A 57,671-nucleotide genomic window follows, 5' to 3' on the forward strand; every position below is an offset into this window, starting at 1 on the left:
TGATCTGGCGTCGGTCATGGCAAACGCGCAGGCAGGCTGAGATGGCGATCTTCGAATACATCAATGGCTTCTATAATTCGCGACGCCGATACTCAGCACCGGGTTGGAAAAGCCCGGTCACTTTCGAACGGAAAGTGGCCTGAACGAGCACTTGGGGCGGCACACAATCGCGACAGGTCCAGTTATCACAACCGTGGCAACTTCACGGAGTTCTTCTGCCACTGGAGTCTCTCTGACATTTGCACTAATGGGCCCCAATAGCCGTGTTAGAAAAGAGAGTATTTCTGGCTCGATGTAACGACTGGGGAGTGGGCGGTCTGCTTCGGATGGTGGAATGTATGAGCCGACCAATGGTGCGCGATTACTTGGGCAGTTTTTGGATACCTCCCCCCCATGGGTGTGGGCACAGCTCTGGACCCCGACGAAACCCCTTATCAGGGCCGGTTTGTGAATAGTGTCCCAGATGGTATCTTTGTGGCGATTGCACTTTGCACACCCCTTTCAGCATCACTTCCGGCTGCTGTCGGCCGGTAGCTAAACGGGCATTGTGCGGCGCTGTCAGCTCAGAAATCACCAATGGCGACCCTGCTGCGGGCGCGGCAATAGACGCGGTGTGGGTGCTGCGTCTGGTGTAATCCAAAGAAACAAACACCGTGATCGGGTCCACTGCCGTGCCAGACGCTCCCATCGACGCTAAAACGGACTACAATTGTTATGGTAGCTTACACGGGCGCCTAGAAATCGCCCCCGTTGCAATTCCAAGTTGAGATAAGGGGTAATTGATTATGACAAAGTGGATTTCTCGGATTTTCAAATGGTCATTGGGCACAGCCGTTGCTGTTATTGCACTTGGCTGGATAGTTCTCTCCGCACCACTTTTTTCTGACTTTCGGCGCGGGATCGTGGAAACAGTTCTTTCAGAACAGATTGGGCAACCACTTCACGTCAAGGATGATGTGAGTGTGGTTCCAGGACGTGTTAGTCGAATTTTCGTGTCAGGCGTCGTTATCCCGAGTGAGGATGTCCCCAATACCAATCTGGCAGAATTGAAACTTCTGGAGCTGGATCTCAATCTCGTCGAGCTAATGAATAGACGCATCGACCTGGACAATTTGAAGGTGGATGGATTGCAGTTGAACATGCTGACTCAAGCTGACGGAACCACCAGTTGGACACCAAAGTATAGATCGGCCGCAATTGAGGCTGAGGCAACGGAGAATACGCAAGTAGCGCCCTCAGAACATCAAGAACAAAGTGGCGGCGGCATTCTTGGTTTTCTGCGGCACCGCACAGCCTCGTTCACCTCGATCGGGTTGTCTATCGACGATCAGCAATCGGGGTTTTCCTTTGTCTTTGATCTTGAGAATTTGAATCTCGAGCAACTGGACGACGGCGATCGTCTTGGAGTCACGAGCCTTGGCTCAGTCAACGGCCAGACCTTTGAGATAGACGGGAGCTATCCCACCGGTGCGCCGTTTACCACAACGGCGAGTTTCGGTGAATTAAAGCTGAGCTTTGATGGCAGCCCAATCGCGCCGGACCATGGTGGAGGGTACACGGCGAAACTCAATCTGGACACCGGTAAGTTCGGCGATTTTCTGGATGTGATTGGCCTGGACCGGGTACTGGAAGGAACTGGCAAACTCTCGGCCGACCTGACAAGCCAGGCGGGGTCTTTCCAAATTGAAAACTTGTCTGCAGTTGTGGACCTTGCAGAGGGTCAGCAGATAATGGTGCAGGGGGCAGTTGAAAACCTGCTGCGAGCAGAGGGGTTTGATGTGGCCTTCAACGCTCGCTTTCACCCCGAAGGAGATCCACTACCGCCAGCCAGAGAATTGAAGGACCTCAAATTGGCGGGCATCTCAATGCATATCAACAGCAAAGGGCAATCGCTCGAATTTGACGATATGATACTCACCACCAATGCCTTTGATCAGGGATTGGATCAGGTAGGTCCCGTTTCAATAGGTCAAATCCGTAGAACAACTGACGGACTGCTCGCACTTAAAAACATAACTCTGCAAGCCGGACCACGTGATGCGCCCTACATTGTTGCTCAGGGCAACATTCTGAATATGTTGCAACTTCGGAAGTTAGACTTTTCCGGAAAACTCGCCGCACCAGCTTCGCTGGTCTTAAAAGACTTGGGGACTGACGTGGCCCAGGCTTTTGGCGGAGTAGAAGCTGAGTTTTCGGTTGATGACAGCCAGGGTTTTATAAGCCTCAACAAGTTGGATGCCTATACGGTCAACACGGTGATCTGGGCGCTGAAGGCCCACGTGGCTCTTGGAAATGTAACAGATTTGGACAATTTGGAGTTCGACTTTGACCTCGACATCGAGGATGGAGTTCAATTCCTAAGCGCACTTCATTTGGAGGAGATAGAAACGGGTCCACTGGAGATCAGCGCTTCTGCACGCGGACAGGGTGAGGATTTCTCAACAACGCTTGGGTTGTCTGCGGGAAGATCCCGATTGGACGCCTCGTTGGAAACCACCGTAACCGAGGGTCGCCCCCAGATTGATGGGCGTATTTTAAGCGACCGATTGGATTTAGGCGACCTGAAGAATGCAATCTCTGCAATTGTTCAGCTGAGCAAAATTGGTGACTCGGAAGACAGTGAAGAGCCCGCGGCAAGCAAGCCGGAAGAGCCCGAGGTGCAACCACTGATCCTGCCAAAGAAAGATGCCAAACCAACTGATTTGGTGGATTTTGAAAAACTGTTTTTGGAAACTGATCTGACTGTGTCCATCGATATCGAAGAAATCACCGGCCAACAGGGTGTTTCAAGTCTATCAAGCGAATTCGCTGCACAAGATGGACAGGCGCACTTGGGCCCCGTCGAATTGAACTATGGTGGTGGCTACTTCAAAATCGAAGCCCAGATGGACCTAGTAGAAACTCCGGAGCTTCTCTCGGTATCCGGCGCCACAAGCGGCTGGGACTTCGGCAAGATCCTCGATTCAGTTGGGCTGGGTATTGACGCTCATGGCAAACTGCGCGGCAGTTTCAACGTCACTGGTAATCGCAGTTCGATCGCCACCTTCATCAATTCGATGTATGGTTCGGCGTCGATCTCAATGAGCCAGGGGGACGTCGCCACCAGTTTACTTGAACTGGCTGGACTAGGGATTTTCCCTTGGCTGTTTTCCGAAGAATTTCACCAAGGCTACACCGATATTGTCTGTGTCGTCGCCCCTGTTCAAATCAATGCAGGCACGGTCACATTTGACTCGGTCGTCGCCGAGACCGCCAGAGTCCAACTGGTTGCCAGGGGTGCCGTGAACTGGAAGCAAGATACAATTGGTCTGCGCGCTGAGCCCCGCCGTGTTGGCAAACCGTTAGCACGCAGCGCGTGGCCATTTGACGTGACGGGGAAGCTCTCTGCTCCGAATTTCAAGCTAGACATCGGCGGCTCACGGAGCCGTCGGCAGGATGGAGCAGATGAAATGCCAACTAACCGTAAACCCTGTGTGCCCGATCTACAGCAGCTCGAGTAAGTAAACACCTTAATCTGGTGTAGGTTCTGGCTGTTCCTTCTGGCAGGCTAGAACACTGTCGAGGGCCTTCATAGAACCCGTTAGGTCGATCTCGATCATTCGGCCGTTTTCACCGGAAATCTTGACCGATTGGCGTTTGCCAAATTCGGTCACAAAATTCGGGTTATCAAAGAATGCGTATCCGCCGGGTAGGTCTTGGTTAAATTTACCGACCACGTCCCCTGCAAAACGGGCATCGCCAAAATCTATATTTACGGTTCCGCTTGCACCGTCCTGAATATCGGACCAATCAGCGTTATAGGCCGCAAAGAACCCACCATTTCTTGCGGGTTCCGCGCCAATTTGCACCAATGTCCCATCCTCATATGCGCGCTGAGCCAAACAGCCGTTACCGACAGTCGGATCAACCAGAATCTCCCAGTCTCCCATTTCCCCCCATGTTTCCAATTCAGAAGCCGTTGCCGAAACACCAACCAAACACAAAGCTGCAACCAAACACCGCATTTCCGCTCCTCTTCACCTTCGATCTTAGTTATGCTCTTCGACTTTCCTTCTCGGGCCAAAACTCGTCGACAACGACATATGCCAGAATGACGAAGGCGGCTGCGCTAGCTATCTGAACAACACGTGTAATGCTTTTGACATCAGCCTCGTCCGAAAAGGGAGCGATAGAGCCGCCGTAAATGATCAAAACGGTTGTAATTGCTGAACCTGCGGCAGGGGCAAGGCTGCTGCTGGATTTCCCTAATGTGCCGAGAGCAAGACACAGAAGGAAACATAGCAGAACAGCGGTGACAATACTCGGGGCGATAACATTGATTTCGTAGCACAGGATGGCAACAACAGCGCCTAACACGTTTGCCGTCAACATCGCCTTTGCAACGCTTTTGCCCGCCGACGGCATTGCGGCTAATTGCTGGCTAAGCAAGGCGACAAAAAACAACACCAACAGCGCTGTTCCGCCAGAGATAAAGAACGCAAGTGCAAAAGGAACGGTTACCAGTGACATTCTGAGCATGCGCCGCCCGACATCAAATTCTGGCATGTTTGGGTTGGCTTTTGGGGACCCAGACGGCGGGTCGGCAGGAATGAGGGTAAACATCAATCCAGATGTAAATCCCGCAATCAACAGGTTCATCGGAACCCAGCCAACAAGCATCATAGCCAGATCACGAGACTGTAAAACCAGATTTGGCACCATCATCGCCGCCATTAGGGCAAGAACCCCGGGCAGCACCCCTGCCCCAGCCATTGACCAGGCAAATGACGAGATGATCGCAATACAGACAGCCGCCAGATAAACGGCGGGATAGGGCAGCAACATCAACGACAACAGCCAGGAAAACACCATAACAATCAGCGCAAAGGCAAACAGGCTGCCGGACGCTTTCAAGGTCAGTCCAACCGGAGCTTGCAGGAACAATGCAGTAAAAACCGCCCCTATGGATGCCAATGGCCACCCCAAAAACAGACCCAGTGAAAAAACCCCTGTGGTGCCAAGGGCCAGACGAAGTATCGCTCGACGGGCCTCAGTAGGCATAAGACAATAGGGACACCATGCGGATATAGGTACGTCCAATGGCGTTCATAATTGTGTTGTCAGTCGGATAGATGATAATATCTGCCTGCCCGTTTAGCTGAAACCGTAGATCATCATCCAGGCTTCCGGCTTCGTATCCGGGTAGTACAATCCGTACCGGGAACCGTTCAGGCTCTCGCAAGAACCCTTTTGAGCTGGGCGCACTGGCCAATTGGCCTGCGGCGTCACCACCGCTGATCGATACGGCACTGCTAAAGCTTTCGACGACACCCCTGACGATTTTTCCAGGATGCATATCAAGCACCACGTCCACCGGAGAGCCAATCTCGGTACGGCCCAGATTGTTTTCCGTCAGGTAGGCTTCGATCCAGACATCGGTACTGTCCAGAAATGTCAAAAGCTCACGCCCGGCACTGGCATATGTACCCGGGGCAATCAGAATGTTGGAAATGACTCCTTCAGACGGGGCCTTCAACTCTGTCCACTCTAGGTTCAATTCGGCTTCGGCCAGTGCTGCCAACGCGTGTTGAATTTTTGGATTTTCCTGACCTTTTTCACCCAACTGCTGCTTTGCGCGTTCCAGATCTGCTTCTGCGTTGGCTAAATTTGCTTCAGCCTCAGCCAACTCTCCGCGCGCATCATCCGCCCGCACCAGTGAAATCAATCCCTTTTTCTCTAAGGCAAACACCCGTTCGGCCTGCAAGCGGGTTGTATCAAGATCACTTTGTGCTCTGGCGACCGTAGCCTGGGCAGCGCTGACTTGTGCTGATGAGGCCCCGACTTCCTGGGTGGCCGACTCCAGATCAGCCTGGGCACGAGACCTGTCAATCTCATATGGCCTGCGGTCTATCCGGGCCAGAACGGTGCCAGTGGAAACCACTTGGCCATTGGAGACCAATACCTCAGTCACCGTTCCAGACACTTGCGGTACAATGTAGGTCACAACCGCCTTGACCCTTGCGTTTCCTGTAAACGGAGTCTGTCGGTCGGCGGTAATGTACCAGCCAAGGAACAGCACCAAACTAGCTAAGGTTGACCAGATTGTACGTTTCATTCTGCCTCTCCGGGCGCCACCTCAGTCGCTTCAGGATCAGAGTCGATCCAGAGTACGAACAGCTCATAAAAAACGGCCAGCAAAACAGGACCGATGAAAATTCCCATCAACCCATAGGCCATCATCCCCCCCAAGACGCCGATTAGAATGACCAGCATAGGTGTGTCCAAACCCTTGGAAATAAAAACCGGGCGCAAGAAGCTGTCCATAATTGCGGTTGGGAGAGCCAGAATAGTCATCGCCAAAGCCGCACCTCCTGACATGGAACTCCACGCATAGATAACCACCGGCAACAGCACGAGGCCGGGCCCAATTTGAATGATCGACAAGATCAAGCAAATCAAAGCCAGCGTTGCAGCTGAAGATATCCCAAATAGTTTTAGAAGTATCCAAACAACAATCGCCTGAATTGCGGCAACACCTATGACACCTTTGGTTACGTTGCGCACAGTGGCTCCGGCCAAGACGACAAACTCGCCGCCTCGTGGGGCAAAAACACGGTTCCCGAATTTCTGAAGACCCTTTGCAAGCTCAGGCCCCGGTATAAACAGCACACCCATGATGATCACAGACAGTGCCATTCCCAACAAGCCCAGCCCAATTCCCAAGGCTTTTCCAAAGATCGCTTTAGCAACATCTAAGATTTGAGGTGAGTATTTCGCCAAGGCTCCATCCAAGTTTCGTTCGAATGACGACCAGATGCTGGAAAGCTTGGCGCCAACGACCGGAATATCCTTTAGCCCTTCAGGAGCCGGTGGGACTTTTAGCGCCCCAGAGGCAGCTTTGTCAGAAAACTCAGACCAAAGTTCTGTGGCGCCAAACACTGCGGATGCTACGGGCCCCAATGTCAGCGCCAAACCTGCAAGCGCCAATAAGGTTGCCGAGAGCTTCTTTCGGCCACCTAGTTTGTTTTGAAGCCAATCGAATAACGGATATAGGGCGACACAAAGAATAAGGGCCCAGATTACAGCACTTGCCAGCGGAGCCACCATTACAATGGCGCTGTAGACAAATAGACCTAAGAAAATTAGCCGAATTGCGACATCAACCAATTTTGAATTATGTGTGCTTTCCATTTCGATCCCCCACTCCCGCCCTAAGGCCTGTATTCGAGGACACGCGCCAACCCTCGGATGTAACAGGCTTCTTTAGGCAGTACTATTTACAACTTGCACGCACGTATCGATACACTTGGTTATGACCCGGAACGTTTTCGCAGTTCCCCGTCTTTTTTGTCACCACCTTGAGAAAGTATTGAATCAGCTATGGTTGTAACTGCCGCTACAAAAACTCCAAGACCGACAACAATGTAGAACATGGTGAAAATCTTGCCCGCTGCGGTTTCGGGGGAAAAGTCACCAAACCCGACAGTCGAAATTGTGACGACGGAAAAGTAGATGGAATCAAGCCAACTCCAACCCTCGACATAGTGGTAAAAAACAGAAGCCCACAGCACAATGGCCAGCGTAAACGCTAAAATGCCCTTCACCCGGCCGTCTCCTAACGCCACGCGAAGTCCACGAAACAGTCGCTTTAGAGAACTCAACCCTTCCTCCTATTGCATCCATTTTAAACGATTATAGGTGGTGTCTTCTTTTCCTCCTATACAAAAATGATCTTCATTAAATTGTGCACTTAGACAAATTCCAACTGACCCTGAAACGCCCCAAAATAGAGGACTAGAATAGTGTGTCTTGCACGCCCAACCATTTTCAGGCTTTCATGACAGATATTCTGGAGGAGACAAATGAGTGTGTTCAAACAGATAGTTCGCGGGCTTTACGCCGGGTCGGGGTCCAATTCGGCCAAGTTCCGCTATTTGCTGATCCTGTTTGACGCTGTCACAATTTTGTTCTTTGTCAGTACCGCACATATGGAGCAAGGTCGCTTTCTGACCATTACGAGCTCTCTGGTGGGGGTGGTAATTCTGTTGGATTTCTCGGCCCGTCTCTGGATCGCCAAGGATCGTTGGGCTCTGCTGAAACAGATCTATACATTGGCTGATCTCGTGGTCATTCTGTCGCTTCTACTGGATCCGCTGTTGACCCAAAACCTGACGTTCTTGCGAATTTTGCGGGGGCTGCGGTTAATTCACTCCTATCATTTGCTACGGGACCTGCGGCGGGACAGCCCTTTTTTCCGCACACACGAGGACGCGGTGATTGCCGTTATAAATCTGTTGGTTTTTGTCTTTGCCACCGCAACGGCAGTCCGGGTCTTCTTCATCGATATGGAAAGCAGTGCAACACCGTACATTGATGCGCTTTACTTCACCATGGCAACCCTGACCACAACCGGGTTTGGCGACCTCACCCTGACGACACCGGCGGGGAAAGTGTTTTCAGTCTTTATCATGGTGGTTGGCGTGGCTCTATTTGTGCGGTTGGCCCAAGCGATATTTTCACCCCAAAAAGTGCGCCATAGATGCAAGGCCTGCGGTCTATATCGCCATGACCCCGATGCAGTCCATTGCAAACACTGCGGTGGACTTTTGAATATTGAAACCGGCGGTATGGGCTAAACGAAAGTCACGGGACTGGTGGGTGGAATGCTAGCGATCCTCGGCAGCAAGCAGGCAACCTATGCCGCGTATGACTACAAATTGAACCGCTGGAGACAAATATAAAATCGCGCAGCGCCATTACTGTCTACCTCAACTGCAAAATATCTGGAATACAGGCTCGGCGCTGCTGGGGCATGGTTGACGCCCCGTCTGCGCGCACCAGACGCTTGGGGCCGTCTTTAACTTTGACGGATGGTTTGGCAATTGATCCGGTCATCGTAAACGGCCACGGGCTCCGCGACAGAGGTTTTCCGATTTTTCGAGGCTGCCCAGTTATGTCCAATGTCATATTCCCAAGATCTACACTTCCGTAGACAACAATCTGGACATCATCGGTCTCAACCACCACCTGCTTGGAAGAAACGCGCCCATTCTGAAAATGCAGAGGCGCTAGGGCACAAACAATAGGTGCTGCATGTCCCTTGTCCTTTGTAAACAACCAAGGAATAATCCCAAGTCCGGCCACATCCAGCAAGTGAGTATCGATGCTGCCGCTTCCCATTGATATGGTAGCCGCGCCGGTCAGAGTGTTTATGAAGTCCCGAAATGATGTGTTGCTACCAGAAACGTCAAAATCAGCATACAACGTACCACTCGCATGCTTTTTCATATTCAACTCCTGCGCGATCTCGCCGAAATCAACCCCGCCAACGGAACCGGTTAGTGTTAGAACATCAGGGGAATCGGCCAGATCTATCGATCCGATCACGTCAAAATGTGCTCCACCATACTCAACTTTTAGCGGACCCAATTGTGCTTTTTGATCTTTCATGACGAGATCACTTTGCAGACTGATCGTGCCTTTTTCACCTTCTACATTTCTAAGGTCGATAGAAAATCCAAGTTCCGCACCTGACAAAAGAATAGCCTGCCCCAGTGGCTGCAATGTGACGTTGCGCATGGGCGCAGCAACATCAGCAGGGTCCGGATCAGCCGACAGTTTATTGCTTAAGACAAGTGGTTGAATCTCTGGCTCGGACAGGTCGCTATCCGATTGCTCTTCATCTTCCGCTGGCAGGTTCTCCAACTTCCCCAGCTGTATGGACGCCGCAATGATGTCGCGCAAATGAGCAATTTGAATTTGATCGCTTTCAATCTGTCCACGCACAGTAGGATTAGGATCATCGAGATCGAGTTTCACATCAAATCCCAGTTCGGATTCTGCAACTTTGACCGAAGCACCCATATCCCATTCAGTGTCAAGGCTCGAGATTTCAGCGGTCAAAGCAACTTCACCAGTCTCTACCTGCGCCAATCCCATTGCCTCTAACAAGTCAGCACCCGACGGAATATCGGCAGCAATATTCAAGGCAATGTCGCTGAAATTCAGTGCATTGCGAAGCCCGCCCCCAACTTTCAAGTTCCACAAGTCGGTTCCTTCAGAAACGACATTCAAATCAGAAAGACCAAGCACCTCGGCGTTTCCTTTCAGCTGGAATCCGCCAGAGATAGTCCCCAAAGCATCTGCTTGTTGGAAAGATTCAGAAGCCAGAAGGCTGGCAGCCGGCAATGAAAGTTCCCCATTAAAGTCGATCCCCTCCAGTCTCAGCGCATCCGATACAGAACCCGCAAGGATCAAAAAGGGCGTTTCTGGTGGACCGATCCGTAATTCGGCCAGTCCCAATTTCAATTTGCCATCTGACGTTCGTGAAATTTCAGATACCGAAACTGGGGGCTTTCCTACACCGCTGGTATCAAGTGTAAATCCATTGGTTTCGATAACCATTCGGCGCTGCGGTATCCCATCGGGTTGCGCCATTAGCATCATATCGACACTTATCAGCTTTAACTCCCGCCGCGACGACGTAGCAGGCGGTTTGTTGTCATCCGTATACAGGCGGATACTTGTGTCTATCGAAACATCCGACGGGTTGCCAAGCTCTCCTAAATCGCCAGTTACAACTAGGCTCTGACCACCCTCTAAAGTTGCCTGAACCAACAGCTCTGGAACACGCGCAGAGCCTTCTTCCATTTCCAGAACAACGTTGATTTCACCTGTACCACCGACGGATTTTTCCAGCTTCAGCACGTCAAGGAGCTGACCCAACTCAGCAACTTCCAGTGACAACGCCGTAGAATACCCATTTTCCGTTGGTGTGCCCTCTACCTTCAAACTCATCTGTTTAAAATCGGCGGCAACGTTGAAAGGTTGGTGATGTGAAAAAGCCCCTGCAAGAGTTAGATCTTGGCCGTTTAAGTTTCCCGTGGCAGTCAGCAAAACCGGGGTAGAAAACTCGTCCTGGCTTATAACCATCGAAGCCAGAAAAAGCTCCAGGTCCAAACCGTTTCTTGCGTCCTTGAAAACTAGATTTGAATTTGAAAACTGGATTCTTCGGTCCGCGAGAAAATCAGTTGATATTCCTTTTTGGGCAGTGGAGCCGCTATCTTCAACGGTTTGATCTGATACAGGGTTTAACTCAGTTGCCGCCCAATACTGCACCCCGTTCTGATCAACCAAGAGTTCAATTCTGGCAGCATTGGCCTGTAGATTGTTTAACTGAATGCGCCCTGCCAAAAGATCACCAAGAGCCACGTCAAATTGAACCAATCCAATCTCGGCAAGACTAACGTCCGCCGTAAGCAGATTGGGTACTTTCAGACCCTCGGCCGAAACATGTAACGTTGAGCCCAGTTTAACACTCACACCGCCATTGATCTCGACGGACCGGCCCAGCTTACTAGACAGAAACCGAGCAGTCATCTCCCCTCTTGGAGTGGCCAGCAGAGAAGAAGAAAGCAATAACCACGCAGCAATCAAAGTAAGGCTGAGCAAACCAGTCGAAATGACGGCAACTCGTCGTATCCATATCAGCATCTGGGTCTCCTAGTATGAAGTTCATCAAAGCAAATCTGACCTGATGCTGCAAATGCAAACCATTTGAATACCGACGCAACCTGCTGGTCTGCAAACCTCCTTGGGGACGGCATAGGTATCAAATACAATGTGGCTTGCTACTTGGTCGCTTGCGCGATGAATGCGGTTAGTCACTTCACCGGTTTGGAATGGTTGCAGGCGTTGAAAATGCCGCCGTGGATACCTCCATCGATGGTAGAGGTCATCGGATTGGCAAACGAATGTTCAAGCGACCGCGGCGATCCCTCACGTATGAATGCATCATTACAACCACGCTCGAACCAAGGCAAAATGTTCTGTGGCAGAACACCCATCGAAGCTAAGATCGAGAGGAAAGAAACATGAAAGGAAAAGCTCATGAACTGAACTTTGCCTGCCAGACATCACCGGAAAAACAACTTACTGTCAGATCACATCTGAACGACAGCTCGGATGTTGAGGTTAGCGCTGAAAACGTAACGCTTGGCCAAACCGAATACTCACCCTAAATTCACCGGTTTTTCCCTGACAGAGTTTTCTTTGACGACCCCCACCTGCAAACTTCTAATTCTACAGATGCAGGGATGATCGGAAACTACTTTGGGCCAGACGATGCTTTCCGCTTTGCTCGCGGGGAAACCGTCACAGTTTTTATGAGACAGCGTGCTGACTTGATCCTCCTGCTTGGCTTTCTGGTGGTAGCGGATCACGCAGAAAACCTAGGCCTTGCCGAACTGATCGCTGAATCAAATCCTCAACTATCGCGCAATCCATAGGGCAAGAAGATTCACGTTCTTGTAAAGGCCGGAAAGCCATCGGAGGCATACGGCCTCTGGTGTTTGGAAATGGCAGAAGGTACTGATCCCCTTTTCATGACGTTACCTTAATACGTGCGATTTGGAACCGGATTGCCGATTCGGCCGAGCGCTTCAATGAACCCGAAGTTTTCACCGCTTTGCATGGCTTTGAATGGTCCTCATCTCCTGCATCAAACAATCTCTACCAGGTTGTGGTTTTCCGTGATGACGCTGACGAAGTCGAAGAGCTAATTTCTTTCTCGAACTACGATTCCAGCGACCCTGAAAACTGCGGATATGGATGGATGCCTATGAAAACCTTACCGGTGGTCAAGTTCTTACAATCCCACATAATGGCAATTTGTCCAATGGGTTGAAGTTTGATGACGTGACGTTGGAGGGCGCTCCGCTGACACGAAATTACGCTGAGCGACGTGCGTTGTGGGAGCCTCTTTATGAAGTGACCCAAATCAAGGTTAATGGCGAGGCGCATCCTTCGCTCTCCACCAATGATGAACTCGCGGACTATTACAACTGGGACAAGGGCAATTTTGGCCTTGCCGAGAAAACCACAGACACTTTGCCGAGTGAGTACGCGCGCGAAGCCCTAAACCGAGGCTTGGAAAAAGAGATTGAGCTTGGCGTCAATACTTTCAAGTTTGACATGATCAGCTCGACCGATAGCCATACATCTATGGCAACTTCACACGAAGAAAATTCCCTTGGGAAAGCCTCACCGGTAGAGCCGGGTACCGGTCAAGAACGATATGACGAACTGATCACGGGCGTCTTCAAAGTCGAAGGGGTTGGCGCCCGAATTCGAAACTATCAATCGGTGGCCTCCTGCCTTGCGGCTATCTGGGCAACCGAGAGGCGATCTAGGATACGATGGAGCGTAAGGAGATTTACGCCTCTACTGGCACTCGCATGACGGTGCTCGTTTTTGCAAGTTGGGATTTTACAACCGATGAGGTCGTGCGCCCCGGCTTTGCTGCACAAGGTTATGCTCGTGGCGTGCCAATGGGGGGCTGACTCGAGCGTGGTGCCTATTGGGAAGACACCGATTTCGACGCATCCGAAATTGCATTTTACTAAATTCGAGTTCTGGAAATCCCGACACAAAGTTGGTTGACCCATGACAAAGCCCTATATGGAAATGCCATCGTGCTGCCGGATACCGCCAAAATAGTGCAGCAAGACCGAACCTACACCTCACCAATTTGGTACACACCGGGTTGATTTTGTCGAGTGCTGAGGGTCCGAAAAATTAGCTGCAGTAAGGTTGTCTTGGCGCACTACTGCCACCGCCGGGACACCGAACAAATGGCCGCAATGGGCCGGTTGTGACGCCTTATTGTATCTGGGGAGGCAACGTTGCAAATATCGCTATCTGCACATAGCCGACATTGGAGTTGACCGATGGGAGCTCCCGCCCTCCCCTAAAAGCAAAAGGATCGGGATCAAATTCCAGATCATAGCAAGACCGATCTTCTGAGTAAGTCTATGCAGTTCAGACTGCCTATCAATCGTCGAGATCAAAAAGGTCTACCCAGCCAAAACCAGAATAACCCTAGAGTTCCTAAAAGAAGCATTCTTTTGAAAATCGCGTCGGAGCCACTTTAGTTTGATGGTCTCAGAGTGCTCCGAACACGTGATTGAATTCGCAACTGATCATACGGCGTCAGTTGCAGTCCACTGGTAAGATCCTGTTCACAGATTTTAAAATCTTCTCCAATCATATCCTTAGAAAAATCGTTATCCCCGACATGAGCAAACACCAGATTTCGTTTTCTTGTTTGGCGTGGCTTTGTTGCATAAATTTCGACAGGGATTCACGGTATGAATCCAACGTGATCGCTGGAAGGTAGGAGCAGCTGGGCCCTAATGAAGTACACGACCACAAGCTGGTCGTTTTACAATGACAACTTAAAATAGCGTGAAACGCTCTCGATCTGGTTCGATCCCGAGATGGACCGGGCACCTCCGTCGACGGGCAAACGTGGTCGACGACAACAAGTCAGTGATGCTGCGATCCAAGCCTGCCTGACGCTGAAGGTCATGTTCGGCATGGCGTCCAGGCAGATGACAAGCTTTGTCGAAAGCTTGCTGAAGTTAGTCGGGTTGGGTTGGTCGGCGCCGGATTTCAGCACCCTATGCCGCCACCAGAGAACTCTGAGCGTTGGCCTGCCTTATCGTGGGGGCACTGGCCCGCTGAACCTCTTGGTTGACAGCACTGGCATCAAATCTGAAGGGGAAAGCGAATGGAACGCACGCAAGCATGCGACCCCAAACGGCGCATTTGGCGTAAGATAACTATAAGGATCGACGATAAAATGCTGGCAGTGCGTGCAGTCGACGTCACGACCTGCAATGTCGGAGACGCACCTATGCTGCCAGAGCTGCTCGACCAAATTCCACCCGGTCAGGACATCGGATCAGTCACTGTCGGCGGGACTTACGGCACACTTAAATGCCACGACGCAATTGCTATTCGCAATGCTCATGCTGTCGTTCCCCCGCGCAAAAACGCCAAGCAGTGGAAGCCCACGAGTGCTGGAGTCATCGCCCGCAACGAGGCCGTAAATGTATCACGATACCTGGGCCGCGTCCTGTGGCGACGATGGAGCGGATACCACCGTCGAAGCCGCGTCGACACCAAGATGCGCTGTGTGAAATTGAAGGGCCACAGCCTCATGGCAAGACACTTTGATCGGCAAGTTGCGGAAATCCAAATCCGCATCGCCGTCCTCAACCGCTAAAGCGCTCTCGGCATTCTCATCACAGAGCCCGCAGGATAAGTCTGCCCGGGAAAAGGGGAACCACGGCCTTCAACCGATTTTTGCAACAAAGCCTAGATGATCTGGGAAGGGCTGACAGTCAGCCTTCCTGCGAAGCGCGCTAAGGTCCGCCATCAATACAGGACAACGCAGAGGTGGCAGCACACTCGTTTTGGCGTCAAGCATCAATTCCGGTAGGTATTCTAGGAAAATGAGGGAAACGCTGCCTCGAACTGCGCCGAGTGATTATCAGCCTCGCCCTTGCGGGCAAGGCTAGGTCATTCTTACCGAACGCCACGAGGACGCCGAATAAAGCGGGGCATTTGACCAGCCATGATGCAACCAAATGGATCGATCCAATCCTCAACTTCAGCCAAGCCATAGCTTTCGATTTGCGCGACCACGGCCTGCGCTGGTTTGTAGCTGGAGGGCAATTCTGATGCATCCACTTTGCCGCCGTAAAACCGTACATCAAGCCCCTTGGTTTCCGAAATCAACGCTTCGTCCGCAGTGGTCGTTCCGAGCCTGCGCATATGTTCGGTGCGTGACCAGTTACGTCCAGCACCATGAGGACTGAACCCCAAGGCATGAGGAGCATCCGTCCCCCGCACAATCAGGATCGGCTCCGCCATGTTAAGCGGGATGATCGTGCGGCCCGCCGCGTCAGCATCGGATGCGAAATCACTCCATGCAGGGGTCGCGCCTTTGCCGTGCAGGTAGGTATCACCACGACGAAACACAAAATTATGCTCATTCCAGAACCTCTCATCGGCGCTGGCTCCTGCTGCCTCCATCGTCGCCTGGTGAATGGAATTGTGGTTGGTCTTGGTCCATTTTCGGATCAACTGCAATGCCTCCCAATAGGCGCGCCCGTCTTCGCTATCAGCTGGAATCCATGCATTCTGTTTGAGTGTTTTCCGTGAATGAAGACGACGGTATTTTTCGGCGACCTCCATCCCGGCCTTGTAAAGCTTTGCACCTGGGCCACGTGATCCGTGATGCGTGACAAGCATCGTTTTCCCCGTGCTCCGGGATGTGCCCACGAACAGGAAATGGTTTCCGTCGCCCTGCGTGCCCATATGCTCCTGTACCGCGCGGATGGTCTTGGCATTGTTCAAAAACGGGTTGGCACGCATTGCATCAAGCAAGTCCAATGACACCGTAAAGCGTTGGCCTTGTTTACGCCCGCCGGGGCCGAAATGCGTGACCTGTTGGGCCGCATCAAGAATGGATTTCGGGTCGGCATCGCCAAGATCGGTGAGCATAAGTGAACAACAAATATCCGCCGAATGCATGCCGGGATGAATGGCATTGCGCGCAGCGACGACACCGCCGACCGGGATCGTCCCAACAGGCCCTGCCGGGCAGGCATCGGGCATGATGGCACCGCCGATAACGGTGGGCGTACGCATCACGGCGCGCATAGTTTCGCGTACCTTGTCGAGGTTGGCCATTTCGTCGTCATCGGCAGGCGTCAGATTTTCATGGAACCCAATTGCGCCCTCTTCGTGCAGTTCAATCTGTGGTGGCCGCACTGGAATTTCAGACGCCAGCTCAGCACGGATCGCGCTCATGTCATGCCCCGCTACGTGCAGCTCGTTTGCGCGGTTCAAAAGGGCTGGAAACTGAGCTCCTGGAGTGTGCCCCCACTGTTTCAATTCTCTACCTGTAATCGGTTTGATTGCGAGGTTTTCCATCTAATTTCCTTTGGTCAATAGTCCCACTAGGGGTGACAATATTTGGTGGCGAGACGGCGGAGGCTTGAACACCACATTGCCGTCTCACCGTTTCTCCGAACGCGTATTCGTCCGTTTTCTTCGCTTTATCAGTGCGATGGGATAGGTTTAGCAGAGGGGTTCCCCGCCACTCAAAATTTCCACTCAACCCACCAAGCCTTTGACAAAAAACAACTTATCTGAGCGTTGCTCAAAACTCCAAAGCACATTACGATACAAAAAAATCGTAAGTTATTATTCTGGATCGCATAGATGAGAAATGTTGTTCTCGGCTTCCTCGGTACACAGCTCGACAGTGGAAAACGTCGCGGCTGGAAACCCACTGTCAGTCTTTGCCAAGAAGACGGGTTCGAGGTGGATCGATATGAACTGATCTTTGACTCCAAATTTTCGCGCCTCGCCCACAATGTCAAAGCAGATATTGAAGCCGTTTCCCCTGAAACAGAAGTTGTCCTAAACCGAATGGATATGGACGATCCATGGGATCTTGGTGAAACCTACGCCAAGCTCTTTGACTTTGCTAAAGACTATGGCTTCGATGAAGACCGCGAGCGGTATCATATCCACCTCACTACAGGGACGCACATTGGACAAATCTGTTGGTTTCTACTTTCAGAATCGCGTCACATCCCAGCCGCCTTGATCCAGACTGGCCCTCCGCGCGACAAAGGAGGACCTGGCACGTTTGATTTAATTGACTTGGATCTGCGCCAGTTCGACGCCCTGCAGCAGCGGTTTGATCAACAATCGCGCGAATACGGTGAGATTTTGAAAGGCGGAATAGAAACCAAAAACGAAACCTACAACCAGATTATCGACCAAATCGAACAGGTCTCCAGCGTATCTGACGAACCCATTTTACTTCAGGGGGAAACCGGTACCGGAAAAACCGAGCTTGCGCAGCGGATCTACGAACTGAAGCTCCAGCGCCATCGTATCAAAGGTCGACTTGTTCACGTGAACTGCGCGACGCTTATCGGTGGCACCGCGACTGCAACTCTTTTTGGGCAACGGCGCAGTTTTACGGGTCAGGCAGGAACTGAACGGACGGGCCTTCTTCGCGAGGCCAACGGCGGGGTGCTGTTCCTTGATGAAATCGACATGTTGGGCCTAGAAGAACAGGCATTGTTGCTCCACGCGATAGAAACGGGGCGATACTATCCGCTTGGAGCTGATGTTGAGATTACAAGCCGTTTTCATGTCGTCGCGGGTGCCTCAAGTGATCTTTCCGAACGGGTGGCCGTAGGTGAATTTCGCATCGACCTTTTGGCGCGGTTGAATTTCTGGACCTTTCAGTTACCTCCGTTGCGGGCACGCCGTGAAGACATTGAAGATAACCTACGGTTTGAACTATTACGTGCTGAAAAGACCCTTGGCGTTCGTGTTGGATTTAATGCAGATGCGGCAGAGACCTGGTTACGGTTTGCCCGCTCACCCGGCACGCCGTGGCCAGGAAACTTTCGCGACTTTAGCGGTGCTGTCCTTCGTCTGTGTACCCTCGCCCCGCGCGGACGTATCACGCGCGCGCAGGTCCAAGAGGAAATCTCTCGGCTTGAGCACCGCTGGCAATCATCGAGCACAGACCCAGATGCGCAATTGATCGCGCAATACGTACCCAAACCTCTTGATCCATTTGACGTCTCGCAGCTCGCGCAGGTCATTCGAATATGCAAAACCTCCTCTTCCATCAGTGAGGCCGGAAGAACTCTGTTTGCCGTATCTCGTGAGGAGCGAGCAAGCCGGAATGACGCAGACCGTCTTCGCAAATATTTGGCGAAGTTCGATTTGAAATGGACTGATCTTTCCAATTCCTAAAACACGGGCTAAGCTGAAGCACATGTCTTTCACTGAGCATACCCAAACCAGAAATTCGCCTACCGACAAAGACATTCAGGGAGCGCTGCACTATGTCAAAGACCTCCCACAGGCGACAGAGCCCTTTGTCGCCTAGGTCACCATAACAAACAAAAGCTTTGGTCGCGTGCCAAAGGTCTATATCCGCACATCAATAGACAAAGTGGTGTCTCCGAAGTTGCAGGGTGAAATGCTGGACAATTGGAAAGTGGATCAGATCCACACTCTGCCAGCCGGGCACTTTCCGACTCTATCTCTCCCAACGCAACGGGCCAAGCTACTACTCTGAGCAATTAGTCCACCCCTTGCATTTAGTTTTTTTTGCAAAGGGTGCGTACCTTGATCATTGGCCCATTAGCGCTGACGTCTGACAATCAAAGTTTGGAATTCAGTGAATGCATCCGCAAAATTTCAATGTTCCAGAGAGCATTTGCCCTGCTCTGCCTAACTACCTGAGCGAAGTAGCGGAAAACTTAAGCTCAATAAATACCGGACAGAAAGGCCCGAACTTCTTTCAGAAAATGGGTCCAGCATTGATCCTCCTCCAATAGGATGTGATTATTCCTTTCAAGCGCAACAAGGCGCGCGCTCGACAAGCGATGCGTGCATCGCTGAGAGGGGCCTGTATTGATCATGTGCGCAGCCAGATGAAGGTTTCTGAGCGTCGTGTGTGCCGCGTTCTGGGCCAGCACCGGTCCACGCAGCGTCGAGTACCACAGGGGCGAGCTGACGAAGAACGTCTGGTCGCAGACATGATCGAACTGGCGCGGCAGTACGGCCGGTATGGCACCGCCGGGTTGCTGCCTTGCTGAGGGACGCGGGCTGGCCCCTCACGGCAGATTGCTTTGCAATCGCCTGCCGTGCAGCTAGTGAATGACGAACGCGTCGAGCGATTTTGGCGACGTGAGGGGCTGAAAGTGCCCATGAAGCAGCCCATAAAGAGAAGGCTTTGGACGCACCCTCTCGGGACATTGCCGTGCAATGCCCTGCCGGGCAAGGGATGGATCATGTATCCGACTGCGTCCCGAATATCGCAATCATGTCTGGTCGTACGACCCTCGCCATTGTCGCTCGGACCAATGGCGCTCTCAATGGCTCGATGCATCACCGGACAGATGATGGCAGGGCGTTCAGGACATTGAATATTCTGGACGAACACAGTCGGGAATGTCTGGCCATACGAGTGAAGCGGAAGCTGAACTCGAACAAAGTCATCGACGCGCTGACGGACCTGTTTATCCTGCGTGGTGTGCCTACGTACATTCGGTCGGAGTTGCCCAGTGAAGGCGCCATTGTCGAGCCCAATGGGCGACGGCTCTGAGTTCACAGCGGAGGCCGTCAGGGGTTGGATCAAAGCCGTCGGGGCCAAGACAGCTTACATCGAGCCAGGATCCCCTTGCGAGAAAGGGTACTGCGAGCGCTTTAACGGACGAATGCGGGACGAGCTACTGAACGGTGAAATATTCTACTCGCTCCGTGAAGCTCAGATCAACATCGAAAGCTGGAGGAAACACTACAACACTAAACGACCCCACAGTGCCCTGCGCTACCGCCCACCCGCGCCAGAGGCCATCGTCCCGATGGACCAAAGGCCAACCATGCACTAACTTTCAAATTGGACCACTCATGTGGGGCGGTTCAATAGCTGGGTTTCTCTGTCTCCTGCAGGAGGCGTCTCAGGAGCCAATTTAGCTACCTATCTACCACTAGAACTTGTCTATAACATCCAACTTTAAAATTCTTCAGCACCTTGTCTGAATAACCACACCACGCTGGCCAATCGCTCGCCCGCGCCACCGTCTTAGTGGACTGGCTGACCTTACTGCACTAGCTTTCTGTAGAGGTTCCTTGATGTGGCACCCAACCTTAAGCTCTATGCAGTGAATGACTTATTGCTCTGAAACGAAACCCCTGGTGGTCCTCAAATGTCGAAAATGAGGAAACTCGCCAAATTTGGAAAAAGTGGTGGCAAATTTGTCAGCGCCAATCAGCCGTTTCAAACGGTTCCAGTCTGTGTTTCCCTTTGCCGTTTGCGGATCAATTCTCGCGGCAACTCTTCTAATTTGGAGTGAAACAAAAAAACTTCAAAATGAACGATTGTCAGCTGAAACGCTTAAGACAGTTACAAATATTGCAACAAGGCTAGAATCACATACTTCTACTCGGTTGAATGCAACACGATTGTTACATTCGCATTTCACCACGGGCAACGACTTAAATATTGGTGCATTTCGCGCTGAGGCTCAGGTAGTACATAATCTATTCGAGGACATTCAGTCGCTAAACTGGATTGATCCAGCAGGCATCATTCGTATTGTCACACCAGAAGAAGGAAATGACGATGCTTTGGGGTTAAATGTCCGGACACTTAGGGTTCCCTCAAAGGCACTTGCTGCGGCAGAACTGTCAGGTCAGATGCAATTGACGTCGCCAATTAGTCTGGCGCAAGGAGGACGTGGTTTTGTTGGTTATTCACCTATTGCCAGAAACGGCAAAAGCGCTGGGTTTATTAATCTTGTTTTTCGAGTAGATTCTTTTTTCCAAAACGCACTAGGCCTAGAAATTGGCAAATTCTACCAAGTCAGTGTCTTTGACCAGAATCAAGTGCTCTTCTCAAATGGAGAGATCTTTGAATCAGCATTGACGTCTCCATCCAAGATTGTTTCAGTAAGTGGGAGGGAGTGGACCATCACCGTCTCGCCAACCGAAATTCAGGTTGCGTCATTTGACACTTTTCAAGATGATGCAGTTCTTATTCTCGGCGGGTTTCTTAGCCTATTAACTACTTTTCTTACGATCCTCGTGATCAACCGAAAAACGCGACTAGAACAAAGTCAAAATCGTTTCGAAAATTTTGCTACAGCGGGATCGGACTGGTTTTGGGAAATGGACGAATCTTTACGCTTTACCTGGTTTTCAGAAGGAAGTCATTTTGCGTCGCCGATTTCTCCTAAAAAGGCCATTGGTAAAAAAAGAGAAGAATTTGGCGATTCCGTTGTGAATAGACAAGAATGGAAAAAGCATCTTGATGATTTGGAGATGCATAAATCGTTCAAGGATTTTGAATATCAAGCCATCATCGACGGTGTTACGGTATGGGTTCGAACTTCAGGTGTTCCAATTTTTGCCTCCAGCGGAGCCTTTCTTGGGTATCGGGGTACTGGGCGCGATATCACTGAGGAAAAAAAGTCAGCAGAGGCCGCAGAATTGGCTAATCAGATTTTAGCGCAGGCGGTCGATGGGTTAGAGGAATTGTTCGTCCTTTGGGATCGTGATGATAAGCTGTTGATCTCCAACAGGTTCTTTCGAGAATTAAACCGTGACCTAGGACCCGTGGCGGACGTTGGTGTCCAGTTTGAGGATTTCGTAAATGCAGCGGCTGGCATCAATTCGTTGAATGAAGATGAAAAACCAAAATGGGCAGAAGCGCGGATAGCTTATCATAGAAATCCACATGGAATTTTCGAAGCGGTCCGCACCGATGGAAAAATAATAGACCTACGTGAACAGAAACTAGCGGATGGGCGGACGATAACAACTGGCCTGGACGTTACTCGTCAACGGTCCGACGAAAAGGCTCTTCGTGAAAGCGAGGAGCGCTATCAGCTCGCAATGCAACACACTTCGATCTGGGACTGGTCCTTACCCTCGAGATCTATTTACTTATCGCCGAGCTTCTCCCAAAAATTAGGTTATGGTCATGACGAATTTGCGGCGCTAATCAACAATTCCTTGGCCTCGGTGATCCACCCAGACGATGTAGTTGGGTTTTCGGACGCCGTGCACCGGCATATTACCAATCCTAACCAAATACTGGCACATGAGCTACGTTTTCGCACTCAATCGGGAGACCATATTTGGTTTCAAGTTCGTGGCCATATAAAAACAAATGATGCAGGCCACCCTATCCGATCGAATGGGTCCTTATTTGATATTTCGGAGCGTAAGCACCTCGAGGAACGGTTGCTCCGCTCGCAAAAACTGGAGGCGGTTGGACAATTAACGGGTGGGGTTGCTCATGATTTCAACAATCTACTGGCCGTCATTTTGGGCAACGCCGAACTGCTTGGAGATGTTGCGCCTGAACATCAAGTCCTAATCGACGCGATAATCAAAGCAAGCGGTCGAGGAGCAGAGCTAACGCAACGATTGTTGGCGTTTTCACGGCAGCAACCTCTAAAGCCAGAAGCCATCGATATCGGAGTGTTGGTCGGGGATTTGATCGCCATTCTATCAAGGACTTTGGACAAGGCGATTGAAATTGAAACGAAAATTCAGCCTGATTTGTGGACAGCATTGGCTGACCCAGGGCAAGTTGAAAATGCATGTTTGAATTTGGCATTGAACGCAAGGGATGCGATGCCAGATGGTGGCACGCTAACTATCGAATGTCAGAATGCCGAATTGGACACAAGCGATGGAGAAGACGTTATCTCAGGGCAATTTGTTGCTTTGGCTGTTAAGGATAGTGGAACGGGCATGTCAGAAGCCACCCAGCGCCAAGCCTTTGAACCATTTTTCACAACGAAAAATGTCGGAGAGGGAAGCGGTTTGGGGCTGTCGATGGTTTACGGCTTTTGCCAACAATCAGGTGGCCATGCTACCATTGACAGCATTTCCGGCATTGGTACGACTGTTTGTTTATTTTTGCCGCGCGAAGACAAACCGGTAACAACAGATTCCACGTGAAATTTTTCTATGACGTTTAGTGAAGGATCGGTTTCAAAGACCCGGTGTATAATCTCTTCCGGCTTGGGTCTCTTAATCGCCATCTATGGTCCTCTGATTTCCTAATCATTGGCGCGGACCACTTCAAAGGGGGAGGTTCACCATGATGCTGAGGCCAATGAGTTCTTTGCTGGAAAATCTGAACAGGCCCTGGAGGAAGAGCTGGATTCCTTCAAGTCTATCCTGAAATCAAAAATCTGGCCTTTCACTCTAGTTTTGTCAGGTGTCCCGGAGCTGACCGATCATTTACGATCCTTCGAACAGCTGTTCAGGAAAGTAACCCATGTGACCTTCGATGACCTTGACTATGAGAGTGACGCCAACACCATTCATGAAATGGTCTGCAGCTACGCGATTGAGGGAAAGCTAATGTCATTCCATTCCTAGTGGCAGGTGCTCTACTTTTGATCATTGGACTTGGGCTGTTTTTCCCGAGCCAGGCAAGGATTACGAGCTTTCCAATTGCATACAAGGGTAGTGCTTTGGACTTCATCACATCCGAAATCGGCCGTGCCGATAAGGTTCTTAACGATTACCGGATCGCAATTTTTAGGATCATCCCGTTGATCATGGCCGCCTGTGCTGTGTTGATACTTTACGTGGAGACACCCATTTGGCGGGCCAGCCTGATTACAACCATAGCCATTATGGCAGTCATTTTGATGATCGACACCAACGCTAACGCTCGGCTCGAAATCTATAAGGCGAAGTTAGGAGAGGCTGAAATGCAGCTTCAGATGGTCTCCCAGACGCAAACCCTATTAGAGCGGTCCTTCACTGCACAGATTCAATCACGTAGGTAAGGGCTCCTAGCGGCCTCTCGCTGAGCACCGCCCGCATGTCTGCTATCGGGAAGCAGTCATGACTTTGCAAAGAGCACTTTTTTGCGCATAGCTGCCGTTGTGTCTGACCGCAGCGAAGGACCGTAAGCCAGCCCGCAAGGTTGACAAAGCGCCATAACCGTGAGGAGAACGAGTCGTAGGCGCTGCATATGCCGGCCAGGGACAAATTGTCATGAGAGCTTACCATTCAAGGCGCAGCATTTTCACACAGCTCGACATGTTGACCGATCCGGATGACCCGCGGGATTTGTTTGGTATGTTGGACCGATCAAAAAAGGTATTGTTTAGGCCTGAGCGCGCGGTGTTCAGGGCTGGCTCGTCGCCTGCCCAACCACCAGCGGCCAAAGCAACCAAGGACCGGTAGACTTCGTCGAAGTGTATTTGACTTGGCCGACTATGTTTTAGAAAGCTGAGCTCGCAGACTGGAAGCTATTCCATAACGTCTTGAAAAATGAAGGTCTACGGCTAGCTCAAATGAAAGCCATCCGGCGACGGAAACAGAGAACATAGCTGTTTTTCGATATGTGAAAATCGCCTTTCTAGTCAACGCTACTCAACATGATGCAAACGCAAGCAACCGACCCAACTTGGCTAGGCGACGCCTTGCACTGCTTGTTGGTGCAAAACGTTTCGCCCAATCCATCTTTGTCAGGGAGAATGACTCAATTTGCCAAAACCATCTCCGAAGCTACAGGGGCGCAGGCGACGAGCATCTGGTCGCTAGACACAAACCTTAATCAGTTGAACCTCAGCGCGAGATATTCGGACAATAGGACCAATTGTAACCCCGGCTCTGTTATCCATTTCGATAGCGACGGTGAAGTTTTGAAAGTCTTGAGATCTAAGAAAATAGTCGCAATCAATAATATTGATGAACCAGTCGGACCACTTGCTGCCATTGCAGAGGTATTTCAACAAACGGGTGCCAACGCAGTCTTATGCTGTCCGCTGTTCGATAACGACGATCTTTTAGGCGTACTTATTGTTCAGCACGCGCCTGCATCTCATGTTTGGACGGACAGTGAGAAGCGGTTTGCCGAGGCGGCGGTCAGTTTGATTTCAATGGCGATGGTGCAGTCAACCAATGAGTCAGAAAATAGAGCAACCACGAACCACAAATTGCGATTAGGGTTGTTTGCGCGGATGGCAGATGATCGACTCTGGGAAACTGACGATGCGCATAACGTCGTATCAGTAGTGAGTGGCACAACCATCCTTGCACCGGAAGAGACTACTCTGATTGGACGCAGACCATGGGACGTTCCAACACGCCAACCGCTTCGAGGCGGATGGGGGCCGATTAAACGGTCTATGGAGAACCATGAAGTGCTCAAGGACCTGATTTTGATCGACACCAACTTGGACGGCACAAAGAGCTATCGGGAAGCAAGTGGCGAGCCTCAGTTTGATCAAAATGGATTGTTTACCGGCTACATTGGCGTCACTCGCGATGTCACCAACAAAATGGCCCGCGAAGCAGAGTTGCAAGCGACGGAACAAAGGTACCGAAATGCCATCCGTCTGGCCTGTCTAGGCCACTGGGTCTGGGACCGTGATAAAGACTGCTGTACGTATTGCTCTCCTGAAATGGCGGATATTTTTGGGGTAACGGTCGAGGAATATGTCGCGCGAACGAACTCTTTTGAGCAAGATCAAAAATGGTACCACCCTGATGATCGGGCAGAATATGTAGCAGCTCTTGAAAATGCCTGCGCCACCGATTCAGGATGGACCATTTCCACGCGTATCATCCGAGATGACGGCAGTATTCGGCACCTCAAACAATGGGCTGAACCGGGTTATGACAGTACCGGCCGTCTCACATCTACACTTGGTGTATTAATGGACGTGACGGATCAGATCGATTTGGGTGAAAAGCTGCGCATTAGCCGATCCAAACTTTCGAATTTGGTCGATAATTTGCCAGGCGCTTTGTTCAGAGTAAAGCTTGATGAGAAATGGTCAGCTGTGTATCGCAGCCAAGGTTTTTATCGCCATTTTGTTGATCCTTCCAGCAGCGCAAATGGCTGGGATGAGCTTGGCGAAGACAACTGGATTCTTCAGGTCGAGAAGGCAGATCGAAAACGTGTCAGGCAGGTTGTTGAGGCGGCCGTCGCCGCTGGCAGCACCTACGAAGTGGAATATAGCATAACAACCGTCAATGGCGACAAACGGTGGGTGTGGGAACGCGGCAATCCGGTCACATCTCTTTCAGGTGAGATCGAGATCGAAGGGATTATGATCGACGCCACAGACAAACGGCGCGCTGAGGAGGCCCTTATTAAATCGCAGCGCGGCGAAGCTATCGGTCAAATGACCGGCGGAGTAGCCCATGATTTCAACAACTTACTTGCCATAATACTGGGAAACTTAGAGCTTGTTCGTGATGACATCTCAGATGTCGAATTGAGGAAAATGCTGGATGCCAGTATTTCCGCAGCCACCCGCGGCGCCGATCTGACGCGTAATATGTTGGCCTTTGCCCGACAGGCAAAACTGGAACCAACAAAGCTGAACCTGAATGAAGTTGTTCGAAACGCCCAAAACTGGATCGGACGAACTTTACCTACGAATATCGAGGTTAACACCCAATTAGACGTTGACTTATGGAGCACTCAGGCAGACCTCAGTTCGACAGAAAGCGTGTTGCTCAACCTTATCATCAACGCCCGAGATGCGATGCAGCAAGGCGGAGAACTGACAATTGAAACCAAAAATTTGGTAGTTGATGCCCAAATGGTTCAAAATCAGCACGAAGATATTGATCAAGGTGATTACGTCACGATCGCCGTCAGTGATACGGGCCACGGAATTCCCAAAAAACTGTTGAAACAGATTTTTGAACCATTCTTTACTACCAAGGCGCCAGGTGCGGGATCGGGACTAGGGCTCTCAATGATCTATGGGTTCATTCGCCAATCAGGGGGCACTGTTCGAGTGTATAGCGAAGAAGGTGTTGGCACGACCTTCAAACTGTTTTTCAGAGCATTGCCCCAAGACCAACAAGCTGAAGACCAAAGCACTATCGCAGGACAACCCATGACACCCAGTTGTGCCCGTATTCTGATCGCTGAAGATGAAAGCGGAGTTCTTGCAGTTCTCGTCTCAGTCCTGCGCAAGGCTGGTTATAAAGTTACTGCCTGCGGCTCTGGAGACGCGGCCAAAGCAGTGTTTGAGGCCGATCCAAATTTCGACTTGCTGATCACTGATGTAGTTATGCCCGGCAGATTGCTTGGTCCAAACCTTGTTGAAGAACTACGTGTCATTCGGCCGGATCTTCCTGCGATTTTTCTGACCGGCTACGCCGCTGAGACCACGATTCACGGAAATGAGCTGCACCCAGAGGATATCAGGCTGATGAAACCGATCAGGAGGGCCGAACTGCTTGCAAGTATTTCCAAAGTTTTGCAAGCGCGGGACGCAAAAGGCGAAACGTCATTGTCCGGAAAGTCCAAAGCTTAGTCCGTAGTCTCCACATGACAGTATCACCAATTTCTAATAGTCGCCATTGGTGTAAACCGCAGCGAAGGTCTGGAACCCGCCCCCTCCTTCAAGCAGCCCTGCTCTTTGAGTGATCGTAACCAACTTCTAGGCAGCATCTCCATAAAGACTTCCAAAGATCAGCCACAATCTACACCACCCCACTTTAGCGTTATCTCAAAGTACCATAAGTTTACTTTATGAAGCCAGAAACCCACCGTTGTTCAAATCCTCAATTCTGTCCCACAGGTGTTAACGTCAGACATTAGAACTCAAAAGGCAATTGAGCTTGAACATGCACCACAGTGAAACAGATTAAAGTACAGTAAAAGTTAGGGATCGCAGAATGTTGCACTTTCTTCGAGCCGCCACTGTAGTTGTGCTTCTTGCTTTCAGCTTCCTGGGTGGGGCTTCGTCATACGCTGCCGACGGCAATCAGAGGATCCGGATTTCGGGCGCCGTTGCGGTTGAGCAGGGCCAGCGTGTCACCATAACGGATATCGAGAATGTCGGCATGGTCGAGCTGGAGGCTTTTACTCCCCAAGACGAGACAATACACCAATACGCCAAACGCTCTCTTAGTTTTGGCAATGCTTGGACCCGGAAAACCTGAAGATGGACGTGGTTAAAAGCCAATGCAGATAGTTTATTTTCCCCAGGGGCAGAGAGCTTGCACTTGTCGGAGACCAAGGTCATTCAGTGTTTTTATGTTGTCCAAATAAATATTCTCGGGGTCCGAAACGTGAGCGAGGACTTTGGTCATCTGCTCCTGACGCAGAAGATGTATGGTTGGATAGGGGGAGCGATTGGTAAAGTGGCTGAGATCGTCTGCAGCCACACCCTCAAACTGATATTGAGGATGAAATGAGGCTAATTGAACGTGCTCTATCAGTTCTGCTTTCTCCAACAGCTGCTGAAACCAATCGAGCAAGTCGAGGTAATCCTCGAAGTCTTCCACTCCTTGGGTAAACATGAGCAAGCTCGTGGCAACGTCATTTTCGTTGGTCCCGAGCAAGCGCTGTAATTCACTCACAAAAAACTGAGTTAGTTGCGCATCGGAGGTGGCATCACATATGGCATAATGGACTTGGTCTCGGGCTATGACGCTCGAGGAAAATGGGCAAAGATTTAATCCTACTACCATTTGATCAAGCCATCGACGGGTGTTTTTAACCACGTCTTGATGAGCGAGAGATAGCGTTTGTGGGGCGAACTTATTGATGCGATAGATCCTTTCTTACTTGACCCGCTTAAACCATGTTTCACCCCTATTTCCAATTTGTTTGCAGAAGCCAAACCCATCGGCTCGGTGCAGTCAGTGTCAAACCATCCTTCGCGTATGGCGAACGGCCCTTACCGGTCATTTGTGCAAGACGGGGTGGAGGACCGGTGGCAGCCCACAGGAGAAATTCGGTTAGACAACCAGTCGCGCAAGTCATGATCCCATTTTCACCGGTTTTATACTAGACCATGTTGGTCGCAATTGATGCAACACCATGTCGGCATAACAGACGAAGCGGCGGGGCAGTCACAGCGGTTTGCTTTGGCTGTGGGAAGGTTTTCTGTTGAAGTGAGCCTATTTAATCCGAATTTGGTCGCCGATCTATCAAGCTGATCTCTGAAACACTTGAGCCGGTTATCGGGTCGCGACAGGAATTTCCTCTCTATAGTCGTAAAATCCACGTTTGACCTTGCGGCCAAGCCAACCGGCTTCGACATACTTGACCAACAATGGGCAGGGACGGTATTTCGTGTCGGCCAGCCCTTCGTGCAGCACATTCATAATCGCAAGGCAGGTGTCTAGCCCGATGAAATCAGCCAGTTCTAAGGGGCCCATCGGATGTCCTGCTCCGAGCTTCATGGCTTGGTCGATGCTGTCCACAGTGCCAACGCCTTCGTACAACGTGTAAACGGCTTCGTTGATCATCGGCATTAGAAGTCGATTGACGATAAAGGCTGGGTAGTCCTCAGCCGAGGCGGCGGTTTTTCCAAGCTTATGAACCACACCAAGACAGGCGCGATAGGTTGCGTCATTTGTAGCGATGCCACGGATCAGTTCGACCAGTTGCATCACGGGCACGGGGTTCATGAAGTGAAACCCCATGAATTGTTCCGACCTATCGGTGCGCGAAGCCAAACGAGTGATCGAAATTGATGAGGTGTTGGATGTCAAAATCGTGTTCTCAGAAAGTGAGGGGGTCAGCGCGTCAAAAATCTTGTTTTTGATGCCCTCGTCTTCCGTTGCGGCCTCGATCACCAAATCGGTCTTTGCAACTTCCTCTAGCGCCAAGGTGGTGGCGATGCGTGCCAATGCGCCATCACGTTCGGACGCGCTGATCATTGCCCGGCTTACTTGACGCTCAAGGTTGTTCTCTATCACATCAATTGCCTTGTTTAGAGCGCTTTTTGACATGTCGTTTAGGCGCACATCATAGCCCGCCAGAGCCATCACATGTGCGATACCGTTGCCCATTTGCCCGGCACCAATGACACCCACCGATTTGATCTCCATCTAAACCATCCTCGCTATTCGTAAACTTTGGGCGTCCCGGCGGCATGACACCGCCGGGTTCGGTTTGTGTTATTCAGCAGGTTCAGTTGCTGGCATTGATTGAGTTTTGATACGCTGACCGTCGCGGTAGATGGCCTTGATAAGCGACAGGCCCATCAGTGCCATGACTACGGAAAAGGGCAGCGCGCCGATCACCATAGCGGTCTGGATTGCCCCCAAGCCGCCGATCATCAAGAGTGCGCCAACTACCAGCGCCAAGGCGACACCCCAAAACAAGATATGTGGCCGAGCCTTGGGACCTTCGTCGCCGGCTGCATTGATCGTATTGATAATCAGAACCGCACTATCGGCAGTGGTCACCAGATAGGTAAGCAGCAGGACCACTACAACGATTGAGAAAAGCCATGTCATTGCTGGGTCAAGCAAAATTGCCAACGTTGCAAACAGCTGATCGGAAATAACGGTGCCAATGATACTGCCATTGGCTTGGCCGGATAGTTCCAAATCAATTGCCGTGCCGCCAACAAGGGCAAACCAGACAAAACACATGATGCTGGGGGTCAACATTGCGCCAAACACGTACTCCCGGATCGTACGCCCCTTGGAGATCCGTGCCAAAAACAGGCCAACAAAGGGGGCAAATGCAATCCACCAAGCCCAATAGAAGATGGTCCATCCGCCCTGCCAGCTTTGCAAAGCCTTGCCTGTTTCTGTGCCATCATCGGTCCAGACTGTGAACAATACGGCGGGCAGATTGATCAGGTAGTCCCAGATGCCAAGCACCAAGGTTTGAAAGCCAAAAAACGTCGAGCCGAACAACACAAAGAACGCCAAAAGGAAAAAGCTGAGCCCCATATTGATATTGGACAGCCATTTGATGCCTTTGCCGACACCGGACAAAGCCGACAGGGTTGAGGCCCCCATGATCACCAGAAGTGCAAATAGGATTGCTGCGGTAGAAGGATCTCCGTTGGCGGTTAACAACCAATCACCCACTCCAATCCGGTGCAGTCCGGCAACAAACTGATTAACGCCAAAACCAAGGGTTTGAGCCACTCCCAATACGGTGGCGACCACCGCAACAACATCGACCAGGTGGCCAACTTTCCCAGACAGCCGAGCCCCAAAAAGCGGTGCCAGAGCGGAGCGGATGGTCAGTGGCAACCCGCGTCGGTACGAAAAATAGGCCAGCGCCAGCCCTGTCAGGGCGTAAGAAGCCCAAGCGTTAAGTCCCCAATGATTAAACGACCAAACATAAGCAGAACGGACAGCTTCGGCAGACTGTGCCTCAGCGCCGCCCATGATGATGGTTGGATTGTTCTGGAAATGGTAGATCGGTTCACCTGTGGCATAGGTCAACATGCCGATCCCGATTCCCGCACCAAACATCATGGAAAACCAAGAGAAATTGGAAAACTCAGGGCGGTCATCTTCGTGACCAAGCCGTAGCCTTCCCGCAGCAGGCCACAAGGCCAGTGCTGTGCAGACGATGACAAAAAATGCCATCACATAGACATACCAAAAATTGAAGGACGCCAGGATGACCCCGTTCAGCGCACTCAGCACAGAGGATGCATTGTTTGGGAATGCAACAGCCCAGAGCACCAAGGCGCCCACAAGCAGTTTTGCGGTGATGGTCACATCGCGGCTAAAACCGCTGCAAAATCCGCTTTCTACTGTTTAGATCGGTAGATCGGTTAAAGGTGGCTTGATTGACATTTACTCCTCCTGTTTTGTCAAATTTTGCGGCTGTGAGGTCCATGCGACGAGCATCGCCGTAGCCCTCAGGGGCTAAGCGAGTCAGCGGTGAAAATCGCAGGTTGGAAGCTGGGATAGTGAAGGGGGTCACCCCCAGAGGATGCAGACCAAAGGGGGCGAGGCTTTATGTAAAAGGGCTACATTGCAGCGAGCTTACCTTTTTCAGGTTTTCCGGTCGGCGTCCGCGGCATTTCATCTAAAACAACAAATTCTCGGGGCACCATGAATTTGGCCATTGTGTCGAGGCAGTGCTGCCGCAGGGTGTCTTCGTCGACGGCTTGCCCCTCCTTGAAGGTGATGAACGCCCTTATATCTTCCTCTCCCATTTCCGCGGGTACGGCGATGACGGCGCAATCGGCCAAGGCAGGATGGGCCAGCACGGCTTCTTCAACTTCAAAACCAGACACCATTTCCCCTTTGACGCGGATACGTTCGCTGACCCGGTGCATGAAATAGAACCGCCCCTCTTGGTCCATCCGACCAATGTCACCAGTTTGGAACCAAAGGTTTTTGCGGCTGTCCAACGTCCGTTCGGGCATGCCAAAATACCCATCTGCCATAACCCCGGGCTCACGCGAGCGCACGGCGACATGGCCTGCTTCGCCTGCTGGAACCACCTCGCCGTCGTCGTCCTGAATTTCGATCTCGAAATGTGGCAAGACAATTGCACCGGGATGATCCCACTGTGGAACAGCAACCCAACCCGCGTCGGTTGATCCATATCCGCCTCCAGGGATCAGATGCAGATTGAACCGCGCATCAAAGTCCGCCTTTGGAACGGGGGCCGGGGTTGACCAGCAGCGCGTAATTTTGTGGGACTTTTCCAATTCGGATGGGGGCTGTGACCAAAGCAACTGCTGGACCGACCCTAGCATCATCACCCAGGTGACCCGGTGTTCGTTCACTTCTGGCCAGAAATTAGACAGGCTGAAACGCTCGCGCAGGATCACCCTGCCCCCGGTCATCATGGTCGGTAGAATGTCGTAATAGGCAGCGCCGATATGAGACAATGGATAGGGCGAGTAGACACAATCATCCGCAGTAACACGGAACGGGCCGATCATGTTCTCCGCCGTCCGCACCGCATAACGGTGCGACAACATACAGCCTTTGGAAACGCCGGTTGTTCCCGAGGTGAACAGGATTGTTGCGGTGTCTGTGTCCTTGGACTTTGCCACAATATGACTGGTTTCCTCTGCCCGCAGTTGCTCAAGTGACATCACCTGAAGGTCAGGAAACAAGGCTTGCGCCTCCACATCGCCGTCCAGCATGACCAAGGTACGCAAACTGGTCAGATCATCCCGCACCTCGTCCAGCGCAGTCAAATGGGCTTTCGAAGTGAACAACACCGGCGCTGCAGTTTGGTCAATCATCCGCGCCAACGGAGCACCACGCATGGCCCTGTTTACGGAGACTTCGATCACATCGATCTTCTTCAACGCGTAGGTCAGGGCAAGATAGTCAATGCTGTTTTCCAACAGAATTACAGCATAATCTAGAGATTGGGGAAGATGCGCCCTGATGCCATGAGCCAACCGGTTTGTCCGTGCTTCAAATTGTGCGTAGGTGACAGTCTCACCGCTTTCTATTGATGTGATGAACGGGCGTTGGTCAAACCGCACTGCGCATTTATGCTGTAAATCGCCCAAGGTTATTTTCTGTGACATGGTGAATCTCGGATCATGGAACATCTGAAAATTAGTCCTAAGGGCTGGTCACGCGCCTAAATAGGTGGATAATTCTTATAGAATCATAACCTGAGAATTATGCTATGTGGCGGTCCATCCCAAGTTGGCAAAACCTGAAACTACTGGATGCGGTGGTGCGACATCGTTCGATGACACGTGCAGCTTCAGAGCTTGGTATTTCTCAGGCCGCGGTCAGCCAGGCGATCCGCCAGTTGGAAGATTTTGTTCAAGCGCCGCTGTTAGACCGGTCAACACGGCCGATGTCATTGACCAAGCAAGGGGAGACCCTGCACTACCATAGCACCGAAGGTCTGCGGCAACTGGCAGAAACGGTTGATACTTTGCGCCGAGCAGCCAAGTCTGACCAGGCGCTTACTGTGTCCTGCAATTTGGGATTTGCCACTTATTGGCTTATGCCCAGACTGAATAAATTCGGGGAGCAAAACCCGGATATAGCGATCAACGTAATGGCCACCTACCAGGGGGCCGCCGGGTTTGAGGCCGGCGCAGATGTGGCGATCAGATTTGGCGATGGGAACTGGTCTGACGGTGGATGGAAATTGTTGTTTACCGAGACCATCGTGCCCGTGTGTTCGCCAAGCTTTCTGAAGCAAAATGGTCCGTTGGAGGGCATGGAGGCATTGCAGCGCCAACGGCTCATTGACGTTTCAACCCCCAACACCGACTGGCCCAGTTGGCAGCGATATTTTGAAGGCAGTGAGCTGTGCCGCCAAGTGCCATCCTGCAGCTTGAAATTTGGCAATTATGTTCAGGCCGTCCAGGCAGCATTGAGCGGTGACGGCATCATGTTAGGCTGGCGGGCAGTTGTGGAAGACTTGCTGGCAACAGGGCAATTGGTGCCTGCGGCTGAGTTGCCCATCCATCTGGAAGAAGGATTTTACTACAAGGCCGGCAAGTTGGCAGAAACCAAGGCTGAGGTCAGGTTCTTTCTTGAGTGGCTGCAGAAGACAACGTCGTGACATTGGGCTGCCTCTATGGGTCTAATTCTGAACTCAAAGGCGGTTTGGATCGGAAAGGTTGATCCAGTTTTATTGATGTTTGCGTCGACCAACACCGCCCCACACGCCACTGGTAAATTGGTTGCCGTGAACGCTTGAGCTTTGCCGCATCCCTGATCTGCCGCTAACTGTTATGACAACGCGGTCGTGATTGCCGTCAACAAATCGACCCGCGAAACTGGCTTCGTCAAGAAGATGTCTTTTGCGCCCGAACGGGTGTTTTGGTCAGTTGCTTCGTTCTCATAGCCGGACATGAAAATAACGGGAAGATCGGGAGCAGTTTCACGAACTGCGCGGCTCAAAGCGCGCCCTTTTAGTCTGCCTGGCATCATAATATCTGTCAACAAAAGGTCGAATCTTGGATCAGCCTTAAACAGAGCAAGCGCCTCGTCACCAGTTTTGGTGGATGCCACGCAGTAACCCACTTTTTCAAGCGTTTGCACCAGTATTGACAGAACCATTTCATCATCTTCGACAACGAGTATATCCCGCTCATTGCCCTGGAAGCTTTCTATCGGGATGGTGTTTTCCACCGGGTGGTCGTCTTCGTCTTGGTAGGCCTTGAAGTAGAGATTGAACGTCGTACCTACGCCAGGTTCCGAATTGACCAGCACGGTACCGCCAGATTGCTGCATAAAACCAAATACCATTGACAGACCCAGGCCTGTTCCTTTGTCTGGTGCCTTGGTTGTAAAGAACGGCTCAAAAATACGATCGAGCACATCGGCCTGAATGCCATGTCCCGTGTCACTGACCGCCGATATAACATATTGACCGGGAGACATTTTTCTCTGGTGCACATCAAGGCAACCTTCGCACAGCTGCACATTCTTCGTTTCAATGGTCAGCTTACCACCTTCGGGCATGGCATCGCGGGCGTTCACCAGTAGGTTCAATAGTGCGCTTTCGGTTGAACTGACATCAACCATGATGGGGCTTAACTCTTCCGACAGTGATGTTTTGATTTCAATATTCGATGGCAAGGTGCGCCCGGCCCAATTGCGAGTTTCCTTCACCAACTCGTTGAGATCAATCACGCTGGGGTCCAGGCTAGCTTTGCTGGCAAATGCTAACATGCTGCGTGTCAAATCGGCACCCCGCTGGGCAGCGGTAAGGCTATTGTCTATCAGCGCCAGGTGCCCTTCGTCCGTTTCCTCGTCGCGCAACAATTCAAGGCTGAACATGAGAGCTGCCAACAGGTTGTTAAAATCATGTGCAATGCCGCCAGTGAGTTGTCCGATGCTGTCGAGTTTTTGGGCGCGATCTGCTATCTCTTTTTGCGCTTGGATTTGTTTTTGAGCAAGAACGTCAGTTGTGACATCCGCGACAAATCCATCAGTCATAATGCTGCCACATGCTTACACGTCGTTTTATCCTGGGTGCCTTGAGCGCTGCAACCCTGACCGTACCCGCCTCGCTGGCGAGTGCAGCAGACGAGTTAAATATCCCGCTGGTTTCCAAAGGATTCCAGCACCAGTTCTGGCAGGCGGTAAAATCCGGCGCTCCAGAAACTCTCCAACAATGGTCCCCAAAAACCGTTGGCAAGGGTACGCAGCTCTTCCGCGAACACCTATTCCCGACACGAGTGCTCCGCTCCCCTATGATGCGCGGCTGCCCAACATGCCTGCGCGAGCAAGAAAATGCTGCTCTGAACCAAATGGCCATGCAAGGGCATTGGCTGGTCCCTCACGTTTCTATGTGCCTTAAACACGGCGTGCCGTTGGTACCCTTATGGCGCGGCTCTAAAGTGACCACTCGGTTCGACTCTGCCCCTCGCCTTGCGGAAGTGGCTCCCAAGATCCTTTCTGGAGAGTTGGATGAGGCGCCGCGTAAACCCTTCGGCTTTGACCTCTGAATTGAGGACCGTCTGGCAGGCAACGAAACACAAGAGGCTTGGCTCGACCAGCACCCGTTACACGCTGCCAGCAACTTTTTGTCGTTGCCTTGGCGCTGCGCGCCTGCGGCTTGAGGGCATCCCCTTATCTCGGACAACTCCCTCAGATCGGCCGATACTCTATGAGATGGGGTTTCAAGTTGCACGCAAAGGGGAAGACGCAGTCTTGCAAACCTTGGAAGAACTGCAACGTAAACCCGGATCACCACAGGACGGCGCCAAAGCAATCTTTCCGCTTCTCTACGAACGCTTGGCCTATGATCACCTCCATGATCCTAACTACGCGCCATTCCAGACCATCTTGCGCAAGCATATGGAGGCGACTTGGCCGCTGGGACCAGGGGACGATTTACTGGGACAGCCAATAGAGGCACGGCGCTTACATTCAGTACGCACTGCCGCGCTAAACTATGGCATCGACCAACGAAGACTTCGCAAAGCGCTAGCTGCAAAGCAAATAGTCCCAACAGCGGACAAGGGGCTTCCAGACGCTTGGGAGGTATTTGACGCCAAGGCGGTCGCCCCCGTGCTGAACGAGTTATCACGGCTGGTCGATGCCAAAGAAATGGCAGCCGCAATCAATGCCACACGATCCCAGTTCGATTTACTGGTTACGGATGGAGTTCTCAAACCAGACTTGGAAACAACAAGCATCAAAGCTGTCTGGAGCCCATCGCACGGCCAAGAGTTTCTCGACAGTGTTTTAGTTGGCGCTCAACAGTTACGGCAGGCACAACACGGTTGGGAGCATATCTCAAAATCCGCTCAGCGCCTCAAAACCGGTCCAGGCGAAATCATCAAGGCCATTCAAGACGGTCGGATCACCCGCGTTGGCAACAGAATGGGATCGGAGGGCTACGCCGCCATCCACGTGTACTATGACGACGTTGCCGCCGTTTTGCGCCCAGATCCACCCGACGCAAAGAATGTCGAGGTGTTTGCCAAATCAGTGGGGATCAACCAACCTTCCAATCTGACACGGTTGATCAACGACGGCCACGTTCAGACTACCACCATGCAGAACCCGATAACCAAGGCAAAGCAGCTGTACTTCACACCGGATGACGAGATCGCCTTCCACGTGCGCTTCCTAACCCCAAAAACACTCGCCAAGGTGTTCGGGCAGTCCTGGCAGAAGCTGACAGGCCAACTTCGCGCTGCCTCGGTCAAACCCTTTTCTCCAGAAGGTCAATGCTATGGCAACGTATATCTCAGATCAGATGCGGAAAGAGTCCTTAGTTAAAGCTCTGAACAATTGGAACAAAAAACGGCGCAGGAATAATCCTGCGCCGTTTCTTTTTGTTGGAATGTCTCGTCATCTCAGCGATCCGGAAGACCTATGGTGTGAATTCTGGAAAAGCTATGAGGTAACTGACATCTTTAAGGCCTAAGCCCTTAACCACACTTAGAATGCCCACAACTGCGGCAGGTCATACAGCCCTCAACCATCTGCATGTCAAACTGACCGCAGCTTGGGCAGGCTTTGCCACGCGGCGTGCCTAAGTTCACGACCTCGGCAGTTGGGTCAGATTTCAGCCCCATGCCTTCGCCTTCGATAAATCCTGTGTTGATCATATGGGTTTCAATCACGCCACCAATCGCCGCCAGGATCGACGGGATGTATTTGCCCTGCACCCAGGCGCCGCCACGTGGATCAAACACCGCCTTTAGCTCTTCGACCACAAAGGACACATCACCACCACGACGGAACACCGCCGAAATCATCCGGGTCAGTGCCAGCGTCCAGGCGTAGTGCTCCATATTCTTGGAATTGATGAAGACCTCAAATGGGCGACGATGGCCGTTCAACAGGATATCGTTGATGGTCAGGTAAATCGCGTGCTCGGAATCCGGCCATTTCAGCTTGTAGGTATGCCCCTCCAGGCTTTGCGGGCGGTCCAGCGGCTCCGACATGTAGACGACCTCGGCGCCATTGCTGACATGCGGCGCATCAGCGGTTTCACCCGGCGCCTTGTCCGAGTCTTCCGACACGGTCAGAACCGAGCCGGTCACATCATTGGGACGATAGGTGGTGCAGCCTTTACAGCCCTGATCCCAGGCCTGCATGTAGACCTCTTTGAATTCATCGAACGAAATGTCTTCGGGGCAGTTGATAGTCTTGGAAATCGAGCTGTCGATCCACTTCTGCGCAGCGGCCTGCATCTTGACGTGATCGGCCGGGGCCAGTGTCTGAGCGTTGACAAAATAGCCCGGCAGCTTGGCATCCGCGCCATATTTCTCACGGTACATCTGCACCGCGTAATCCACCACTTCCTCTTCGGTGCGGCTGCCGTCCTTTTGCAGAACTTTGCGGGTATAGGCGTAGGCAAACACTGGTTCGATGCCCGAGGACACATTGCCTGCGTACAATGAAATGGTGCCGGTAGGCGCGATCGAGGTCAGCAACGCGTTGCGGATACCGTGCTCACGGATAGCCTCACGCACATCGTCGTCCATGTTCATCATGTTGCCCGACGATAGATACGCCTCGGCATCAAACAACGGAAACGGGCCTTTTTCCTTGGCCAAATCCACTGACGCCAGATAGGCGGCGCGGGCGATCGCTTTGAACCAAGCTTCGGTCTGACGCGCCGCCTCGTCTGACCCATAGCGCAGGCCCAGCATCAGCAATGCATCAGCCAGACCGGTCACACCCAGTCCAATCCGACGCTTGGCTTGTGCCTCCGCCTGCTGTTCCGGCAGCGGGAATTTTGACGCATCCACCACATTGTCCATCATCCGGACCGCGGTGGTGACCAGATCCTGCATGACACTTTCGTCCATGGCAGCATCGCTTTCAAACGGATTAGCAACCAGACGTGCCAAATTGATCGAGCCCAGCAGGCAAGCCCCATAGGGTGGCAACGGCTGCTCACCACAGGGATTGGTCGCCGCGATCTGTTCCACATACGACAGGTTGTTGGCTTTGTTGATCCGGTCGATGAAAATCACACCCGGTTCGGCATAGTCATAGGTCGCCTGCATGATCTTGTTCCACAGATCACGGGCCTGCACAGTTTGATAAACCTTGTCACCAAACTTCAACTCAAACGAACCGTCGGCCTTGACCGCATCCATGAAATCATCAGTGATCAACACCGACATATTGAACATACGCAGGCGTGCCGAGTCGGATTTGGCGGTGATGAAGTCTTCGATATCCGGGTGATCGCAGCGCATAGTGGCCATCATCGCCCCACGACGCGATCCCGCCGACATGATGGTGCGGCACATGGCATCCCAAACATCCATGAACGACAGCGGGCCAGAGGCATCCGCAGCCACGCCTTTGACATCGGCGCCACGAGGACGAATGGTCGAGAAATCGTAGCCGATGCCCCCACCCTGCTGCATGGTCAGCGCCGCCTCTTTGAGCATATCAAAAATGCCGGCCATGCTGTCGGGAACTGTGCCCATCACGAAACAGTTGAACAGCGTCACTTGACGCGCGGTGCCCGCCCCCGCAGTGATCCGTCCAGCTGGCAGATATTTGAAATCGTCCAACGCACTGTAGAACTTGTCTTCCCAAGCATCAGGCTGCTTTTCCACCCGCGCCAGATCGCGCGCGATTCGCCGCCAGCTGTCTTCAACGGTTGCATCAATTGGGGTGCCATCCGCTTGCTTAAAGCGGTATTTCATATCCCAAATTTGCTCGGCGATGGGGGCAGCAAAGCGGCTCATAATGTTGGTTTCCTTGAATCGAGAGGCGTCGTGACTAGAAGCCTCGATACTTAGGTGTGAAGAATTCCTCAACGATGAACTTACGTTATCCCGTGTTTTTTTTGAGAGTGTACCACAATACCTTGTTTCCGAACAGACTTGAGATACAATATAAGGTCTTAGCTCTGGACGACTCTGTGGAGAACTTGTGGGTAACTGTAGTGCAAGACTACACATTCAGAGTTTTGATTTTTTGTTCCGCTATAGATCTAATAAAATCGCCAGCGGCCTTAGAACCACTTTGAGATAGCCATTAAAATTTGATTTGGTGAAAACTCAAGAAAATACAGAACCAACGAGAATACTACGACGCAGAGTAGAGGGCTCAGATAGTGCAAGATAGCGATTGAAAGAACGCTTCTCCAGTCGCCGCTCACACTTAGTGAGCTACGAAGCCCCTGCGCATTTAGAGTTACTACGTCTCGCTTTTTCTTTTGTTCGTCTTCCATAGACGGTTTCCTTGAATCATGAGGCGTCGTGAGTGGTAACATCGATACGACACGCGTCTTGTAACCCTCAACGATGAACTTGCGTCATCCTGTGTTTTTTTTGAGAAAGTACCACAATACCTTGTTTCCGAATACACCTGGGATACAATATAAGGTCTTAACTCTGGACGACTCTGTGGACTACCGGTGGATAACTTTGTGAACTTGATCAAGCTGTCGGTAGGCAGCGAAAGTGTTGAAACGCTGATGGCCTGGCAAGAATCGCGCCGCGCTCAATCCAGCGATGGATTGGCGCGTCATGTGACCCGCATGTGGCCCAAGCGCGAACCCGAAATTATCGCTGGAGGATCAATCTATTGGGTGATCAAAGGCAGTATCCAATGCCGCCAGCGTATCCTGCGCTTTGACGAAGTAATCGGCGAAGACGGCATCCGCCGCTGTGCCTTTGTGCTGGACCCGCAGGTCGTTCGAACCCAAGCCGCCCTTCGGCGCCCATTCCAGGGTTGGCGTTATCTCAAACCTACGGACAGCCCGCCCGACCTGCGTGAGGGCCAATCACAACAGGACACCCTGCCGCCTGAATTGAATCAGGCATTGGCGGAAATCGGAGTGCTTTGACGAGCAATGCTCAAAGCTCCCCAGGAAGACGATCAAAAGAGTTGTTTAGTGACTAAGCCTATTGCCGACACAATTGCCGAACTGAAGGATCTGTTACATCAGATATTTGCTCAGCTGGACATTGAAGACGGGCAAGACGGTGCATTCATAATCGGGCCAGCGCCATCAAATCCACAGCTCAAATCTTGGCAACCTGCGCATCCATGCATTTTCTACGTCGGCCTCACTGCCAAAGGTCTCGAAGCCGCCGAAGCGGAGAGCGAACGTTACATTCCAGAGCCCTACAAAGAGTTCCTCCGCCAGACAAACGGTGGTTTTTTATTGGGTGTTTCACTGCATGGAACAATTGGTGGATTTGTCGATAGATCCGGCATCGGAATTGGCCAGCCTGTCAGCCTTCTCTATCAAAATGCCCTCGAACGTCCCTATTACATACCAACCGGCCATCTGGGAATTGGAGTTATTAATGGCGATTGGTATTCACAGGGACATCTCTATTTGACATCAACAGGCGAAGTAGAGCTGTACCATTCCCATTCTCCTTAATCGGTACGCGATGGAACACACTACAAGACTTCTTAGCCGAAGAGATAAAGCGCCGGTTATCCTTTTACGATGATCAAGGTGCACGAATAGACGGTGTGAAATTGCTACCAGGCGATACCGAGAACTGGGAACAGTTGTCTAAGGAAATCAAAGAAAAAATGCGGGCAAAAAACAGTTGGTTTCAGCGCGCATTCAAAAAGCTAAGATAGGCGTTTACAGCCAGGGCAAGTCAACGCCCTGACCAACAGTCCCACTCATATCTATCAGGCCTCACCACGCAGCAGCGCCAACAGCTGCTTCAGTGTCTCTTTTTCCTCACCTGAAACAGCCGCAACCCGACTGCGCCACAGCGTGGCCTGAGATTTCAACACCGGGCCGTCACTCAGGATCTTGAGGTGGTTGGCACGCAGGGTTTCCCCGGTTGAGGTAATATCAGCCACCATCTCGGCGGTTTCGTTCTTGACCGTGCCTTCGGTTGCACCCTGGCTATCCACCAGCTGATAATCCGCAACCCCACCGTCCGTCAGGAACTCTCGCACCAGCCGGTGATACTTGGTGGCAATCCGCATGCGGTGCCCATGGCGGGCACGAAAGGCTGTCGCCACAGCGTCCAGATCATCGACGCTGTCCACATCAATCCAGCACTGCGGCACCGCCAGGATCAGATCCGCCTGACCAAAACCCATCGCCTCGACCTGCTCAACCTGCTGTTCCCAACGCGGCAGTTTCTCGTGCACCAGATCGGTGCCGGTCACACCCAGATGGATACGCCCAGCCGCTAATTCACGTGGGATCTCTCCAGCAGACAACAGGACAAGTTCAACCCCATCCACGCCATCAACCCGGCCGGCATATTCTCGGTCAGACCCGGTGCGCGACAGTGAAACTCCGCGCTTGTCAAACCAGTTAAAGGTCTTCTCCATCAGCCGCCCCTTGGACGGCACTCCCAGCTTCAGGCTCATGATTGGGACTCCTCAAGCATCAGCATCAGGTCGGGGCGCAACACGCCACCTACGGCTGGGATTTCAGTCCCCTGCCCCAACTGCCGGGTCAGCGCATCATAGCGCCCGCCACCGGCAATCGGCGGCAAGTCAGGACGCGCTTCGGCGTAAAAGCCAAAGACAAACCCGTCATAGTATTCCATCGATGTGCGGCCGTAAGAGGCTTCAAAATCGAGGTCATCAACTGAAACTCCACGCGCCGTCAGCGCCGCTGCACGGGCTTCCAACCGTTTCAGCGCCGGAAGAATTGCTGGCAGATCAACCGCAATGTCACGCATCTGTTCCAAAGCAAAGGGCACCGTTTCTCGCACCGCCATCAGGGCTTCCAATGCCAACAATTCCTTCTCGACAATGGGGGCCAAGGCCGCATCTTCACGCAATGCTTCGATCCGCTCATCAATCTCGGCACGGCTGCGCTTACCGATTTCAACGGCTGAGCCGGTCAGCACACCATCTGCCGACAACAAAGCCTGCCGTGACGCAGGCACCGCTGTCCGATGCGCGTATCGATCCAACAAGGCGCGGAACCGCTTGGGCCGCCAGATATGACGCATCAACGCTGCCTTGCGCCGATCCGAGGTATTCAAACCCTGCACCGCCGCCATCAAGATACCAATGTCCCCTGTCGCCGCCCGCAGGTTCAGATCCCGAACCTGCAGCGCAAACAAGGCAAACACTTCGGCATCCGCTGCGGCAGGGTTGTCGCGATCAAAAACCTCGTATCCGACTTGCACATATTCGTTGGATCGGTCCGGGTCCATTTCCTGACGCCGGAACACTTCGCCCGAATAGGTATAGCGCGCAGGCTCGGCCCCATCACGCATATGCATCTGCACCACCGGCACCGTGAAGTCTGGGCGCAGCATCTGCTCGCCACGCAGCGCATCTGTGGTGACATAGGCACGGGCACGGATGTCTTCTCCATACAAGTCCAACAAGGTGCCAGCCGGTTGCAGCAGTGGCGGGTCAACAACTCGGCCACCAGCCGCCTCAAACCCCATCCGCAGCCGGGCTGCGCGGGTCTGAATATCAGAACGGTTTGGCATCACTGATCCTGCCCATCCAGAATTTCACGCACCTTGGCTACCAGTTGGTCACGCGGCACCTCAAACTGGCTGGGACGTTCTTTCCACTCTTCCAACGTTGCGCTCTCGGCAATCTTGGCGCCCAGGATCAGATCCTTGATCTGCACCATGCCTTTTTCCTTCTCGTCCCCGCCTTCAATCACAGCAATCGGAGAGTTCCGCTTGTCCGCATATTTCAGCTGATTGCCAAAATTCTTGGGGTTGCCCAGATAAACCTCGGCCCGGATGCCCGCATTGCGCAGCTCGGCCACCATCGCCTGATAATCCGCCATGCGCTTCTTATCCATAACAGTGATCACAACCGGCCCCTTAGGATCGGCGGTAATTCGACCCTTCTCGCGAAGCGCCGCCAGTAGTCGGTCGACACCAATGGATAGGCCTGTGGCAGGCACTTCCTGCCCAGTAAAGCGTTTGACCAAGTCGTCATAACGACCACCACCCGCAACTGACCCAAACTGACGTTTACGGCCCTTGTTGTCGAGGATTTCAAAGGTCAGTTCGGCCTCGTAGACCGGGCCGGTGTAATAGCCCAGGCCACGTACCACCGAAGGATCGATCTCAATCCGGTCCGACCCATAACCTCCCGCTGCCAGCAATTCGCCGATCTGTTCCAGCTCGGCAATGCCTTCGGCACCCACCTTGCTGTCACCAACTGCAGCGCGCAGATTGTCCAGCGTGCCAGCCGCATCCGCAGCCTTGGAGGTCAAGAAAGCAAGAACTGGTTCGGCCTGTTCATCAGACAGTTCAACGCCATCGATATACGCACCCGAAGCATCCAGCCGCCCTTTGGTCAGCAACTGGCGCACACCAGCCTCACCCACCTTGTCGAACTTATCGATGGTCCGCAGCACGTCGTCGCGTTTGGGATCATCAGCAGCAAGGCCCATAGCCTCAAGCACGCCATTCAGAACCTTGCGGTTGTTGACCCGCACCAGATAATCACCGCGCGGAATTCCAACAGTTTCCAGCACGTCAGACAGCATCATGCAAATCTCGGCATCAGCCGCCATCGACGCAGTGCCAACGGTATCCGCATCACACTGATAAAACTGGCGATAACGCCCGGGTCCCGGCTTCTCGTTGCGCCAGACCGGCCCCATCGCAAAACGACGATAAGGTGTCGGCAGGTCATTGCGGTGCTGCGCATAAACCCGCGCCAACGGCGCGGTCAGGTCATAGCGCAGCGCCATCCAGTCGCCGTTGTCCTTTTCGTCAAATTCCTGCCAAGCAAACACGCCTTCATTGGGGCGATCCACATCCGGCAAAAACTTGCCCAGCGCCTCAACCGTTTCCACGGCTGCACTTTCCAGCGCTTCAAACCCATAGCGATGATAGACCCCGGCAATCGCATGCAGCATCTCGGTGCGCTGAGTAACTTCAGCTCCGAAATAGTCACGGAAACCCTTTGGCGTCTGGGCCTTGGGGCGTGGGGCTTTCTTTTGCTTAGCCATGGATCGTGGTCCCTTTGGGAGTGTTGTCGCCCGGCGGTCTAGCCGATGCATGTAACAGGAGCAAGGTATTGGCCACGCCCAACCGTTGCCCTACCGACATTTCCCGCCTATGACACCACCACCATCCGCAGGAGAGCCCCATGCAAAATCTCGAAGAACAAATCGCCCATCTGACCCGCACGGTCGAGGACATGAGCGATGTGGTGGCCAAGCAACAAACCGAAATCGCTACCCTGACCCGCCGCGTACAGATGCTCATGCAACGCGAGGCAGGCCGTGATCAGGACGCAGGCGGCAGCGCCACCTTTGGCAACGAACGCCCCCCGCATTATTGATCCACCGCATACTGACAGCTCCGGTGTTCATTTACAGGCACAGCCGCTAAGCTCTTTCCATATTGTTTAGGAATTTGGGCAGGCCCATGACACGCTGTATTATGCTGGACGTCGACGGTGTCATCGTGACCGGGCGTCCGCAAGACGGACAATACTGGAGCACCGATCTTGAGGCCGACCTTGGCATTTCAATGCAAGACCTGTCGCAGGTGCTTTTTGCCCCACACTGGCACGCCATCGTCACTGGCCAGCAAGACCTGATCGAAACACTTGAACAATGCCTGCCCCTGATCTCTCAAACCCTGACCGCTACTGACCTGATGTCCTACTGGTTCTCAATGGATGCGTGTCTTGATCAGCAGCTGCTCTCTAATGTCGCGCGGCTCAGATCCCAAGGCACCCCAGTCTATCTTGCCACCAACCAAGATCACCACCGCGCACGATACTTGATGAACCAACTCGGCCTGCGCCAGCATGTGGATGGCATGATCTACTCGGCCCAGATCGGTGCCAAGAAACCAGACCCGGCGTTTTACAGGGCTGCTGAACAGATCACCGGCCATGCGCCACAAAACATGGTCCTGATCGACGATACTCCCGACAATGTCGACGCAGCGATCAACGCAGGGTGGAAAGCCGTACACTGGACTGCAGGGTGCAGCCTGTTAGATTTGCTTGAAGCCTAGAAGGCACTGGACGCTCTACGACGTAACCACTGTACCACCGTTGCGTCGGCCCCGTTCAGCGGGAAGGCTAGAGGTGGCATACCCCGTTCGTCAAAACTCCTGCTTCACCGGCAGCCCATCATTCAGCTCTATCCAAGGCATCTGGTGGGACACAAAAACGTGCCCCGTCGGCTTAGCAACCCCGGGGTCATCTAAAGTTGGTGCCAAAACCCCGACCTGACCCGGCCAACCTTTTTCTGCGACATAAGTCAAGGACGTGCCGCAATCGCTACAAAACCCCCGCTCAACTCCCGGTGACGTTTCACAGGTCTTGATATGCCCCTTTGTCACGTTGAAGTTATCGGTTTTGAGACCAATCCAAGTGGTAAATCCGGCGCCGGTTGCACGCTGGCATGATCTACAGTGACAATGGGATGACCAGTCCGGGTCGCCTCTGAGTTCAAAGCGGATAGCCCCGCACAGGCATCCACCTCTATGATTGTCCGCCATGATGATTTTTCCCTACAACCCCTGCAATAGGAGTGTAGCACACCGAAACTACTCTTCAAATAAACACACGCCAAGCCCCCAGCCTAGGCTAGCCACATCCCTTTGAACTTTCCGGTATTGGTGAACTCACCTCAAACGCGTAGTCTAGTCGAAATTATCTGCTGTTTGAGGGCGTATTGCAAAGACTGATTATTACTGGAGCAAACGGAGCTGGAAAAAGTCACCTTGCAGTGAGGCTGGCAAAACTGCGGCCCGATGTCCCCATCATCTCGTTCGATGCGATTAAGCTCCAGACAGGATGGCAACAGCGACCTCGGTCAGAAGTCATTTCAGCGTTAGACAAGAAACTAAAGCGCAAGACTTGGATTTTAGAAGGCGGTCCCAGCCTTTTGCCACACGCCATCGCCAAGGCAGATGGACTGGTCTGGCTGGATCCTCCTGAGCTGGTCAGAGCCTGGCGACTAGCCGCACGGCCATGGCGGTTCCTCGGCAGAACGCGACCAGAGTTGCCGTCGGGAAACATTGACTGGCCAATACAACAATATCGGTTTGCGCTGCGCAGCCTAAGACAAAGATCCAGATTTCGATCTGAGATCAGCGACGTTTTTCGCAGATGTGATCACCTTGAGAAATGGTACTGTCGAGACTCCTCCTAGCAAACACGCAATCTATTTGAATTTTCCACCGTGAACCTTGATATTCTGAGCAATCACAAAAGGTAAAATAAGCCGACAGAAAGCCAGATTTGCCAAAAATACAAAAAGAGCACCGGCCAGCAACACCTTCTGTACAAAGATGTCGTTCAAAGGTGGGAAATCTGGCAGGAAAGAAACCAATCCAATTTCAACAGCCGCACCGACAACAAATGCATATACAGCTGCGACGACAGAGACGATCCAGTAGTCAGTAGAGTTCAAATTCTGCCCGCCTTGCTTTGCATATAACTGCGCAGAAAGTACAACTGACAACATAAAGGCCAAGGAGGAATTGGGGAGGCTGATATTGAAATCCAACGTGGCCTTAACCACAATTATCACAACATATATTGCTGGAAAAACAGCAGCAAATTTCTTCAAATACTCTTTCACTTCTAGTCCCTTCTATCGTGGTCGGGGTTTACTGCCCCGACCCAGCACCAGATCAAGTCCGGACTTTCTAAAGGCTTATGACCTCATTTCAAACATAACATCCGTTCGCAGCGCGTATTTTACACCCGACACAACTGGATCGCCTCGATGTGACAATGGGTGATGGAAAAACAAGACCTTGCCTACAGATGGCTGAATTGTGAAATCAGAAAAGTGAAAAGGTGAGAATATATCAGCAAAGCTGGTTCCACCTCCTACGTATCCTTCATTGAGGTAAATCATCATTGTAAAGCGGCTCACAGAACCATCCGGGCTGCGGTATTCGCCGTCTTGGTGCCAGTCAAAGAACTGTCCTGGATAATAGCGGTATAGCCGGAACCGCTCATTCAATCCAACCGCCACCGCCTCCTTGAAAGGACTTGCGAAGGAGCCTCTTGCCTTTAGCCACAAAGTATCTGCAAGCGTTGGGTCATCAAAAATCACCCGATCATTATTCCGAATGTCCGGAACTGTCTCAGCACCACGTTCAGTGCTGATTTTTGCCTTTTCAAACCCGCGATTATGGGCTCTGGCAATCATATCTTTGCAGAATTCTGCAGATACGAATTCAACCGTCTCAAAAATACGGCCATGTAGTACTTCTGGAATGTTCACTTTATCTACTCCGGAATGACACAGTACGAAAGATCGTCAAAGTCATGCCAGAGGCATTAATGGTGCCGCCCCCGCAGAAGGGAGTGATGGCAATAAGGTTTGTGCATGCGCGTTTTCATAATGCCATCGCTAGCCGTCTGCGGATCTTCTGTCAATCTTTGCGGAAAACCTAGATTTCCTCAACATCCTCAACCCCATCCAGGCTTTTGATCGCGCCCTTGATCTGCGGATTGATGGGGAAATACTGCCCCAGATCCAGTTCCACATCCCCCGGCAGGCCCGCATCGCGTAGGTACATCAGCACCTCTCCCCGGCTGGCATTCTTGGCGGCGGCCCTGGCCTCTTCCAGCACGGTGGCAACGGTCGCCACTGCGGCGGGTTCGGTCACATACACCCGCAGGCTGCTGTTGCCAGCATCGGCCACAGCGGCATCAATGGGACCAACGGATCGTGCCAGCAGTTTCAGCTGATCAGCTTCCACCGTCGCCTCGGCGGTCAGCACCACCTTGCCACCGGTCACCAGATGTTCGCGGCTTTTCTCTAGCGCCTCAGAGAACAGCGTGATCTCAAACCCGCCGGTGGTGTCGGATAGTTGGGCAAAGGCAAACCGGTTCCCGCGCGCCGATTTCCGTTCCTGACATCCGGCGACAACGCCGGCCATCTTGGCCAGAAACGGCCCACGCTTGGCCTTTTCCAGAACCTCATCCAGCGTCATCACACCCTTGCGCTTCAGCGCCGGCATATAGTCGTCCAATGGGTGGCCGGACAGGTAGAACCCAATCGCCTTAAATTCTTCGCTCAACCGTTCGGCTGGCAACCAGTCCGGTGTACCAGACATGCGTGGCTCGGGCAGATCCTCGCCCGCATCGCCAAACAGCGACACCTGGTTCGAGTTCTTCTGCTCATGGATCGCATTCGAGTAGCTGACCAAGGGCTCCAGGCTGTCAAACACCCGGCGGCGGTTGGGATCCAGCTGGTCAAAGGCCCCAGCCCGCGCCAGCATTTCCAACGGCCGCTTGCCCACCTTCTTCAAATCCACCCGGCGGGCAAAATCATACAAAGTCGCAAAGGGCCGGTCATCGCCATCAGCGCGGCGCGCATCGGTGACCAGCTTCATCGCCTCAACGCCGACGTTCTTCAGCGCGCCCAGCGCATAGATCAATTCGCCATTGATCACGTTGAACATCGCCTCAGAGCGGTTCACGCAGGGCGGAATATAGGGCAGACCCAGCCCCTTTTTTACCTCTTCGAAAAACACCGCCAGCTTGTCGGTCAGATGAATATCGCAGTTCATCACCCCGCCCATGAACTCAACCGGGTGGTTCGCTTTCAACCAGCCGGTCTGGTAAGACACCACCGCATAGGCCGCCGCGTGGGATTTGTTGAAGCCGTAGTTGGCGAATTTCTCCAACAGATCGAAAACTTCCGAGGCCTTTTTGGGTGGAACCCCGTTTGCAGCCGCGCCTTTTTCGAACTTGGGGCGTTCGGCGTCCATCGCCTCTTTGATCTTCTTACCCATCGCCCGGCGCAACAGGTCAGCGCCGCCAAGGCTGTAACCCGCCATCACCTGGGCAATCTGCATCACCTGTTCCTGATAGATGATGATGCCCTGGGTTTCGGCCAGCAGATGGTCGATCAATGGGTGTACCGAGGTGATCTCTTTCACCCCGTTCTTGACCTCACAATAGGTCGGGATGTTCTCCATCGGGCCGGGACGATACAGCGCCACCAGCGCCACGATATCCTCGATACAGTTGGGTTTCATCCGTTTCAGCGCGTCCATCATGCCGCTGGATTCCACCTGGAACACCGCCACCGTTTTGGCGGCTGCATACAGCTTGTAGGTGGGGATATCGTCCAGTGGGATGGCGTTGATCTCGTTCACCGCCCCTTCGGGTGGGTCATAGAGCTGGGTGCCATCCGCAGCGATATGCAGATCGCGCCCCTCGCCCTTGATCAAGTCCACCGCGCTTTGGATCACGGTCAGGGTCTTCAGACCCAAGAAGTCGAACTTGACCAACCCCGCCTGTTCCACCCATTTCATGTTGAACTGGGTGGCGGGCATATCGGACCGTGGATCTCGGTACAATGGCACCAGCGCATCCAGCGGTCGGTCGCCAATCACCACCCCCGCCGCGTGGGTACCGGCCGAACGCAACAGCCCCTCGACCTGCATGCCGTATTTCAGCAGCCGGTCCACAACCTCTTCGTTCTTTGCCTCTTCACGCAGGCGCGGCTCTTCCTTCAGGCTGTCCACAATGGACATCGGCTTGACGCCCTCAACCGGGATCAGTTTCGACAACCGGTCCACCTGGCCATAGGGCATCTGCAGCACCCGCCCCATGTCGCGCACCGCCGCCTTGGACAACAGCGCACCAAAGGTGATGATCTGCCCCACCTTGTCGCGGCCATATTTCTCTTGCACGTATTTGATCACCTCTTCGCGGCGATCCATGCAAAAGTCGATGTCGAAGTCGGGCATCGACACCCGTTCCGGGTTCAAAAAGCGTTCGAACAGCAGCGAATAGCGCAGCGGATCAAGGTCGGTAATCGTCAGCGCATAGGCCACCAGTGACCCCGCACCCGAGCCCCGCCCCGGCCCAACCGGAATATTGTGGTCCTTGGCCCACTCTATAAAGTCGGCAACGATCAGGAAGTAACCGGGAAATCCCATGCCTTCGATAATGCCCAACTCAAAATCAAGCCGTTCCTGATACTCCTCCAAGCTCACCGCGTGCGGGATTACCGCCAGTCGCTTTTGCAGGCCAACGTTAGCGATGCGGCGTAGTTCGGCCACCTCGTCATCAGCAAACTTGGGCAGGATCGGATCGCGCAAATACGCCTTGAAGGCACAGCGTTTGGCAATCTCTACCGTATTTTCAATCGCCTCGGGCAGATCGGCAAAAAGCGTGACCATTTCTTCTTGGCTCTTGAAGTAATGCTGCGCGGTCAACCGCCGCCGACCTTCGATCTGGTCGACATAGGCACCCTCGGCGATGCAGATCATCGCATCATGCGCTTCGTACATCTCGGTATTGGGGAAATAGACGTCATTGGTCGCGACCAGCGGCAGGTCCATCGCATAGGCCATTTCCACATGGCCGCGCTCTGTCAGTTTCTCCGCCTCAGGCTGGCCACCCTCCCCCGGATGGCGCTGCAGTTCCACATACAGCCGGTCCGGGAAAATCGCCTTTAGCCGATCCATCAGCTCCTGCGCCGCAGGACGTTGCCCCATCTGCAACAACTGCCCCACAGGGCCGTTTGGACCACCCGTCAGACAGATGAGACCACCGGAGTTAACCTCCAGTTCCTCCAGCGTCACATAGGGCAGCTCGCTCCCTTGCCGCATATACAGGCAAGAGTTCAGCTTCATAAGATGCTCGTAACCCGCCTCGTTCTGCGCCAAGAACACCATGGACGCGGGCGGTCTGGGCCGCTCACCCGGTGCCGGTTCGGCAAACCGTAGATCCACCTGACAGCCGACAATCGGCTGCACCCCCGCGCCGCTGGCCGAAACGGAAAACTCAAGCGCTGAGAATAGGTTGTTACTGTCCGTCACCGCAATCGCGGGCATATCGTGCTTTTTGCACAAATCAGGCAACTTTTTCAGCCGCAACGCCCCCTCTAGCAGAGAGTATTCGGTGTGGGTGCGCAGGTGAATGAATCGAGGAGAGCTGGTCATAACGGCAAACTAGCCCAATGCGACTGCACAGTGAAAGCTGATTATCTGAGTCGCATTGTCCACGTTTTTAACAGAATATCCCCGATGATTGTTCCGGTTTTCTTGAAAGTGTTATATCACCCTCAAGGAGAAGAAACGCATTAACCCCATGTAATCAAAAGGGAACAAAGCAAAAACTGGACTATTTAACACACCAATTCACCTAGTATTACTGCAGCGCAGAGTACCTTTTCCTTGCCATACTAAGGATCTGCTTCCTACGCTGAGTACAGCAAGCGACACGCCCGCCATTTCTTCTACGTCGCATCGAAGGATGGCAATTCGGCAAAACAATGTAACGCGACGGGTTTCAACAATGACAATCACCTTTCACTTAAACGGTGAGGAGGTAACGCTGCCGGACGCTGAGCCGACAGTGACGCTGTTGGATTGGCTTCGTGAAGAGCGCCACCTTACAGGAACCAAAGAAGGCTGCAACGAAGGCGATTGCGGCGCCTGTACAGTTATGGTGACGGATCCCAACGGCTCCAAATCCCTCAACTCCTGCATCCTGTTCCTGCCACAGCTAAACGGAAAATCCGTGCGCACCGTCGAAGGTGTCGCCAGCGAGACTGGTGAGCTGCATCCGGTGCAGCAAGAAATGATCACCCACCACGGCTCACAGTGTGGATTCTGCACTCCGGGATTTGTGATGTCGATGGTCACCGCACACAAGAACGGCGCTACCGATCACGACGATCAACTGGCCGGCAACCTGTGCCGCTGCACCGGCTATGCCCCCATCATCCGCGCCGCCGAAGCGGTTGAGGAACAGCCAGTTCCCGTCTGGATCAAGAAAGAAGGCACCGAGCTCCCCGCCCCAGCCGACGCCGGTGAATTTTCGCCGCGCTCATCCGATGAGCTGGCCAAAGTCTATGCCGACAACCCAGATGCCGTTCTGGTCGCTGGTGCTACCGATGTGGGCCTTTGGGTCACCAAGGGCATGCGCCAGCTGGATCCTGTGATCTTCCTCGAAGGCTGCGCTGATCTGAAACAGGTTGAGGTCACCGACACCCATGTCCGTTTGGGTGCCATGGTCGATATGAATGCCATGCGCGATGTCATGGAACCCCTGCACCCGTCTTATGGTGAAATGATCCGCCGTTATGCCTCGATGCCGGTCCGCAACGCTGCCACGGTTGGTGGCAACATCGCCAATGGCTCCCCCATCGGGGATAACCCTCCGGCGCTGATTGCCCTAGGCGCCACCTTGCACCTGCGCAAAGGTGACAGCCGCCGCGACATCGCACTCGAAGACTTCTTTATCGAATACGGCAAGCAAGACCGCCAAGTTGGCGAATTTGTCGAGGCTGTCAGCTTCCCGCGTCAGGACGACACGCTGCGCGTCTACAAGATCTCCAAACGGTTTGATCAGGACATCTCTGCCGTACTCGGCGCGTTCAACGTTACTGTCGACAAGGACACCGTTTCCTCGGCCCGCATCGCATTTGGCGGCATGGCCGGTACACCGCATCGCGCCACCCACGTGGAAAACGCCCTGATCGGCCAGCCCTGGACCGAAGAGACCATTGCAAACGCCATGACAGAGTTTGGCACGGACTACACTCCAATGACCGACATGCGCGCCTCGGCTGACTACCGCTTGCAAAGCGCCAGCAACCTGCTGGCCCGATATTTTGCCGAGATGAATGGCGAAACGACCTCGGTTCTGGAGGTGGCGCTATGAACGACCTGAGCAACAAAGGCCCCGTCGCCAAGCCCCTGCCCCATGACGCCGCGCTGCTGCATGTGACCGGCAAGGCCCGATATATCGACGACATCCCAATGCCCGTCGATTGCCTGCACCTGGCTTTTGGCACCTCTCCCATCGCCAAGGGCCGGATCCAATCGATGGATCTGTCCGAGGTCAAGGTCAGCAAAGGCGTGGTCGCAGTATTGGTCGCCGACGATCTGCCCTTTACCAACGATGTTTCACCGTCGATCCACGACGAACCGCTGCTGTCTGACGGCACCGTCAATCATGTCGGTCAGCCTGTGTTTCTGGTGGTTGCCACCAGCCACAACCTCGCCCGTGCTGCGGCCAAAAAGGGTAAGATCGACTACACCGAAGAAACCCCGATCCTGACCATGGACGAAGCGATGGCTGCCAACAGCCGGTTCGAAGACGGCCCGCGCATCTACACCAAGGGTGATCCCGCTGCCGCCATTGATGCCGCCCCGCGTAGTGTCGAAGGCACCTTTGAAATCGGCGGCCAAGAGCACTTTTACCTCGAAGGTCAGGCCGCGCTGGCACTGCCACAAGAAGGCGGCGACATGCTGGTGTCCAGCTCAACCCAGCACCCCACCGAAATCCAACACAAGGTGGCCGAGGCCATTGGTCTGCCAATGCATGCGGTCCGGGTTGAAACCCGCCGTATGGGTGGTGGCTTTGGCGGCAAGGAAAGCCAGGGCAACGCACTGGCCGTATCCTGTGCGATTGCTGCGCGCCAAACCGGCAAGCCCTGCAAGATGCGCTATGACCGCGATGATGACATGATCATCACCGGCAAACGGCACGAGTTCCGCATCACCTACCGCGCTGGTTTTGATATTGACGGCCAGCTGCTGGGGGTCGAATTCCATCACATGACCCGCTGCGGCTGGGCTCAGGATCTGTCACTGCCCGTGGCCGACCGCGCCATGCTGCACGCCGACAACGCCTATGCCATCCCGGCCATTCGCATTGAAAGCCACCGCTTGAAAACCAACACCCAAAGCGCCACCGCCTATCGCGGATTTGGCGGCCCACAGGGGATGGTTGGGATAGAGCGCGTGATGGATCACATTGCCCATGATCTGGGACTAGATCCGGTCGAGCTGCGCAAGCGCAACTACTATGACGCGCCAAACAACCGGGTCCGCGCTGACAACACCACGCCCTACGGCATGGAAGTCACCGATTTTGAGCTGCACGGTATGACCGAACAGCTGCTTGAAACCTCGGACTACGCTGCCCGCAAGGCTGAAATTGCCGAGTGGAACAAGGGCCAGACCCGGCTCAAGCGCGGCATCGCCTTCTCGCCGGTCAAGTTTGGCATCTCCTTCACCCTTACCCACCTCAATCAGGCGGGTGCGCTGGTGCACGTCTATCAGGATGGTTCGGTCCACTTGAACCACGGCGGCACCGAAATGGGTCAGGGTCTGTTCCAGAAAGTCGCCCAGGTTGCCGCCTCGCGCTTTGGTGTTGGCATGGACGTGATCAAGATCACCGCCACCGACACAGCCAAGGTGCCCAATACCTCCGCCACTGCTGCCTCGTCGGGGTCTGACCTGAACGGCATGGCAGTCAAAGCCGCATGCGACACCATCCGCGACCGCATGGCCGAGTTTTTGGCCGAACGTCACCAGTGCGATGCCAAGGCTGTTAAGTTCGAAGACGGTCAGGTCATCATCGGTGATGATGTGATGACCTTCGAGGACGCAGCCTCGCAATGTTACCAAGGCCGTATCAGCCTGTCGGCAACCGGGTTCTACAAGACACCCAAGGTTAAATGGGACCGGATCAAGGGCCAAGGGCGGCCATTTTTCTACTTCTCCTATGGCGCGGCCATTACCGAGGTAGTCGTGGACCAACTCACTGGTGAAAACCGTATTCTGCGCACCGATATCCTGCATGATGCCGGCGCCTCGCTGAACCCGGATCTGGATATCGGTCAGGTCGAAGGTGCCTATGTTCAGGGCTCCGGTTGGCTGACCACCGAGGAGCTGGTTTGGGACGACAAGGGCAGCCTGCGCACCCATGCGCCGTCGACCTATAAAATCCCGGCCTGTTCCGATCGCCCCGATGTGTTCAATGTGAACCTGTGGGATGGTCGCAACCCCGAGGATACGATCTATCGGTCCAAGGCGGTGGGCGAACCGCCCTTCAATCTGGGCATCTCGACCTTCCTTGCGCTTAGCAACGCGGTGTCGGCTTATGGCGACGCCTATCCGGCGCTGGATGCCCCGGCCACAGCCGAACAGGTTTTCACCACCATCCGGAGAGTTCGTGATGGGGTTTGACCTACAGGGTCTGAAATCCGCGGTGGCCGCCCACGGGCGTGTCACCCGGGTTGTCATCGCCGACATTCGCGGCTCCTCCCCTCGCGAAGTCGGTGCGGCGATGCTGGTCTGGTCTTCGGGCCAGTCCGGCACCATCGGCGGCGGTACTTTGGAATACGAGGCCGCCGAGACCGCCCGCGCGCAAACCAACGACCGGGTACTAAGCAAACACGCCCTTGGCCCCGATCTGGGCCAGTGTTGCGGCGGGGTCGTCTATTTACTGAGCGAAGTTTACGACGCCGAGGCCGTGGCTGCGCTAGATAACGAAATCATAACGCGTGCGGCCAAACCCGAACCTATGCCATTGGCCGTGAACCGGGTGCTGGCCAAGATGCGCAATCAGGGACAACGCCCCGAACCGCAGCTGGTTGATGGCTGGATGATCGAGCCGGTGCACAAGCCCGATACGCCCCTGTGGATCTGGGGTGCTGGCCACGTTGGCCGTGCCTTGGTCAATGTGCTGTCGCCGCTGCCCGATCTGGACATCACTTGGGTTGATACCGCACCGGATCGCTTCCCGGAGGATATCCCCGAAAGTGTCACTGTTGTTCCAGCGGCGGACCCTACTATTCTGGCGCCCCATGCACCTGAAAATGCTCAACATTTGGTTCTGACCTATTCCCATACGCTGGATCTGGCGCTATGCCACGCATTGTTAGAGCACAAATTTTCTTTTGCTGGTCTCATCGGCTCGGCCACCAAATGGGCGCGGTTCCGTTCGCGCCTGGCCGGGCTGGGACACAGCACCGGGCATATCGCCCGCATAACCTGCCCAATTGGCGATCCGTCATTGGGCAAACATCCGCAGATGATTGCGGTCGGCGTCGCAGCTGAAATCCTGCGAGCGGGCGCAAAGGAAGAGTTGAGGGAGGATCAACGCGCGTGACTGTTCCATTGCTAAGCCTGCAAGGGCTCACCAAGGCCTATCCCGGCGTCGTCGCCAATGACACGGTGTCGTTCGACATCGGTGTCGGCGAAGTACATGCCCTGTTGGGGGAAAACGGGGCTGGTAAATCGACCCTGGTGAAAATGATCTATGGGCTGGTGAAACCAGACAGCGGCCAGATGCTGCTGAACGGCGAACCCTTTGCCCCACCAGAACCCCGCATTGCCCGCGCCGATGGCATCGCCATGGTGTTCCAGCACTTCTCGCTGTTTGACGCGCTGAACGTGTCGGAAAACATCGCGTTGGGGATGGAGAATCCCCCCAAG

General features: G+C 53.1%; 44 protein-coding genes and 3 pseudogenes (1 of these 47 running past the window's edge). 27 read left to right on the forward strand and 20 right to left on the reverse strand.

Translation table 11 applies throughout. The features are described from left to right. A partial coding sequence (locus AC2T28_RS18880; protein ID WP_486750307.1) for an IS3 family transposase occupies window positions 1-143 on the forward strand: 143 nt, incomplete at its 5' end. Window positions 144-821: 678 nt separating this feature from the next. Further along, window positions 822-3,500, forward strand: coding sequence for an AsmA family protein (locus AC2T28_RS18885; protein ID WP_486750205.1), 2,679 nt, complete (start codon window positions 822-824; stop codon window positions 3,498-3,500). 9 nt (window positions 3,501-3,509) lie between these two features. On the opposite strand, the gene AC2T28_RS18890 is transcribed toward AC2T28_RS18885, so the two are convergent. The 5 genes from AC2T28_RS18890 to AC2T28_RS18910 all read right to left on the reverse strand — a co-directional run bounded on the left by AC2T28_RS18890 (window position 3,510) and on the right by AC2T28_RS18910 (window position 7,640). Further along, on the reverse strand, window positions 3,510-4,004 hold the full coding sequence (locus AC2T28_RS18890) for a hypothetical protein (RefSeq protein WP_486750206.1): 495 nt from the start codon (window positions 4,002-4,004) through the stop codon (window positions 3,510-3,512). Window positions 4,005-4,032: 28 nt separating this feature from the next. Further along, entirely contained in the window at window positions 4,033-4,953 is a 921-nt protein-coding gene (locus AC2T28_RS18895) for a hypothetical protein (RefSeq protein WP_486750207.1), read from the reverse strand. A 76-nt stretch (window positions 4,954-5,029) separates the two neighbouring features. Then, the gene (locus AC2T28_RS18900; RefSeq protein WP_486750208.1) at window positions 5,030-6,094 is read right to left on the reverse strand and encodes an HlyD family secretion protein; all 1,065 of its coding nucleotides are present in this window, start codon (window positions 6,092-6,094) and stop codon (window positions 5,030-5,032) included. Next, window positions 6,091-7,170 carry an AI-2E family transporter gene (locus AC2T28_RS18905; RefSeq protein ID WP_486750209.1) on the reverse strand — a complete coding sequence of 360 codons (1,080 nt, stop codon included), beginning with the start codon at window positions 7,168-7,170 and terminating at the stop codon, window positions 6,091-6,093. The genes AC2T28_RS18900 and AC2T28_RS18905 overlap by 4 nt, the downstream gene beginning before the upstream one ends. Window positions 7,171-7,289: 119 nt before the next feature. Then, the gene (locus AC2T28_RS18910) at window positions 7,290-7,640 is read right to left on the reverse strand and encodes a potassium channel family protein (RefSeq protein WP_486750210.1); all 351 of its coding nucleotides are present in this window, start codon (window positions 7,638-7,640) and stop codon (window positions 7,290-7,292) included. A gap of 201 nt (window positions 7,641-7,841) precedes the next feature. On the opposite strand from AC2T28_RS18910, the gene AC2T28_RS18915 reads away from it, so the two are divergent. After that, on the forward strand, window positions 7,842-8,615 hold the full coding sequence (locus AC2T28_RS18915) for a potassium channel family protein (protein WP_486750211.1): 774 nt from the start codon (window positions 7,842-7,844) through the stop codon (window positions 8,613-8,615). Between the two features lie 127 nt (window positions 8,616-8,742). On the opposite strand, the gene AC2T28_RS18920 is transcribed toward AC2T28_RS18915, so the two are convergent. Then, on the reverse strand, window positions 8,743-11,472 hold the full coding sequence (locus tag AC2T28_RS18920; RefSeq protein WP_486750212.1) for an AsmA family protein: 2,730 nt from the start codon (window positions 11,470-11,472) through the stop codon (window positions 8,743-8,745). 380 nt (window positions 11,473-11,852) lie between these two features. Between AC2T28_RS18920 and AC2T28_RS18925 the strand changes: the two genes are divergently transcribed. The 6 genes and pseudogenes from AC2T28_RS18925 (at window position 11,853) to AC2T28_RS18950 (ending at window position 15,046) form a co-directional block, all read left to right on the forward strand. Further along, a complete protein-coding gene (locus AC2T28_RS18925) occupies window positions 11,853-11,999 on the forward strand; it encodes a hypothetical protein (RefSeq protein ID WP_486750213.1) in 147 nt (48 codons plus the stop codon). Next, window positions 12,000-12,266 (forward strand): DUF3604 domain-containing protein, encoded by a 267-nt coding sequence (locus AC2T28_RS18930; protein WP_486750308.1) that lies wholly within the window; start codon window positions 12,000-12,002, stop codon window positions 12,264-12,266. A 131-nt stretch (window positions 12,267-12,397) separates the two neighbouring features. Beyond that, window positions 12,398-13,218, forward strand: a pseudogene (locus AC2T28_RS18935) (DUF3604 domain-containing protein). Further along, window positions 13,215-13,319: a DUF3604 domain-containing protein gene (locus AC2T28_RS18940; protein ID WP_486750214.1), complete on the forward strand. Its 105-nt coding sequence runs from the start codon at window positions 13,215-13,217 to the stop codon at window positions 13,317-13,319. The pseudogene AC2T28_RS18935 and the gene AC2T28_RS18940 overlap by 4 nt, the downstream one beginning before the upstream one ends. A gap of 72 nt (window positions 13,320-13,391) precedes the next feature. Then, a complete protein-coding gene (locus tag AC2T28_RS18945) occupies window positions 13,392-13,526 on the forward strand; it encodes a DUF3604 domain-containing protein (protein WP_486750309.1) in 135 nt (44 codons plus the stop codon). Window positions 13,527-14,171: 645 nt separating this feature from the next. Continuing rightward, window positions 14,172-15,046: pseudogene (locus AC2T28_RS18950) on the forward strand (IS5 family transposase). 302 nt (window positions 15,047-15,348) lie between these two features. On the opposite strand, the gene AC2T28_RS18955 reads toward AC2T28_RS18950, so the two are convergent. Then, window positions 15,349-16,761 (reverse strand): RtcB family protein, encoded by a 1,413-nt coding sequence (locus AC2T28_RS18955; protein ID WP_486750215.1) that lies wholly within the window; start codon window positions 16,759-16,761, stop codon window positions 15,349-15,351. A 291-nt stretch (window positions 16,762-17,052) separates the two neighbouring features. Between AC2T28_RS18955 and rtcR the strand changes: the two genes are divergently transcribed. The 7 genes and pseudogenes from rtcR (at window position 17,053) to AC2T28_RS18990 (ending at window position 28,317) form a co-directional block, all read left to right on the forward strand. Next, entirely contained in the window at window positions 17,053-18,615 is a 1,563-nt protein-coding gene (rtcR, locus tag AC2T28_RS18960) for an RNA repair transcriptional activator RtcR (RefSeq protein ID WP_486750216.1), read from the forward strand. A 617-nt stretch (window positions 18,616-19,232) separates the two neighbouring features. After that, a pseudogene (locus AC2T28_RS18965) lies at window positions 19,233-20,261 on the forward strand (IS3 family transposase); the annotation flags it as partial. Between the two features lie 355 nt (window positions 20,262-20,616). Further along, window positions 20,617-23,343 carry a PAS domain S-box protein gene (locus AC2T28_RS18970; RefSeq protein ID WP_486750310.1) on the forward strand — a complete coding sequence of 909 codons (2,727 nt, stop codon included), beginning with the start codon at window positions 20,617-20,619 and terminating at the stop codon, window positions 23,341-23,343. Window positions 23,344-23,451: 108 nt separating this feature from the next. After that, on the forward strand, window positions 23,452-23,769 hold the full coding sequence (locus AC2T28_RS18975; protein ID WP_486750217.1) for a hypothetical protein: 318 nt from the start codon (window positions 23,452-23,454) through the stop codon (window positions 23,767-23,769). Between the two features lie 17 nt (window positions 23,770-23,786). Further along, entirely contained in the window at window positions 23,787-24,185 is a 399-nt protein-coding gene (locus AC2T28_RS18980; protein WP_486750218.1) for a hypothetical protein, read from the forward strand. A 696-nt stretch (window positions 24,186-24,881) separates the two neighbouring features. Next, window positions 24,882-27,686 (forward strand): PAS domain-containing protein, encoded by a 2,805-nt coding sequence (locus tag AC2T28_RS18985; protein ID WP_486750219.1) that lies wholly within the window; start codon window positions 24,882-24,884, stop codon window positions 27,684-27,686. Between the two features lie 364 nt (window positions 27,687-28,050). Then, on the forward strand, window positions 28,051-28,317 hold the full coding sequence (locus AC2T28_RS18990; RefSeq protein WP_486750220.1) for a hypothetical protein: 267 nt from the start codon (window positions 28,051-28,053) through the stop codon (window positions 28,315-28,317). 33 nt (window positions 28,318-28,350) lie between these two features. On the opposite strand, the gene AC2T28_RS18995 is transcribed toward AC2T28_RS18990, so the two are convergent. The 4 genes from AC2T28_RS18995 to AC2T28_RS19010 all read right to left on the reverse strand — a co-directional run bounded on the left by AC2T28_RS18995 (window position 28,351) and on the right by AC2T28_RS19010 (window position 33,641). Beyond that, window positions 28,351-28,881: a DUF1415 domain-containing protein gene (locus tag AC2T28_RS18995; RefSeq protein ID WP_486750221.1), complete on the reverse strand. Its 531-nt coding sequence runs from the start codon at window positions 28,879-28,881 to the stop codon at window positions 28,351-28,353. Window positions 28,882-29,340: 459 nt separating this feature from the next. After that, window positions 29,341-30,216 (reverse strand): 3-hydroxybutyryl-CoA dehydrogenase, encoded by an 876-nt coding sequence (locus AC2T28_RS19000; protein WP_486750222.1) that lies wholly within the window; start codon window positions 30,214-30,216, stop codon window positions 29,341-29,343. A 69-nt stretch (window positions 30,217-30,285) separates the two neighbouring features. Then, on the reverse strand, window positions 30,286-31,857 hold the full coding sequence (locus tag AC2T28_RS19005; RefSeq protein WP_486750223.1) for a BCCT family transporter: 1,572 nt from the start codon (window positions 31,855-31,857) through the stop codon (window positions 30,286-30,288). 254 nt (window positions 31,858-32,111) lie between these two features. Further along, window positions 32,112-33,641 (reverse strand): AMP-binding protein, encoded by a 1,530-nt coding sequence (locus AC2T28_RS19010; RefSeq protein WP_486750224.1) that lies wholly within the window; start codon window positions 33,639-33,641, stop codon window positions 32,112-32,114. Window positions 33,642-33,745: 104 nt separating this feature from the next. Here AC2T28_RS19010 and AC2T28_RS19015 point away from each other — a divergent pair, with 104 nt between their 5' ends. After that, window positions 33,746-34,642, forward strand: a complete 897-nt coding sequence (locus AC2T28_RS19015) for a LysR substrate-binding domain-containing protein (RefSeq protein WP_486750225.1) — start codon at window positions 33,746-33,748, stop codon at window positions 34,640-34,642. Between the two features lie 170 nt (window positions 34,643-34,812). On the opposite strand, the gene AC2T28_RS19020 is transcribed toward AC2T28_RS19015, so the two are convergent. After that, entirely contained in the window at window positions 34,813-36,024 is a 1,212-nt protein-coding gene (locus tag AC2T28_RS19020) for a response regulator (protein WP_486750226.1), read from the reverse strand. An 11-nt stretch (window positions 36,025-36,035) separates the two neighbouring features. On the opposite strand from AC2T28_RS19020, the gene AC2T28_RS19025 reads away from it, so the two are divergent. Next, window positions 36,036-36,536, forward strand: a complete 501-nt coding sequence (locus AC2T28_RS19025) for a TniQ family protein (RefSeq protein WP_486750227.1) — start codon at window positions 36,036-36,038, stop codon at window positions 36,534-36,536. A gap of 166 nt (window positions 36,537-36,702) precedes the next feature. Beyond that, window positions 36,703-37,818: a hypothetical protein gene (locus AC2T28_RS19030; protein ID WP_486750228.1), complete on the forward strand. Its 1,116-nt coding sequence runs from the start codon at window positions 36,703-36,705 to the stop codon at window positions 37,816-37,818. A 152-nt stretch (window positions 37,819-37,970) separates the two neighbouring features. On the opposite strand, the gene AC2T28_RS19035 is transcribed toward AC2T28_RS19030, so the two are convergent. Beyond that, window positions 37,971-40,256, reverse strand: coding sequence for an adenosylcobalamin-dependent ribonucleoside-diphosphate reductase (locus AC2T28_RS19035; RefSeq protein WP_486750229.1), 2,286 nt, complete (start codon window positions 40,254-40,256; stop codon window positions 37,971-37,973). 674 nt (window positions 40,257-40,930) lie between these two features. On the opposite strand from AC2T28_RS19035, the gene AC2T28_RS19040 reads away from it, so the two are divergent. Both AC2T28_RS19040 and AC2T28_RS19045 read left to right on the forward strand, forming a co-directional pair. Then, complete coding sequence (locus AC2T28_RS19040; RefSeq protein WP_486750230.1) at window positions 40,931-41,362, forward strand: DUF1489 family protein; 432 nt, start codon at window positions 40,931-40,933, stop codon at window positions 41,360-41,362. Window positions 41,363-41,368: 6 nt separating this feature from the next. Further along, window positions 41,369-41,908: an SMI1/KNR4 family protein gene (locus AC2T28_RS19045; RefSeq protein WP_486750231.1), complete on the forward strand. Its 540-nt coding sequence runs from the start codon at window positions 41,369-41,371 to the stop codon at window positions 41,906-41,908. Window positions 41,909-42,171: 263 nt separating this feature from the next. On the opposite strand, the gene hisG is transcribed toward AC2T28_RS19045, so the two are convergent. From hisG to hisS, 3 genes are read right to left on the reverse strand one after another with little or no spacing between them, the layout of a single operon-like run. Beyond that, entirely contained in the window at window positions 42,172-42,870 is a 699-nt protein-coding gene (gene hisG, locus AC2T28_RS19050) for an ATP phosphoribosyltransferase (RefSeq protein WP_486750232.1), read from the reverse strand. Continuing rightward, entirely contained in the window at window positions 42,867-43,955 is a 1,089-nt protein-coding gene (locus tag AC2T28_RS19055; protein ID WP_486750233.1) for an ATP phosphoribosyltransferase regulatory subunit, read from the reverse strand. Before AC2T28_RS19055 ends, hisG begins: the two co-directional genes overlap by 4 nt. Then, window positions 43,955-45,445 (reverse strand): histidine--tRNA ligase, encoded by a 1,491-nt coding sequence (hisS, locus tag AC2T28_RS19060; protein WP_486750234.1) that lies wholly within the window; start codon window positions 45,443-45,445, stop codon window positions 43,955-43,957. The genes AC2T28_RS19055 and hisS overlap by 1 nt, the downstream gene beginning before the upstream one ends. Before the next feature lie 140 nt (window positions 45,446-45,585). On the opposite strand from hisS, the gene AC2T28_RS19065 reads away from it, so the two are divergent. Together AC2T28_RS19065 and AC2T28_RS19070 are read left to right on the forward strand one after the other, a co-directional pair. After that, window positions 45,586-45,780, forward strand: coding sequence for a SlyX family protein (locus AC2T28_RS19065; protein WP_486750235.1), 195 nt, complete (start codon window positions 45,586-45,588; stop codon window positions 45,778-45,780). Between the two features lie 86 nt (window positions 45,781-45,866). Then, window positions 45,867-46,466 carry an HAD family hydrolase gene (locus AC2T28_RS19070; RefSeq protein WP_486750236.1) on the forward strand — a complete coding sequence of 200 codons (600 nt, stop codon included), beginning with the start codon at window positions 45,867-45,869 and terminating at the stop codon, window positions 46,464-46,466. A gap of 90 nt (window positions 46,467-46,556) precedes the next feature. Here AC2T28_RS19070 and AC2T28_RS19075 read toward each other — a convergent pair whose 3' ends face one another. From AC2T28_RS19075 to dnaE, 4 genes are all read right to left on the reverse strand, one after another. Next, on the reverse strand, window positions 46,557-46,955 hold the full coding sequence (locus AC2T28_RS19075) for a GFA family protein (RefSeq protein ID WP_486750237.1): 399 nt from the start codon (window positions 46,953-46,955) through the stop codon (window positions 46,557-46,559). A 668-nt stretch (window positions 46,956-47,623) separates the two neighbouring features. After that, complete coding sequence (locus AC2T28_RS19080; RefSeq protein ID WP_486750238.1) at window positions 47,624-48,043, reverse strand: ABZJ_00895 family protein; 420 nt, start codon at window positions 48,041-48,043, stop codon at window positions 47,624-47,626. Between the two features lie 75 nt (window positions 48,044-48,118). After that, window positions 48,119-48,697: a 2OG-Fe(II) oxygenase gene (locus tag AC2T28_RS19085; RefSeq protein ID WP_486750239.1), complete on the reverse strand. Its 579-nt coding sequence runs from the start codon at window positions 48,695-48,697 to the stop codon at window positions 48,119-48,121. Window positions 48,698-48,866: 169 nt separating this feature from the next. Continuing rightward, the gene (gene dnaE, locus AC2T28_RS19090) at window positions 48,867-52,379 is read right to left on the reverse strand and encodes a DNA polymerase III subunit alpha (RefSeq protein ID WP_486750240.1); all 3,513 of its coding nucleotides are present in this window, start codon (window positions 52,377-52,379) and stop codon (window positions 48,867-48,869) included. Window positions 52,380-52,734: 355 nt separating this feature from the next. Here dnaE and xdhA point away from each other — a divergent pair, with 355 nt between their 5' ends. The 4 genes in view from xdhA to AC2T28_RS19110 are tightly spaced (each overlapping or abutting the next) and all read left to right on the forward strand, a layout consistent with a single transcriptional unit that may run on beyond the window. After that, a complete protein-coding gene (gene xdhA / locus AC2T28_RS19095) occupies window positions 52,735-54,105 on the forward strand; it encodes a xanthine dehydrogenase small subunit (protein ID WP_486750241.1) in 1,371 nt (456 codons plus the stop codon). Continuing rightward, the gene (gene xdhB / locus AC2T28_RS19100) at window positions 54,102-56,420 is read left to right on the forward strand and encodes a xanthine dehydrogenase molybdopterin binding subunit (RefSeq protein WP_486750242.1); all 2,319 of its coding nucleotides are present in this window, start codon (window positions 54,102-54,104) and stop codon (window positions 56,418-56,420) included. The genes xdhA and xdhB overlap by 4 nt, the downstream gene beginning before the upstream one ends. Further along, a complete protein-coding gene (gene xdhC / locus AC2T28_RS19105) occupies window positions 56,410-57,345 on the forward strand; it encodes a xanthine dehydrogenase accessory protein XdhC (protein ID WP_486750243.1) in 936 nt (311 codons plus the stop codon). The genes xdhB and xdhC overlap by 11 nt, the downstream gene beginning before the upstream one ends. Beyond that, window positions 57,342-57,671, forward strand: partial view of an ABC transporter ATP-binding protein gene (locus AC2T28_RS19110; protein WP_486750244.1) — the 5' end (the start) only. 1,188 nt of this gene lie beyond the right edge of the window; only the first 330 of its 1,518 coding nucleotides appear in the window; it begins with the start codon at window positions 57,342-57,344; its stop codon lies beyond the right edge, outside the window. Before xdhC ends, AC2T28_RS19110 begins: the two co-directional genes overlap by 4 nt.

The organism is Parasedimentitalea nitratireducens, from assembly GCF_057444295.1.

What these genes read in the sequence shown, in the direction of transcription:
- AC2T28_RS19000 (WP_486750222.1), bottom strand. Translation starts at nt 30,216, where the DNA reads ATGGAGATCAAATCGGTGGGTGTCATTGGTGCCGGGCAAATGGGCAAC.
- AC2T28_RS18985 (WP_486750219.1), top strand. Translation starts at nt 24,882, where the DNA reads ATGACTCAATTTGCCAAAACCATCTCCGAAGCTACAGGGGCGCAGGCG.
- AC2T28_RS19025 (WP_486750227.1), top strand. Translation starts at nt 36,036, where the DNA reads ATGCTTACACGTCGTTTTATCCTGGGTGCCTTGAGCGCTGCAACCCTG.
- AC2T28_RS18940 (WP_486750214.1), top strand. Translation starts at nt 13,215, where the DNA reads ATGACGGTGCTCGTTTTTGCAAGTTGGGATTTTACAACCGATGAGGTC.
- AC2T28_RS18990 (WP_486750220.1), top strand. Translation starts at nt 28,051, where the DNA reads ATGTTGCACTTTCTTCGAGCCGCCACTGTAGTTGTGCTTCTTGCTTTC.
- AC2T28_RS18890 (WP_486750206.1), bottom strand. Translation starts at nt 4,004, where the DNA reads ATGCGGTGTTTGGTTGCAGCTTTGTGTTTGGTTGGTGTTTCGGCAACG.
- rtcR (WP_486750216.1), top strand. Translation starts at nt 17,053, where the DNA reads ATGAGAAATGTTGTTCTCGGCTTCCTCGGTACACAGCTCGACAGTGGA.
- AC2T28_RS19045 (WP_486750231.1), top strand. Translation starts at nt 41,369, where the DNA reads ATGCTCAAAGCTCCCCAGGAAGACGATCAAAAGAGTTGTTTAGTGACT.
- AC2T28_RS19065 (WP_486750235.1), top strand. Translation starts at nt 45,586, where the DNA reads ATGCAAAATCTCGAAGAACAAATCGCCCATCTGACCCGCACGGTCGAG.
- hisG (WP_486750232.1), bottom strand. Translation starts at nt 42,870, where the DNA reads ATGAGCCTGAAGCTGGGAGTGCCGTCCAAGGGGCGGCTGATGGAGAAG.
- hisS (WP_486750234.1), bottom strand. Translation starts at nt 45,445, where the DNA reads ATGGCTAAGCAAAAGAAAGCCCCACGCCCCAAGGCCCAGACGCCAAAG.
- AC2T28_RS19015 (WP_486750225.1), top strand. Translation starts at nt 33,746, where the DNA reads ATGTGGCGGTCCATCCCAAGTTGGCAAAACCTGAAACTACTGGATGCG.
- AC2T28_RS18920 (WP_486750212.1), bottom strand. Translation starts at nt 11,472, where the DNA reads ATGCTGATATGGATACGACGAGTTGCCGTCATTTCGACTGGTTTGCTC.
- AC2T28_RS18900 (WP_486750208.1), bottom strand. Translation starts at nt 6,094, where the DNA reads ATGAAACGTACAATCTGGTCAACCTTAGCTAGTTTGGTGCTGTTCCTT.
- dnaE (WP_486750240.1), bottom strand. Translation starts at nt 52,379, where the DNA reads ATGACCAGCTCTCCTCGATTCATTCACCTGCGCACCCACACCGAATAC.
- AC2T28_RS19030 (WP_486750228.1), top strand. Translation starts at nt 36,703, where the DNA reads ATGGGGTTTCAAGTTGCACGCAAAGGGGAAGACGCAGTCTTGCAAACC.
- AC2T28_RS19010 (WP_486750224.1), bottom strand. Translation starts at nt 33,641, where the DNA reads ATGTCACAGAAAATAACCTTGGGCGATTTACAGCATAAATGCGCAGTG.
- AC2T28_RS19020 (WP_486750226.1), bottom strand. Translation starts at nt 36,024, where the DNA reads ATGACTGATGGATTTGTCGCGGATGTCACAACTGACGTTCTTGCTCAA.
- AC2T28_RS19070 (WP_486750236.1), top strand. Translation starts at nt 45,867, where the DNA reads ATGACACGCTGTATTATGCTGGACGTCGACGGTGTCATCGTGACCGGG.
- AC2T28_RS19055 (WP_486750233.1), bottom strand. Translation starts at nt 43,955, where the DNA reads ATGCCAAACCGTTCTGATATTCAGACCCGCGCAGCCCGGCTGCGGATG.
- AC2T28_RS18955 (WP_486750215.1), bottom strand. Translation starts at nt 16,761, where the DNA reads ATGGAAAACCTCGCAATCAAACCGATTACAGGTAGAGAATTGAAACAG.
- AC2T28_RS18905 (WP_486750209.1), bottom strand. Translation starts at nt 7,170, where the DNA reads ATGGAAAGCACACATAATTCAAAATTGGTTGATGTCGCAATTCGGCTA.
- AC2T28_RS19035 (WP_486750229.1), bottom strand. Translation starts at nt 40,256, where the DNA reads ATGAGCCGCTTTGCTGCCCCCATCGCCGAGCAAATTTGGGATATGAAA.
- AC2T28_RS19075 (WP_486750237.1), bottom strand. Translation starts at nt 46,955, where the DNA reads ATGGCGGACAATCATAGAGGTGGATGCCTGTGCGGGGCTATCCGCTTT.
- AC2T28_RS18925 (WP_486750213.1), top strand. Translation starts at nt 11,853, where the DNA reads ATGAAAGGAAAAGCTCATGAACTGAACTTTGCCTGCCAGACATCACCG.
- xdhC (WP_486750243.1), top strand. Translation starts at nt 56,410, where the DNA reads ATGGGGTTTGACCTACAGGGTCTGAAATCCGCGGTGGCCGCCCACGGG.
- xdhB (WP_486750242.1), top strand. Translation starts at nt 54,102, where the DNA reads ATGAACGACCTGAGCAACAAAGGCCCCGTCGCCAAGCCCCTGCCCCAT.
- AC2T28_RS18915 (WP_486750211.1), top strand. Translation starts at nt 7,842, where the DNA reads ATGAGTGTGTTCAAACAGATAGTTCGCGGGCTTTACGCCGGGTCGGGG.
- xdhA (WP_486750241.1), top strand. Translation starts at nt 52,735, where the DNA reads ATGACAATCACCTTTCACTTAAACGGTGAGGAGGTAACGCTGCCGGAC.